A 55,633-nucleotide genomic window follows, 5' to 3' on the forward strand; every position below is an offset into this window, starting at 1 on the left:
ATCGCCACGGACTTCGGCGTAACCGTGGAAGAACCGGCCCCGACAGCCGCACCGGCCCCGGTCCCCGCCCAGCCGATCACCCCGCCCGCCCCGACGATGCAGCCCCCGGTCACCCCGCCGGCCCCGCCCGCTCCCCCCGCCCCCGCGGCGGCAGCCGCCCCGGCGCCCTCCGGCAAGATCAACCTCGACAAGGGCCGGGTGAGCCTCCAGAAGAACCAGACCGTCTCCCTGGTCAAGGGCGGCCGCCCGCTCCTCTCCCAGGTCAAGATGGGCCTCGGCTGGGAGCCCGCGTACCGCGGCAAGGACATCGACCTGGACGCCTCGGTCATCGCGTACGGCCCGCAGCGCAACCACATCGACAGCTGCTACTTCGGCAAGCTGTCGATCGTGAACGGCGCGATCAAGCACTCCGGCGACAACCTCACGGGCGAGGGCGGAGGCGACGACGAGGTGATCGTGGTGGACCTCGGCCGTCTCCCCCAGGACGTCACCGGCCTGGTCTTCACGGTCAACTCCTTCTCCGGCCAGAAGTTCACCGAGGTCGCCAAGGCCTACTGCCGCCTCCTCGACGCCGCGACCGGCGAGGAACTGGTCCGCTTCGACCTCACCAACGCCGAGCCCCAGACCGGCGTCATGATGGCCAAGCTCATCAAGCAGTTCTCCGGCGAGTGGGAGATGACGGCCATGGGCGACTTCGTGAAGTCGCGCACGGTCCGCGGCATGGTGAAGCCGGCGGCTCAAGCGCTATAGGGCCTGTCGTCACATTCCCGTTGTCGCCCGAAGGGCGGCGCACGGGCGCGCCGAACGGCGCACAAGAGGCAGCCGGCGGTGGGGACTTGAGGTCACCACCGCCGTGCTTCATGTCCGGTGGCATCTCGCGCCGTTCCCCCTCCGCGGTACCCGCCATTGTCCTACTCTGCTCAGTCCGGGCACCCGGCGGCGGGCCACACCGAGGTGGCCGTCGTCCGCACGCACCTGACGGGGGGTAGATGGATCCCGCTGCCATTGGCGCTCGGCTCGCGTCGAGCGTGGTCGCACCGCTGATCAAGAAGTTGTTCGTGGCCGAGGGGCCCGGAGCGGGGCTGGTCGACAAGCCCGTACGCATCGCGAGCCTCGTCTCGTTCACGGGCGAGAAACGCGTCCTGTCCGACCTCGACCTGCAGAAGATCGCCAAGGAACTGGTCAGCCGCGGCACGCCGAGAGCACGCACCGAACGCCGCTCCTTCTTCCACGGAGATCCATCAGAAACCCCCTAGGGCCGCAGCCCCTCCGTCAGCAACGACACATACCGGCGAATGTACTTCCCCTGCCCATTCGCCAGCTCCGACGCGGTGGCCACCCCGTGCGCCAGCCGCAGTACCTCGATCGGCTCCACATCCGCCCGCAGCGTCCCCTCCCGCTGAGCCGCACCGACCAGCCGCGTGGCCGCGCCCTTCACCGAGTCCCCGCACGCGGTCAGCACCGGCGAACTCCCGTCCGTGACGGCCGAGCCGAGCAGCGCCTTCAGCCCGCGGATCTGGATCATCCCCTCGCTCAGCTCATTGAGCCACTCCACCAGCGCCTCGCCGGGCGACAGCTCCGCCGCGAGCTCGTCCGCGCGCGCGGCGATCGCCTCGATGGTGTCCACGTACACGGCCTCCAACAAGGCCTGCCGCGTGGGAAAGTGCCGGTACAGCGTCCCGGACCCCACCCCGGCCCGCTTGGCGATGTCGTCGAGCGACGCACCCTCCCCGTGCTCGGCGAACGCGACCGTCGCCTCCTTGATCAGCCGCTCATAGTTCCGCCGCGCATCCGCCCGCATCGGCCTGACCTGCGCCATTCAGATACTCCTTGCCAACCGGGGACTCTCTCCGTATCTTACCGAGGACTAAACGGAGACAGTCCCCGGTTATCCGGCGGGCAGTCCGCGCTGCCCGCACACACCCACTGGGGACACGAGACAGGGAGCATCCCATGTCCACCCCGTCCACCCCATCCGCCGGCACCAGCACCAGCCCGCCCAAGGCCCCGTTCCAGCAACAGCCGGCCAGGCTCGGCACCGTCCTCCTAGTCATCGTCACCGCCTACCTGATGGTCGGCGTCGACTCCACGGTCGTCAACGTCGCACTGCCCGACATCCAGAAGGACCTCCACTTCACCCCCACCGACCTCTCCTGGGTTCTGAACGCCTACACGCTCGCCTTCGGAGGCCTGCTGCTCCTCGGCGGCCGGGTCGGCGACATCGTCGGCCGCCGCCGCACGCTCACCATCGGCGTTCTGCTCTTCGCCACGTCCTCCCTCCTCGGCGGACTCGCCACGGAGAACGCCTGGCTGCTCGCGGCCCGCGCGCTGCAGGGAGTGGGCGCAGCCCTCACCGCGCCCAGCACACTCGCCCTGATCACCACCAACTTCCCGGAGGGCCCGCGCCGCCACCATGCCCTCGGCGTCTACTCCTCCATGGCGGGCATCGGCGCCTCCATCGGCCTGGTTCTCGGCGGCATGCTCACGTCGTGGGCGTCGTGGCGCTGGGCCCTGCTGATCAACGTGCCGATCGGCGTCGCGGTCGCGGCCGCCCTCCCCCGCTTCGTCACCGAGACCCCGCGCCACGCGGGCCGCTTCGACGCGGCGGGCGCGCTCACCGGCACGGCCGGGATGACCTCGCTCGTGTACGCGTTCATCCGGGTCTCGGGGGACGGCTGGGGCGACGCCCAGGCGCAGCTCGGTTTCGGCGCGGCGGCGGCCCTACTGGCGGGCTTCACCCTGATCGAGTCCCGCGCGGGCCAGCCGATCATGCCGCTGCGCCTGTTCGCCGACCGCGACCGCGCGGGCGGCTACGCGGGTGTCCTGCTGCTGCCCGCGGGCATGTTCGGGGCGTTCTACTTCCTCACCCTGATCTGCCAACAGGTCCTGGCATACAGCCCGTTGCGCGCGGGTTTCGCCTTCCTTCCGATGACCCTGGCGATGTTCACGACCGTACGCTTCGTACCGCGGCTCCTGGCCCGCTTCGGTGCCAAACCGGTGCTGCTCACCGGCATGGCCCTGCTCGTCACCGCGGCCGCGTGGCTGTGGCGGCTCCAGCCCGGCGACGGCTATCCGACCGGCCTCCTCGGCCCGTTGCTGCTGCTGGGCGTGGGCGTGGGTCTGAGCTTCATGCCGCTCAACGCGACGATCCTCGCGGGCGTCGAGCCGCGAGAGGCAGGCGCCGCGTCCGGTCTGCTGCAGACCCTCCAGTGGCTCGGCGGCACGCTCGGACTGTCCATCCTGGTCACGGTGTTCGGCACGGCGACCCGGCACACGACCGGATCACCGTCCGAGATCCTCACCCACGGCGCGGCCCGCGCCTTCGGCGTCGGCGCGCTGATCGCGCTCACCGCGCTGCTGGTGTCGGCGCTCGTGATCACCGGCACCAAGCCGAAGACCACCGCGTAGAGGCCCCCACCGCGCAGAGGACGAAGCCCCCTGCCGAGAGAAGACGACCGCCCGAGGCGGAGAAGACCACCGCCTAGAACAGCGCGCTGTACGCGTTCAACGCCGGCTGCCCGCCCAGATGGGCGTAGAGCACGGTCGACTCCCGCCCGATCTCGCCCCGGGCCACCAGATCCACCATCCCGGCCATCGACTTCCCTTCGTAGACGGGGTCGGTGACCATCCCCTCGGTGCGCGCCGCGAGTCGCATCGCCTCCAGAGTGACCTCGTCCGGAATCCCGTACGTGCCCGCGTGGTAGCGCTCGTCCAGCTCGACGTCCGCCTCCGTCAATTCCTTCTGTACGCCGATGAGTCGGCCCGTGCCGTGGGCGATCCGCGCGATCTGCTCACGGGTACGGGCGGGCGCCGCCGACGCGTCGATCCCCAGGACGCGCCGTGGCCGCCCGCCCGCCTCCTCCAGCGCGGCGAACCCGGCGACCATGCCCGCCTGCGTCGACCCGGTCACGGAGCACACCACCACCGTGTCGAAGAAGACGCCCAACTCCCTCTCCTGTGCGGCGACCTCGTACGCCCACCCGGCGAACCCCAGCCCACCCAGCGGATGGTCGGAAGCCCCCGCCGGTATGGCGTACGGCTTGCCGCCCGACTCCTCGACCTCCCGCAGCGCCTGCTCCCAGCTTTCCTTGAAACCGATCCCGAACCCGGCCCGCACGAGCCGTACGTCCGCGCCGGCGAGCCGGCTGATGAGGATGTTGCCGACCTTGTCGTACACGGAGTCGGGCCATTCCACCCAGCTTTCCTGCACCAGCACGCACTTGAGTCCGGCGCGGGCGGCGCAGGCCGCGACCTGACGGGTGTGGTTGGACTGCACCCCGCCGATCGAGACGAGCGTGTCGCAGCCCTTCGCGAGCGCGTCGGCGACCAGGTACTCCAGCTTGCGGGTCTTGTTCCCGCCGTATGCGACACCGGAGTTGCAGTCCTCCCGCTTGGCCCACAGACGGGCGCCGCCGAGATGCCTCGTCAACCGCTCCAGCGGATGCACGGGCGAGGGTCCGAAGAGCAGCGGGTAACGCTCGTACGAGGAAAGGGACATGGGTCCTCCCGGGTTCAGTGGGCCGCTTCGTCGACGAGCTCTTCCAGGCCCCGCCAGATCTCCTCCGTGACGCGGACGGCCTCGTCCACCTCACCGCCCGCACAGGCCTCGATCAGCCGCTCGTGCAGCCCGGCCGAACGGCAGTTGCCGCCCTCGCCGAAGCGTCGTCGCTCCAGTCGGCGGATGAGCGGGGTGTAGCGGGCGATGGTGGCCGCGGCGGCACGGTTGCCGCTGACCCGGACGAGGACGTCGTGCAGTTCGTCGTCGGCGCGCAGTGCGGCGTCGACGTCGCCGTCTCGTACGGCCGCGGCGAATCGCACGTTGGCGTCCCGCATGGCACCGACATGGTCCACGAGAAGCCGGGGCACCGCCGCCCGCGTGACCAGCTCGTGCATGGCGCCGACGACGGCCGCGGCGTCCCGCACATCGGCGGCCACCACGGGTGTCACCCGGGTGTAGCTCTGCGGCTTGGACTCCAGGAGACCTTCGTCGACCAGCCGCGAGAAGGCCTCACGCACCGGCGCCCGCGACAGCCCGAGCAGTTCGGCCAGCTCGGCGTCTCGCACCACCGCGCCCGGCGCGATGTCGCCGGCCACGATGGCATCCCGTATCGCCTCGTACGCGCGGTCCCGCAGCAGGGTCCGGCGCACAGGCCGTATCGCCTCCACGAACTGAAATGTTAGATATCAGCACGCGCTCCGCACAAGAGTGCGGCCCGCACCGAAGTACGGGCCGCACTCATCCGCTCACTTCCGGGGCCGGTCCGCTGTTCACTGCCAGGACCGGTCCGCTGCTCACTTCCAGGGCCAGTCCGCGTCCCGCGCCGACTCCAGGAGCGGCACCATCCGGAAAGCCGCGTCCGAGAGCCCACCGAACGTGTGCCTGTTCCCCTTCCCGGACGGGGCATGGCCCGCCCGGTACCCCGCCAGGTTCCACGTGTAGACCGGTACGTGCGCCGGGACCTGCTCGGTCGGGTCGCCGTAGTGGCTGTACGTGGCCTGCTCGTCGGTGACGATCAGCACCCGGTCGTGCTTCCTGTAGTGCTTGCGGACCGCCTCGCTCGTGTTGGTGCCGCCGAGGTCCCCGAAGCGCTCCAGCACCTTGAGCACCGACTCGCCCTTACGGAACTTCACGCGGTTGCTGCTGGTGCCGAACTCAACGAGATCCGCGTCCGCCGCCCGCAGTGCGAGCGCCGTGCCGAAGATCGCCGCCGCGTCCGCCCGGTTGAGCTCGGACCGGTCGGACAGCCGCGAGTAGAACATCGAACCGGACCGGTCCACGAGCACGAGCGTCCGCCCGGGCAGCGCCGGCACATTGGCCAGCGAGTGGCCGAGCGCCTGCTCCAGCGGGTACGACCAGCGCAGCGAGGGCGCGTGCTGGTACGCGGCGAGGTAGCGGAACGGGAACTGCCGCGAGCGCGCCACCTCCGCCGGGTCGCTGATCTTGGCGGCGACCTGAGCCGCCACCTCGTCGCTGACACCCGCCTCGTCGAAGTTCCGCAGGTTCCGCACGAGCGCCATCGCGCCCATGGACGGGATCACGGCCTCCCAGGCCGCCTTGTCCATCGGGCCCTGCAGCCAGCCGGCCAGCGCCTCCCAGGTCATACCGGCCTCCGCCAGGCGCTGCGCACCGTGTGCTCCGGTCACGACCTTGCGCCGCTTGGCGGGCCGCAGCGCCATCAGGTCACGGTGCGCCACGAGCACGGGCAGCGACTTGGGCACCACGGCCGTGTCCGGGTTGTGGCGCCGGTCCAGCGCGTACTGGAACAGCTCGCCCTGCCACGGCTTGCCGGGGTCCGGCGCCGCGTGCACCAGGTTGAGGATGTCGCCGAAGCGGTATCCCTTGGACGAGGTGTCGTACTTCAGCAGCGCCTTGCCGTTGTAGAGACGTCGTACGGCGTCGGCGATGCCCCGCTTGACAGGCTTGGGCACGTTGCGGCCGTACTGCGAAGTCCAGTAGGCGAGCAGCTCGCCGGGCTCGTCCGGGCGGCGCAGCACGGAGTCGATGACCTGGCGGTTGGCCGGGCCGTCGGTGGCGCCCGCGTCGAGACGCGCCTTCACGTACTCGGCGGCGCCCACGATCGAGGCCGTACGCAGGTTGCCCTCGCCGCGCAGCCAGCCCAGCAGGGCGGCCGTCCACGACGGGTCGGCGACGGCGAGCTCGCGCACCAGCGTGGCGAACCGGTCGTCGCGGGCAGCGCCGGACTCGTAGAAGGTCTGCTGCGAAACGAAGTTGGCGATCGCGAGCAGGAAGAGCTCGGAGCGCGCGTCGCGCTCCTGGCCGCGGCCACCCTGGTGTGTACGCAGTACACGGCCGGTCGAGGTGATCCGCGAGGTGGGCTGTGCCTTGGCCGCCTTGGTGTTGAATCGCGCCATGATGAATTCCCCCGAATTCGTCTACAACTTTCCAGTCGTGTTTCGAGGGGAGGCGCAGCAAATGGAGCGTGCCCGAGATCAGGAGTCGGCGACGGACTTAGCCAGATGCTCTACCGAATTGAGCTACACCGACCCGAAGTCGATGACGGGATTTGAACCCGCAACCGTCCGATCCAATGAAGTAACCGTTGCCTGCGCACCGGGCACACACCATGTGCTGCGCCTCCCGAGATCAAATCGGCGGCGGCGTGGATTCTTTGCGAGAGAAGTAGCCGCAGCCTGCGCACCGGGAGGTGCATGAAGTTGTGGTGTCCAGAGTTCAGGTCGGCGGAACCGACGTAGGTGCTCTAACCCCTGAGCTACACCGGCGCGTTGTACCGGTGGCGGGACTCGAACCCGCGGCCGCCCCATTATCAGTGGAAGTAGGTCCTGCCTTCGCACCTGGACGTGCACCACTTTAGGAGGATGGCCGCGGGTCGAGCCATTGAATTAATCAGCCGCGCTTCTGGCGCTTCCAGGGGCCGGTGATGGCGAGCATGATGCCCGGCTCCTGGATGTTGGCGAAGAGGGTCTTGCCGTCGGGCGAGAAGGTGACGCCGGTGAACTCGCTGTACTCCGGCGCCGCTTCGGTGCCGTTGTTCAGCTCGTTGCGGGCGATCGGGTACGTACGGCCGCTGTCGGTGGCGCCGAAGAGGTGCTGGATGCCTTCGCCGTCCTCAGCGATGACCAGGCCGCCGTACGGGGAGACGGTGATGTTGTCCGGGCCGTCGAAGGCGCCGTCGACGGACGGGTCGGGGTTGACGCCGATGAGAACCTTCAGCGTCAGGGTGCGGCGCTTGGGGTCGTAGAACCAGACGGCGCCGTCGTGCTGGACGGGGCTCTCGGCGCGGGCGAACGAGGAGACGATGTAGGCGCCGCCGTCGCCCCACCACATGCCTTCGAGCTTGCGGGCGCGGGTGACCTGACCGTCGGCGAACTGCTTGCGCACGGAGGTGGTCTTGGCGTCGCGGTCGGGGACGTCCACCCAGTCGACGCCGTACACGGTGCCGATCTTGGTGGCGCGGGAGAGGTCGTCGACGAACTTGCCGCCGGAGTCGAAGCACTTGAACGCCTGGAGCGCGCCGGCGTCGTCGGCGAGCGTGGCCAGCTGCCCGTGGCCGTGCTCGAAGCCCTGCGGGGGCGTCCAGCGGTACAGCAGACCGTTCGGGCCCGAGGCGTCCTCGGTGAGGTAGAGGCGGCCGCGCTGGGGATCGACGACGACGGCCTCGTGGGCGTAGCGGCCCAGCGCCTTGATGGGCTTGGGGTTCTGGTTGCGGCGGCGGTCCTCGGGGTCGACCTCGAAGACGTAGCCGTGGTCCTTGGTCATGCCGTTCTGGCCGGCCTTGTCCTCGGTCTCCTCGCAGGTGAGCCAGGTGCCCCAAGGAGTGTTGCCACCCGCGCAGTTGGTGGAGGTGCCCGCGATGCCGACCCACTCGGCGACCTTGTCGCCCCGCACCTCGACGACCGTGCAGCCGCCGGACGCGGCCGGGTCGTAGACCAGGCCCTCGGTGAGCGGCACGGGGTACTTCCAGCCGGCGCGCGGACCCCTGAGCTCGTGGTTGTTGACCAGGAGGGTGGCCCCGCGCGGGCCGCAGAAGGTGGAGGTGCCGTCGTGGTTGGAGGGCGTGAACTCGCCGGACTCCAGCTTGGTCTTCCCGCTGTAGGTGATGACGCGGTACGAGAACCCGGCGGGCAGCGCGAGCAGACCCTTCGGGTCGGGGATCAGCGGCCCGTAGCCGACACCGCCCGGCTTCGCCGACGTCTCGCCCGTGCTCTCGGTGTCGATGTCCGTCTCCGTGGACGCGAGGGCGTTGGGAGCGGTGGCGAGGGCGCCAACGCTGCCGGCCAGGGCGATACCTGCACCGGTGATCGCGGATCGTCTGGCGAAGTCCCTGCGGGTGAGCGACATGGTGTCTCCTGTGACGGTGGAGTGGGACTGTCGTGGGGGGCGGGTGGCGGTCCTCGGTTCGCGGCCACACCGTCCCGCCCGCGCCTGAACGGGAGTTGAACGCCCGGGAACTTCACAGGGCTCGCTTCCATGAATCCGTAAGGCTTCACCCACAGGAACCAAAAGCACCTCAGGCCCGAGAAACGCGATGGACGAATCGTGCGGTTCCGGACGAGCCCGACAGCGTACCCGTGCCCGTGCCCGTGCGCGTGCGCGTGCCCGTGCGCGTGCCCGTGATCGGCAAGGGCGGCGAGGGCGGCGCGCAGAAGCAGGCACGGCGGCCGGAACCCTGGGATGTACCGGGGAAGAGGTGGTCCGGCGTGACGAGCCGGCCGAACTGATGCGCGGGCCTACGGGCGGTCAGCCGAGCGACAGCTCGCGTCAGCGGGCACGGTCCGGCTTCCTGCGGCGCGAGGCGCCGCCGGCGTCATCGGCGTCTTCGGGGTCGGCGGCGTCGTCGGCGTCGGCGGCCACGGCGTGAGGCGGTCCGACGGAGAGCCCGTGCCCCGCGCACGCCGCGCGGGCGGCGGCTCGCTCGGCACCGCCCACCTGCGCCGTCGCGGCCGATCGCTGTCCCGGCGGTAAGGACGTGCCGTCACGGGGCGGCACCGTAGCGCCGCGGGACGGCATGGTAGCGCCGCGGCGCCGTGGCACCCAGCCCGCGGCCGCCGGCAGCGTGAGCCCGGCCGGGTCTCCGCCCGAGTGCCCCTCCGGCTCAACCCCCTTGCTGCGACCGCGCCTTGAACGCCGCCTTGCGGGCCTCCTTGGCGACCTTCTTGTCGGGGTGGAGACGCCCCATGGCTTCCAGGACGTCCGGGGTCGCCGGGTGGTCGACGCGCCAGGCCGTGGCGAAGAAGCCGCTGTGCTGCTGGGCCAAACCCTCCACGAGGGCCTGCAGCTCGGTGGAGTTGCCCTCGGCCGCGAGCTGCGCCGCCACGGTGTCGATGGTCAGCCAGAAGATCATCGCCGCGGATGGCGCGGGCACGTCGGTCGCACCGTGCTCGGAGAGCCAGACGCGGGCGAGCCCGCCCAGCTCCGGGTCGTCGAGCACCTCGCGCAGGGCGGGCTCGGCCTCCATGCCGACGAGGGAGAGCGCCTGCTGACAGCGCAGGCGGCGCAGCGGGGCCCCGGCATCGCCGCCGCGGGCGGCGGCGAGCAACTCCCGTGCGGCGGGCAGGGGTTCGCGCCGAGCGAGCCACTGCTCGGTCTCGGCCTGCGCGGCCGCCGGCGGGAACGCGGCCGTGCCGTCGAGCAACGCGTCGGCACCCTTGTCCACCAAGTCACCCACCGCGGGAGCGGACATGCCCGCTTCCAGGAGCCGCGCACGGATCCCGTACAGCCCGAGCGGAGTCAGCCGCACCATCCCGTACCGCGAGACGTCCGTGTCGTCGACGGCCGCCGCCGGCTCCTCGTCGGCGTCCACCATCAGGGCCTCGTCGACCGGCTGGAAGTCGACCAGCCCGACGGGCTCCAGCAGCCGGAACTGGTCATCGAGCCGCATCATCGCGTCCGACACCTGCTCCAGCACGTCGTTGGTCGGCTCCCCCATGCCGTCGGGAACGATCATCGACGCGGCGAGGGCGGGCAGCGGCACCGGCTCGTCGGCCGGTCCGCTCTCGCCCACGGTCAGCAGATAGAGATTGCGGAGCACCCCGTCGAGGAATTCGGCGTCCGCCTCGGGATCCCACTCCAGGGAGGAGAGGTCGACCTCACCGCCCTCGCCCATCGCACCGACGAGATCATCCAGGTCGGGCACGCTCGCGTCGGCCAGCACCGTCTCCAGGGCGCCGAGCCACACGCCCAGGACGTCCCGCGGCCCGCCGGAGGTGAGGAACGAGAGCTCCTCGCCCGCGGCGACCGTGCCCTCCTCCTCGTCGACGATCTCGACGAGCCCGGTGTCGACGGCCACCCGCCAGGCCTCACTGGCGAAGGCGGCCGCGCCGTCACCCGACAGCCCGAGTTCAAGAGCCGCCTGCGGAAGCTGCTCCTCGACGAGTTCGCCCCCGGCGCCGACCCGCGTGTCCGGACCCGCCCAGCGGGCCAGCCGCGCGGCGCGGGAGAGCAGCGGCGCGGCGAGCGCGTCCCGCGCCAGCTCCGCTTCGGAGTGCAGCCGCACCGGCGGCAGGGGAGAGCTGTCTGACATCGGCTGGGTTCTCCTCCGAACAACCAGGACAAGCAGATCAATCGTAAAAAGTGGTAACGATCAGTAGCAGGTAGTTACAAACCTCATCGACGCCGAGCCCGAGGGTCGTCCCGGGACGCGTGATCCCGAGGCCGTCCCGGAATTCCGCGCCGACGACTCAGCCTAGACGGATTTCCACCCATGCCGCCCGGTTCATGTCCCCGACAGCAGCCGTACACCCCTGAAACCTTGACAACTCCCCTGCCCACACACGAGATTGACGCGCGTAGAAGTCTGAGCGGCAACCTGTTCACAGGCTTCTACGCGCGTCATCGGCCCGCACACAGGTCACGCTCCCCCACTGCTTCACTCTCGTCCCGGCGCTCACGTACGTCCCCGGAGGGATTCCCTTGCCGAGCAAGAGAACCGCGCGCATAGGCGCGCTGACCGTCGCCGCGGTCTGTTCCACCCTGTCCGCCGTGGTACTCACCACGCCCGCCCACGCGGACACCGTCCACATCCACGACATCCAGGGCACCACCCGGATCTCCCCGCTCGCGGGTCAGAAGGTCACGGACGTGGCGGGCATCGTCACCGGCGTGCGGACCTACGGTTCGTCGAAGGGCTTCTGGTTCCAGGACCCGAACGCGGACGACAACCCGGCCACCAGTGAGGGCGTCTTCGTCTTCACCAGTTCCACCCCGAAGGTCGCCGTCGGCGACTCGGTCACGGTCTCGGGCACGGTCTCGGAGTACGTCCCGGGCGGCGCCTCCAGCGGCAACCAGTCGCTGACGGAGATCACCAAGCCGACGGTGACCGTGGTCTCCAGCGGCAACGCCGTTCCGGCCGCGACGGTCGTCGACGCCAAGTCCGTACCGGCCGACTACACCCCCGCGGGCGACACCGCCGCGAGCGGTTCGATCAACGGCCTGGCTCTGGAGCCGACGAAGTACGCCCTGGACTACTACGAGTCCCTGGAGGGCATGAACGTCCAGGTCTCCGACACCCGTGTGGTCACCGCCACCGACCCTTACAGCGAGCTGTGGGTCACGGTGAAGCCGCACGAGCACGCCAACCGCCGCGGCGGCTCGGTGTACGGCTCGTACACCTCGCAGAACACCGGCCGGATCCAGATCCAGTCCCTCGGCTCGACCGCCGACTTCCCGACCGCGAACGTCGGCGACGAGCTCGCCGGCGACACCGCGGGTCCGCTGGACTACAACCAGTACGGCGGCTACACGCTCGTCGCGAACCAGCTCGGCACCCTGGAAAAGGGTGGCCTGGAGCGCGAGACGACGAAGAAGCAGTCGCGCGGCGAGCTGGCCGTGGCGACGTACAACGTCGAGAACCTGGACCCGGGCGACACCACCTTCGACGCCCACGCGTCCGCGATCGTGAACAACCTGCAGTCGCCCGACATCGTGTCCCTGGAGGAGATCCAGGACAACAACGGTGCCAAGGACGACGGCACGGTCGCCGCCGACCAGACCGTGCAGAAGCTGATCGACGCGATCGTGGCCGCGGGCGGCCCGACGTACGACTGGCGCTCCATCGACCCCGTCAACGACAAGGACGGCGGCGAGCCCGGCGGCAACATCCGCCAGGTGTTCCTCTTCAACCCGGAGCGGGTCTCCTTCACCGACCGCGCGGGCGGCGACTCGACGACCGCCGTCGGTGTCACCGAGGTGCACGGCAAGGCGCAGCTGACCGCGTCTCCCGGCCGTGTCGACCCGGCCAACACGGCCTGGACGTCCAGCCGCAAGCCGCTCGCGGGCGAGTTCGTCTTCCGCGGCAAGACGGTCTTCGTGATCGCCAACCACCTCAACTCGAAGGGCGGCGACCAGGGGCTGACCGCGCAGTACCAGCCCCCGACGCGCAGCTCGGAGACCCAGCGTCACCAGCAGGCGACAGCGGTGAACTCCTTCGTCAACGAGATCCTCAAGGCGCAGAAGAACGCCGACGTGATCGCCCTCGGCGACATGAACGACTTCGAGTTCTCCGACACCACCAAGATCCTCGAAGGTGACGGCGAGCTCTGGTCGGGGATCAAGTCGCTGCCGAAGAGCGAGCGTTACACGTACGACTACCAGGGCAACCAGCAGGTCCTCGACCAGATCCTGGTCAGCCCGTCGATTCGCAAGGACTGCGACTTCGACTACGACAGCGTGCACATCAACTCGGAGTTCTCCGACCAGATCAGCGACCACGACCCGCAGGTGCTGCGGTTCCGGCCGTAGGCCTGTAGCGGGGTCGCGGCCGCCAAGGCCGCGGCCCGCACGACGAAGAGCCCGGCCCCGTCGTCCGGGGGGCCGGGCTCTTCGCCTGCCCGAAGCCGTCTCCGCCAGGCATCCTTAGGGCCTGTCGTCACATTCCCGTCTGCCCCGCGACGCCTGGCACGCTCCCCCACTGCCTTAAGGGCGTGGGCGGTGCCCCCACTCGCCGCACCGGGCGGTACTAGGCGCTGAACACCCCGTTCAGCCAGCCCTGCCAAGCGGTCTCGTTCCGCTTCGCGTCGGCATCGGCCGCGAAGTCGTGGACGCTGATGCCGACCGGCGCGCCCCAGTGGTTGCGACCGAAGAAGCGGATGAGGGCGTTGTCGGTGCGCAGCCCGATGAAGTACGGGTTGCGGTAGTCGACCACGGCGTCGAGGACCTGGCCGTCGGGCCCCTGGGCCTGAACCCGCGCTCCCTCGGCGGTGTCGTCCGAGAGGCCGAGCGCCCGACCGACCGCGGCGAAGGCGTCGGACGTCACGGACGCCCCGGGTCCGTCGAAGGTCGAGAAGGCGACGGGCCGACCCGCGAAGTGGGTCAGGTACTCGCGCAGGGTGTGCAGATAGAAGTCCGTGTGCTTGTCGGCGCCGTCGTACTGGTTGTCCCAGTCCTCGACGAAGATCCCGCTGTGCACGTAGCGCATCCAGGACCGGCGTCCGTCCTCGCGCGGCTCGATGGTCTCGTCGATCTGGTTGAGGGTCTGCTGGGAGATGCCCTCGACGTCCTCGACCAGGCTGGTCAGCCGGTGCGGCGGGTCCCAGTTGGTGAGCGTGGAGCCGAAGGGCCCGGCACCGCCCTGGCGCGGCTCGAACTCCATCGGCCACAGCCAGCCGCCAGTGCCGCTGGTGATGGCCTCCCACACCTGCTCCGGCGTGGCGTCGACCTCGAACTCACGGGCGATCTCGAATTCCTTGGACATGGTGATGGCTCCTGAGTGATCAGTGGGCGGCTTCGACGGCCGCGGCGGCGTCCGCGGCTTCGGGTTTGACCGTGGGGTGGACGGCGACGACGATCCGGTGCGGGCGACCGCCCTCCGCGTCCCCGTCGTGGTACTTGCGGATGAGCGCGCCGACGCCGGCCGTCAACTCCTCGATGAACGCGGCCCGGTCGGCGGCCGAGGCGAAGGTCACCTCGCCGTCGAGCGCGTAGGTCGCGAGCCGCTTGCGGGCCTTCGCCGCGCCGGTGATCAGCGAGCCGACGTCCCGGACGAGCCGGGCACCGAGCGCCAGCAGCCAGCGGGCGGACAGCTGGTCCCGGAAGCGGTCCGGGTCGGGCTGCACGGCGGCCAGCGCGAGCGGCGAGATCACGTACGACGCGGCGGTCGCGCGCATCAGCCGCTCGGTGACATTGCCCTTGCGGCGCTCGCCCGCGAGCTCGACCAGGCCGTGCCGCTCCAGTGCCTTCAGGTGGTAGTTCACCTTCTGCCGGGGCAGCCCGACCTTGCCGGCCAGCATGGCGGCCGACGCGGGCCCGGCGGCCAGCTCGGCCAGCAGCCGGGCCCGTATGGGGTCCAGCGAGACGGCGGCGGCCTCTGCGTCCTCGATCACGGTCACGTCCAACATGACTCCACCGTCTCACCGAAAACTTTTTTTGTCCAGACGGTCAGAGTTGTCGGAGTGGGACGAGCCGCCTCCGCACTTCGGTCCGACGAGGAGCCGCCTCCGCACTCGACCGACGAGGACCCGCTTCCGCGCTCGGCCGACGAGGGCGCGTCTCCGCGCCCCGCCCGGTCCGGCCGGCCGGACCTCACTCGGGCACGAGCCCCCACACATACGAGAACCGGCCGACCGTGGACCGCCTGACCCCGGGGTACGTCCGGACGCGCTCCCACTGCGGCGTGGGCGATCCGATGCCTTCGCCCGGGGCGGCCATGGCCTCGATGTGGGCCTGCGCGCTCTCCCACTCGGCGTAGTTGAGGACCTTCGTGCCGTCGGTGCTCAGATGGAAATGGGCGGAGATGCCGCCCGGTTGCGGGTTCGGCTCGCTCTCCAGGGCCTCGACGACGGCATCCACCCAGGCGCGCTGCCGCTCAGGGTCCGGCCCGTCGAACTCGACCTCGACGATGACGACGCAGCCGGGCACCCGCCGGTCCGCGGCGGAGCGGGCGACGCTGCGATACCGGCGGTACCGTCCGAGCCCGATCCGCTCGATCCCCGGCACGGCGTCGTCGATCTCGTCGACCCGATCCTGCCGGTGCGCGACGACGAACTTCTCGTACTCCTCTTCGCTCGTCCACCGCGAGTGATGCAGGAGCGTCGTGCCGTCCCGACCGGCGTAGACGTAATAGCCGAGGAGCCCCTCGGCCGGCCACGGCCTGCTCTCCCAGGTGGCGGCGATCGCCTCGACGACGGCGCCCTGGCGCTCGGGGGTGCCGACGCGCCATGTGCTGAAGAGCGGGGACGCGGTGCGGGAGTCGGCGATTTCGGGGTGGGCGGCGGTACGGCGGGGCATGGCGGCCTCCGGTGGTCGGTACGTGTCGCGTGTACCGGCCAGCCTCCGACCTCAACCAAGATTCAGGTCAAGGACGCGCCGCCTCCCACCGCCCCCAGACCCTCACCGGGGCTGCGTCCCGCCCTCGTCGAGGCGGGCCAACTGACTCTGGAACCAGTCGAGTCGAGCCTGCAACAAGGCCGCCTCGGCAACGAGTTCGGACACACCGAGATCGGCGGGCGCGACCACGGCAGCGCTCGCCGCCCGGACCCGCAACCCCTCCCCCGCCAGCCGCGCGAAGGAAGCGAGCGACAGGGACGTACGACCGCGTACGCATCCCGCGCACGCCGCCGCCAGTGCGCGCCAACCCGGCCTGCCCCAGCCCGCGTCGGCCAGCGCGCCGGCCACGGCGCCGCACGCGCACGGCTGCACGGTCGCGGTGCGCACCCGCTGCCGGGCGTACCGGAAGCCCTGTTCGAAGCGGATGTAGGCGCCGAGGACGGAGACTTCGAGGAGGACGGCCGCGCGATGCTCGGCGGTGCAGAGCATCGCCTCGGCGGCGGCGGAGTCGTGCACGCAGTGGAAGCCGCAGTCGCATCGTCGGTGCGGCGCCCGGTGCCGTCGCCCGTAGACACAGCGCGCCTCGTCCAGCACTCCGTACGGCAGCGCGCCGCCCAGCGATACGCCGGTGAACCCGGCCCTGGCGCCGTCCCGGGACAGCACCGGGTGGGCGATCTTGTATCCGGTCGGCGGCTCCGTCGGTCGTTCCTCGGGGAGCCGCAGCCTCATCGGCCGACCGGAGCCTCTTCGGACACGGACGCCTCCAACTCCTCGGCCATCTCGGGGAGTTCTTCTTCCTCCGTGTGAACCCGCTCTTCCGCAACTCCGGTGGCGAGTGCCTTGCCGAGCCTCATGACGCCTCCCGCGGTCTGCCGCCGACTTCCGTCCTCGCCATGGTGACCCATAAGGGGCTGATTTGGCACTAGGGCCTGTCCGGTGGATCAGGTCGGAGGAGAGCTGCGGCGCCTCATCAGCACAGGTGAGCGGGGCCTGGTGCGTCCAGCTGCAAGGCGGAGGAGGGCGACGACGCGATAGGGGTCCCCCTGCTCGGGCGAAGCCGAGAGCTTGGGGGAGTCGGGAACCGACGACAACGCCGCTGGGGGCACCCCCTCTGGGGGAGGGCGTGCCAGGCCCCAAGTCTCCGACATGATCCGCCGGACAGACCCTGGTGCCTCGGCCTCCCGGAAGGCTGGCCCCGCCTCCCGGAAGTCCCACTTCGTAGCATCCTTTGCCGGTACCTCGTAGAAGAATTAAGTGGAGCTTCACAGTGGGGATGTCGACACTACTCCCATGACCACCACGACCTCGGCGCCCGCCGCCGCCCCGTTCGGCCGCGCCCTCTGCGCGATGATCACGCCCTTCACCGAGGCGGGCGCGCTCGACCTCGACGGTGCCCAGCGCCTCGCCGACCGGCTCGTCTCCGAGGGATGTGACGGACTGGTCCTCTCCGGCACCACGGGAGAGTCGCCGACCACGACGGACGCGGAGAAGGCCGCGCTGGTGCGGGCGGTGCGGGAGGCGGTCGGCGACCGGGCATCGATCGTGGCGGGGGTCGGCACGGCCGACACCCGGCACACCGTGGAGCTGGCACTGGAGGCCGAAAAGGCGGGCGCGGACGGGCTGTTGGTGGTCGCGCCGTACTACAGCAGGCCTCCGCAGGACGCGGTGGAGGCGCACTTCCGCGAGATCGCGGACGCCTCGGGGCTGCCCCTCGCGCTGTACGACATTCCGGGCCGCACCGGCACGCGCATCGAGCCGGACACGATGATCCGGCTCGCCGAGCATCCGAGGATCGTGGCGGTCAAGGACTGCGCGTACGACCTCCTGGGCACCCAGAAGGTGCTGGCCGGCACCGAGTTGGCGTACTACGCGGGCTGTGACGAATACGTCCTCGCGCTGTACGCGATCGGCGCGAGCGGATACATCAGCACCGTCGCGAACGTGGCCCCCCGTCAGTTCCGGGCGATCCTGGACACGTTCGACGCGGGAGACACGGCCGAGGCGGCCCGCCGACAGCAACGGGCCGTCCCACTCATCGAGTTGATGATGTCGGCCGGTCTGCCCGGCGCGGTCACCGCGAAGGCGGTGCTCGGGGCTCTGGGGTTGCCCGCGGGTCCGGTCAGGCCGCCGCTGCGGCCCGCCGACCCGGCGAGGATCGACGGGCTGCTGGCGGCGTACGAGCGGCTCGTGGCCGCCTGACGTCGGAGCCGTCGGGGCCGTGGTCAGCGCTCGGCGAAGATCGGCTGCCAGTCCTGCCGGGAGAAGTCCTTGGCGGGCGCGTGAGGACCGCTCAGCTGGACGAACTTGTCGCTGCCGATCGTGACCAGGACGAGCATGGGCCGGTACTCCCCCGAGCCCGGAGCCCGCTCGTAGGCGATGAGCCGCTTGTCGTCCACCCAGGCGAGCAGCTCCGCTCCGCGCACCAGGGTGATCCGTTTGCCGGTGCGGGGATCGACGATCTCGGAGTACGACGTGTCGGGGCGTTCCTTGGTCAGTCCGACCGCGGCGAGCCTGCCGTTCGGGGACAGCCGTGCCGCGACGTCGGAGCGCAGGTACTTCTCGTTCGCGGGCGCGGCGACTTCGCGGCCGGCGAGGTCGTAGAACTGCTGCAGGCCGTCGTGGCCTCCGACGACGGCCGCGTACACCAGCCTGCCGTCGCGGCTGAAGGCGAAGTCCTGGCGCGCGTTGATGTCGCGGTCGGCCGGGACGCCGGCCCAGGAGCCCTTTCCGGAGGCCACGTCCAGGACGAGGAAGCCGGTTCTGCTCGACTTGCCGAAGCGCGGCACCCAGAGGAAGCCGGAGGGTTCCATCGGCTGCTTGTCGCGCAGATCCGGATTGTCGTGGTACGTCGTCGCGACGAGCTTCCTCCCGTCGCGCGAGAAGGCGAGCCCGCCGACCCCGCGGTCGACCGGGATCCACCGTTCGACCTTCCCGGTGGCGAGGTCGAGCAGGCCGATCCGCCGGGTGGGCAGGTTCTGTTCCAGGACGGCGGCGGTCCGCATGCCGGGGGCGACGGCGACGTAGGACCACTTGGTGGTCTTCCGGTACCTGCCCGTCTCGGGGTCGAGCAGCCAGTAGGAGCGGGCGGACACGCCGACGTCGTCCGTCTTCTTGACGATCTTCGCCGTGTAGTACGCGGCCAGCGCCACGTTCCCGGCCGAGATCAGGTCGCGCGGCGGCGACTGGTCCGGGTGTGCGTGGATCTCCTTGGAGTCCAGGACGCCCGACGGGCGCACGTCGTCCTTGCCGGAGTCCAGCAGCGGCACGGCCACCGCCACCGCGACCACGGCGGCCGTGGCGCTGGCGACGGACGCGAGCCTGCGAGTGCGGCGGCGCCGACGGGCCCCCAGTACCCGGTCGGCGAACCCCGGCCCCGCCGACGGCTCTTCGGCGGCCTGCTGCCGCAGGCAGTCGCGCACGAGTTCCTCGACGTTCACGGACGTACCTCCACGGGCGAGAAGTCACGGGACCGAGGCTGCGCGCCGTCCCCCCGGCCGAGCGCGGCCAGTTCGGGGGCGAGCGCCCGCAGCCGGGCGAGCGAGCGGTGCGTCGTGGACCGTACGGTCCCGACGGAGCAGCCGAGGAGCCGGGCCACGTCGGCCTCCGGCAGATCCTCGAAGTAGCGCAGCACGAGCACGGTGCGCTGGCGCGCCGTCAGCCGGGCGAGCGCCCCGCGCATCACGACGCGCAGTTCGGCGGCGGACAGGGCGTCCGCGTCGGGCGACGCCTCGGGCGGCTCGGCGACGCTCAGCTCCCGCCTCGGCCACTTCAGCCGCCAGCGGCTCACCTGCTGCCGGTAGAGGATCTGCCGTACGTACGCCTCGGGCTCGTCGATGCGGTGCCACCGCCCAGCGGCCTTGATGAGAGCGTTCTGCAGCAGGTCCTCGGCGGCGTGCCGGTCGCCGCCGCTGAGCAGCACGGCCGTCTTCAGCAGCGCGGACGACCGGTTCGCCACGAACTCCCGGAAGCTCTCCTGCGCTTCGGCATCCATCGTCACCTTCTCTTCCCCGGCGTTCCCTGTGGCCCGCCCCTGTGCCCCTTGTGACGCGCGTGCCCGCCTGCCGCTATGCCCCCGGACCGGAAACAATTTCCCGGCCTCCCCCGCTCGGTCTCCCTTACGGTGGCCTGGTGAGCCGACCGCTGCTGTTCCTCGACGTCGACGGCCCCCTGAACCCGTGGGCCGCCCAAGCGGAACGCCGGCCCGAGGGCTACACGACGATCCGGGTGGCCCTGACCCCCGGCAGACCCCTGCGCGTCTGGCTCCACCCCGACCACGGCCGAGCCCTCCTCGGCCTCGGCTACGACCTGTGCTGGGCGAGCACCTGGATGGACGCCGCGAACCGCTGGATCGCCCCCGTCATCGGTCTCCCCGAGCTCCCGTACGTCGACTTCGCCGGCGCCCTGTTCGCCGACCGGCCCGACGGGGTGCACTGGAAGACGGAACGGATCGTGGCATACGCCGAGGGCCGTCCCTTCGCATGGGTGGACGATGAACAGAGCCCGGCCGACGACGCGTACGTGGCCGCCCACCATCCCGGGCCCGCACTGCTCCATCACGTCAGTCCCCGACTCGGCCTGCGCGCGGACGACTTCACGCGACTGGCGGAGTTCGCCACGGCTCTGACGGCGGAGCGGTAGTTCGGCCGCCGGATCCCTCACGACCACCCGGCCCTAGGGCCTGTCGTCACATTCCCGTCGTCGCCCGAAGGGCGGCCCCGCGGCGTCTGGTGCGTGCTCTCGGCGTGCCGGGCGGAAGTCCTCGTACTGGACGTACTTGGGCTTTCGCCCGGTGCGGCGAGAGTGCGTGCCAGGCGTCGCGGGGCAGACGGGAATGTGACGACAGGCCCTAGACCGCCTCACGGACGGTCACGGCAAGGCCGGCAGCATCCACGCGGCGTGCATGCGCGCGGTGGACGTCATTCCAGCGGCAGTCGAGGCACGCGCCAAGCCGAGCGCCCGCGCTCCGTGAGGAGCGCGGGCGCGGGCGACTGCGCGAGCGGCCACGAACCCTGCGTGGCCGAGACGGACCGACTAGTTGTGGCTGTGCAGGACCTCGTTGAGGCCGCCCCAGACCGCGTTGTTCGGGCGGGCCTCGACGGCGCCGGAGACCGAGTTGCGACGGAAGAGGATGTTCGAGGCGCCGGAGAGCTCGCGGGCCTTGACGATCTGGCCGTCGGGCATGGTCACCTGGGTGCCGGCGGTGACGTACAGACCGGCCTCGACCACGCACTCGTCGCCGAGCGCGATGCCGACGCCCGCCTCGGCGCCGATCAGACAGCGCTCGCCGATGGTGATGCGGACGTTGCCGCCGCCGGAGAGGGTGCCCATGGTGGAGGCGCCGCCGCCGATGTCCGAGCCGTCGCCGACCACGACGCCGGCCGAGATGCGGCCCTCGACCATCGAGGTGCCGAGGGTGCCCGCGTTGAAGTTCACGAAGCCCTCGTGCATGACGGTCGTGCCCTCGGCGAGGTGCGCGCCGAGGCGGACGCGGTCGGCGTCGGCGATGCGGACGCCCTTCGGGGCGACGTAGTCCGTCATGCGCGGGAACTTGTCGATGGACGTCACCTGGAGGTGCAGGCCCTCCGCGCGGGCGTTCAGCCGGACCTTCTCGACGTCGTCGACGGCGACCGGGCCGAGCGAGGTCCAGGCGACGTTGGCGAGGTGGCCGAAGATGCCGTCCAGGCTCTGGCCGTGCGGCTTGACCAGGCGGTGCGAGAGCAGGTGCAGACGCAGGTAGGTGTCGTGCGCGTCGAGCGGCTTGTCGTCCAGGGAGGCGATGACCGTACGGACCGCGACCACCTCGACGCCACGGCGGGCGTCCGGGCCGACGGCCTTTGCCGCGCCCTCGCCGAGGAGCTCCACGGCCTGCTCGGCGGACAGCCGCTCGGTACCGGCCGGGCCGGGCTCGGCGGACAGCTCGGGAGCGGGGAACCAGGTGTCGAGAACGGTGCCGTCGGCGGTGAGGGTGGCGAGCCCGGCGGCGACGGCGCCGGTGGTACGAGAAGCAGTCGTGTCGGTCATGGGTGCAACCTAACTTGGCTGGGGCCGCCCGGGCGAACCGGTGCGCCCGGCATCTCACGTGCCGGGCGCACGGTACGGCTCCGGGCGGCGCCGCCCTCCGCGGGGGCGCGGCTCAAGCCCTCCGCCGAGCCGCCATGATCAGTCGATGATCCGCCTCAGCATGTCCCGCGCGTACTCCTCGTCGTACGAGGCGTCGGTGAGCAGCACCTGCAGACAGATGCCGTCCATGAGCGCGACCAGTGCCCGCGCGGTGACCGGCTCCGTGCGACGGGACAGCAGCTCGGCGAGGTCCTGGGCCCACTCGGCGGCGACGGGCCGCAGGGCGGGGCGGCGCAGGGCGGCGAGGTAGAGCTCGTATTCCAGCTCGACGCCGGTGCGGTCGCCGGCGAGCCACTCGCCCATCCAGCCGGCGAGTTCGGCGCCCAGATCGGTCCGCGGATCTTCCAGGCCGCCGCGCGCGGCGAGCACCTTGGCGAAGCCCTCGTTGGCCTGCCGCAGGGCGGCGACCATCAGTTCGTCGAGAGTCTTGAAGTGGTACGTGGTGGAGCCGAGCGGCACGTCGGCCTCCGCGGCGACGGAGCGGTGACTCAGCCCCGCGAGCCCCTTGGCGCCCACGACCCGGATCGCCGCGTCGATGATCCTCTGGCGTCGTTCGGGGTCGTACCGGCGGGCCATCAGGACTCACCGCCGGGCCCGGTGCGCGGCGCCATCAGTGCGCACCCCCCAGGTTCAGCAGCACGACACCGCCGATGATCAGCGCGATCCCGGCGACCTTCGCGGCGTTGAGCCCCTCCCCGAGGAACACCATGCCGATCGCGGCGATGACCGCGGTACCGACCCCGGCCCATATGGCGTAGGCCGTGCCGACGGAGACGGTCTTCAGGGTCTGCGCGAGCAGCGCGAAGGCGATGACGTAGCCGAGGAGGGTCACCAGCGACGGCCACAGCTTGCTGAAACCGTCGCTGTACTTCATGGCGGTGGTGGCCGCCACCTCCGCGGCGATGGCTCCGGCGAGCAGCACATATCCCATGTGTACAAGAGTACACATCGATACGTACACCCGTACACAAAACGCCGTGGGCACGCCCATAGGCACCACCAGCCCCACCGGATATCGTTCGCGATCACAGTGGGGCCGGAGTCGGAGACTCCCCGAGCATCGGAGCGCAAGAGGAATGTCGGACACATCGGGGTGGGGACCTTCGGGGCCGTACGGCGGCCCTCCGGGCGGCTGGGGATGGGCGCCGCCGCCTCCTCCGCCCAAGCCGGGTGTCATACCCCTGGCCCCGCTCGGGGTGGACACCGTGTTCGGCGGGGCCTTCGCCACGATGCGGCGGTACGGGCGGCCGCTGTTCGGGCTCGCCGTCCTGGCCCACCTCGCGCTGGGCGTCCTGATCGCGGGCGCGGCGGGCCTCGCTTACGTCGCCGTGGCCGACCATCTGCACACCATCTACGACACACCCCGTGGCGTGCACTGGACCGACGTCCGGCCCGTCGTGGTCGCGTTCGTCGCCATGTGGGCCTTCGGCATGGTGGCCACGCTGGTGACCAACGCCCTCATCCAGGCCTCGTGCGCGGCAACCCTGCACGATGCGGTGCTCGGGCGGCGGGTCACGCTCGCCCAGGTCTGGCGGCGCACCTTGCCGCGCACCCCGTCGGTGCTCGGGGTGACCCTGCTGATGGGCCTGATCGTGCTGATCCCGATGCTGCTGATCACCCTCGCGTTCTTCGGGCTGTTCCTGGCGGCCCTCTACCGGACTTCACTGCCCTTCGGTCTCTTCTTCCTGCTCGCGCTGCTCATGGTGCCGATCACGGTGTGGCTGTACGTCCTGTTCAGTTTCGCTCCGGCCACCGCCGTACTGGAGGCCGCGCGGCCCGTCCAGGCGATGCGGCGTTCAGTGCGGCTGATCCGGGGCGCGTGGTGGCGCACGTTCGGCATCACCCTGCTCGGCGGCCTGACCGTGCTGGTCGTGACGCTCGCGATCCGAATACCGCTCATGTTCGCCGCGCCCAGTCCGAAGCCGTACGACGCGTCGACGCCGCCGCCCACGGACATGGCGGACGCCTTGGCACAGACCCTGCCCGACCTGGGGATCTCCTTGGCGCTCTCGGTGGCCGGCAGTCTCCTCACCCAGCTGTTCGCCATGGTGTTCCTGCCACTGATCACGGCCCTGCTCTACATCGACCAGCGGATCCGCAGGGAGGGGCTCGCGGACATGCTGCTGCGGGCGTCCGGATCGTAGGGTCAGTCCACGCTCGTCCGATGTGCGCACACAGTTGATCGTGGTGGATAACTCGCAGGTTGCGGGAAGTCCGCGTCATCGGCGTATCCAGTCACGTTTCCCTCACCCGTGGCTCGGCGGTGGTCCTGCTTGGGCTTGACTCTGCCGAACGGGTCCTACGTCATGCCACGTCACAAGGCATGACGAGTAATCAAGACTTGTGGATCGGTTGATCTCAGTTTCGTTCGGGTGAGTTGATCGCGACGAGTTCGACTTCGAAGCCATCGTCGTTCTCCAGGTAGGCGGCGTAGTGCTGTCCGCCGCCGGCGTATGGATGCCGCTCGGGGAACATCAGGTGCCAGCCGTGCTGGGCGGCGCCGGCGGTCAGCTTCTCGACCGTGGTGGCGTCTTCGACGTGGAAGGCCAGGTGGTTCAGCCCCGGGCGGCAGCGGTCGTGCTGTTCGGCGGTGAGGGCCGACGACTGCTCGATGACCAGGTAGGTCGGCCCGAGCCGCCAGCTGCGGCCGCCGTCCCAGCTCTGGAAGAGGGCGTAGCCCAGCGCCTCCAGCAGCCAGCCGAGCGAGGCGAGCGCGCGATGGAGGTCCGGCACCCACAGCTCGACGTGATGCAGCGTGCCGTGCGACGGCTGGCTCATGCGGCCACCGCCTCGGCGCATTCGACGAGCCGGCCGCGTTCGAAGCGGGCTCCGGCCCGGACGAGGGCGACGAGGTGGGGTGCGTTCACGGCCCGCCGGCGGGCCTGGGCAGACTCGACGAGCTTGAAGACCATCACGAGCGCGGCGGCGCGGGAGCCGGCGCCGCGGGTGACCCTGGTCCGCAGCCGGACGGTGGAGAACGTCGACTCAATGGGGTTTGTCGTCCTGAGGTGGATCCAGTGCTCGGCCGGGAAGTCGTAGAACGCCGGCAGCTCCACCTGGTCGTCGATGATCTTCTTGACCGCCTTGGGGAACTTCGCCCCGTAGAGCTTGGCGAACGTCCTGATCGCCGCATGGGCGTGACCGCGGTCCTCGGCGTTGCAGATGTCCTGGAGCGCCTTCTTCGCGCCCGGCTGCGCGGACTTCAGCGTGGCGTCCAGGACATTGGCCGTTTTGTGAACCCAGCACCTATGCTCGCTAGTTTCGGGGAACACCTCGGCCAGGGCCTTCCAGAAGCCCAGTGCGCCGTCGCCGACCGCGAGGACCGGGGCGCGCATTCCCCGGCGGGCGCAGTCGCGCATCAGGTCGGCCCATGACGCGGCGGACTCGCGGTAGCCGTCCTTGAGGGCGACCAGCTCCTTGGAGCCGTCGGCGCGGACCCCGACAAGCACCAGGACGCAGGCTTTGGCCTCCTCCAGGCGGACGTTGAGGTGGATACCGTCGGCCCACACGTACACGTAGTCCACCTCCGAGAGGTCGCGGTCCATGAAGACGGCGTGGTCGGCCTGCCACTGCCGGGTAAGCCGGGTCAGCCGGGTCAGCCGGGTCAGCCGGGTCAGCCGGGTGATCGTCGCCGGGGACAGCCCGGCCGAGCTGCCGAGGAACTGCTCCAGGGCGGGCACGAAGTGAGCGGGGGACGCCGCCCGAAGCACGAGCGGGAGGTGCGACAGCGAGGGTTGAGCGGACGTCATCGGCCAGTGATCCACGCTGTGAACCCCGAACAGGCCGTAGCTGTCAGCAGAGTCAAGAGCTTCACGGGGATGCGCTGCACAGTCATGCGGAAACCGCCGATACGGATGTCCATGACCGGCGCATTCTGCTCTGGCTCCATTCGCTGACCCTCCATCAAGTCACTTGTAGAGCTGGAATTTCCTACACGTCTCTACCATCCCCAATTAGGTCCGAGAGAGTGCACTCGGGGTCGCCGACCGGACCCACATGTGGCACTGAGTGCCGTCAAACTCCATCCGCCACCCCCTTTTGTCGTGGTTCTTGAATTGCCGTGTGACCTTTTTGGCCCCTTTCACCGGCCGTTCGTCCGTCTACGCGAGAAGGTCATCCGCAGGAAGTTCTAGGAGGTAATCCCCCCCCCCGTGCCGCGGAAGCCCCGTACCCCCTGCACCATCCCTGGGTGCCCCGAGCTGACGAACGGGGGACGTTGTCCGAAACACGACCGCGAGGCGCAGCAGCAGCGAGGCACCAGCGCACAGCGGGGCTATGACGTGCGGTGGCAGCGCACTCGGCTCAGGTACCTGTACGCGCATCCGTGGTGCGTGCTGCGCAGCAAGGCGGCGACGGTCGCTGACCACTTCCCGGGGTCGCTCCGTGCGCTGGTCGCGAGCGGGGTTGCCGATCCGGACGCGTGGTCGCGTCTGCGTCCGCTGGGCACGTCATGGACCCGAAGTCCTTCTATGGCCTGCGGAAGAGGCTCGCCGGCTCAGAGGGCATCGCTGCCGACATGCCCGTTGTCGGAAACGGCGCCACCGACGCCCGAGCTTTCTTCGACAAGCTGGAAGAACTCGTGGACTCCGTACCCGGCCTAACCGGTTCTTGACGGTCTTGGGCTCGCGGACCGGCACGAAGCAGAGCCCGGGCAGTGCGTATTCGTCGGCGCCGATGACGATCTCGTCCCAGGCCTCGAACAGCACGCGCCAGTCGAGGACCTGACACCAGCAGCGGGCCTGTGCGGGCAGGTCGTGCGCGTCGACGAGGATGGGCCGGATGGACCGACTGGACCGGCTAGGCCCTGAACTCGGACGTCGTCACCAACTGACTTGCCACGGCCCCGGGTTCATGTGCTCGCACCAAGCAGTCGAGCATGCGCCGTTTGGCGTGGGCGGCCCGTCGCAGGACCTCCACGCGCCGGTAGCGCAGCAGTTCGGCGGGGTCCGGCTGGACGGCGCCGGCCAGTTCGTAGCCGTGCGAGGGTGAGCCGGTCCCCCCATACGTCGTCGCACAGGGCAATCTGAGCAGGCGTCAGCCTGGTCGCCCAGTTCCCCGCGCGCGAAGTGTCCAGCGCTCCGTGAGTGCGCCGGTGCCAGGTCTTCCGCGCGGGGACGGCCAACCCGGCCACCCGGTAAGGCTCGCTCATCTCGGGGACGTACTCCTCCCCCAAGAAGCCGCACACACCCCGCAGTTGGCCCTCGGGATCGGCCACCAGATCCTCGAAGCGCAGCTCGTGCCAGCTGCCGGAGCCCAGCCTGCGGGCGTACCCGCGCGTGGTGTCCATGACCTGCGACCACGTGGCCACGGCCTCATGGAATCCCCGGTGCCACCAGGGCATCCCCAGCAGCGAGGAGACGCAGTCCCGCCCGTCCCGTACGAGATGGATGAACTGCGCGTCGGGGAACAGCCGCAGGATCTCCGCCACGTGCAGGGCGTAGGCGGGCCGCTTGTCGCCCCACCGGATCTTCCCGTGCTCCTCGGCGTATGCCTGAAGCGCGATCGCGAGCGCCGATCCGAGCGTGGGCGGCCCCTCGGTGATCCGCTCGGCCACGTGCCCGGCGTCCACCCCGAGCTCGTGGAACCGCGTCTCCTTCCGCCCGGTGATCCACTGCGCGAGCCCGGCCCGGTTGCCGCGTTCCCGCAGATCACCGAAGCCCAGCCGCCTCTCGTAGGCGGGCAGCACGAACCGCGTCTCGGGCGGCAGCCCGATCCGCGGATGCGCGTGCAGCATCAGCTGCAGAAGGGTGGTCCCGGAGCGGGGACAGCCGAGGACGAAGACGGGTCGCACAGAATCAGACACGGTGCCACGCTGTCGCGCCCCGATGAGCCCGGTCTGGGATCGCGCTGAGAATGCCGTGTGAACGCGCCGTCGGGCGCCCGGCGCGCCCCGCGACGGGCCCACGCGAGGTTGCGCGAAGAGGCGAATCACCGGATCACCGATCACCGATCACCGATCACCGATCACCGATCACCGAATCAGTGGACCCGTGGATCAGTGGATCAGTGGATCAGTGGATCAGTGGACCGGTGGCTCAATAGGCAAACGACTGCTCAGAACTCATCATGTCCACTACTGTTTCACCAGTTGCGCACACGGCGTCCACGGCTACCGCCGTTCCGTGTGCCTGCGCCTCCCCCCTCTTCTCTTGTGCGAGGAACGCGCATGCCGGAAAGAACGCCCGCGCCCGGGCCCAAGGACGACCTGCCTGCCCCCTCCACGGAGAGGGCACCCTGGCGCCCGACCCCGCACGGCACTCCTTACCCCGTGCAGACGGATTTCGTCCCGGAACCACCGGCGCCCTGGGAGCCCGATCGCGTCGCGGACGAGGGCCGGCTGCCCGGGACTCGGCGGCTCTGGCTGGCAGGCGGACTCGCGGTGGCGGTGCTGATCGCCGCCGCGACCGCAATCGCCGTACAGGACAACGACACTGACACCTCGTCGGAGAACCGGGCCGACGAGACCGTCTCCGACACGGGCCTCCTGCTCCCTCCCGATCCGTCCGCCGCCGCGGGCGACACGACGGCGGCCCCGACGGGCAAGAGCGCGCTGTCCTCCCCCCAGTCCTCCCCCTCTGCCGCTCCGGGATCCGCCTCGCCCAAACCCTCCGGCCAGGGCTCCGACGACCGGCCCGTCGCCGGTCAGTCGACATCCGCCTCGGCCGGCAAGTCCCCCACATCCAAACCGGCCTCCGCGCGGAAGTCGTTCCAGTCGGTCAACTACCCCGACCGCTACTGGCATGTGAGCAACGGCTCGGTCCGGCTCGACCCGGTGGCTTCGGACAGCTCGGCCGCGACGCGGCAGGACGCCGGCTTCACGGTGGTCAAGGGACTCGCGAACTCCTCCTGCTACTCCTTCACCACCACCGACGGCGACTATCTCCGCCACCGCAACTTCTCCCTGCACGCCGACCGCGACGACGGCTCCGACCTCTTCGAGAAGGACGCCACCTTCTGCCCCAGGGAGTCGTCGTACACCGGCGCCATCATGCTGGAGTCGGTCAACTACCCGGGCCGCTACCTGCGTCACCGCAACTTCCAGCTCCGCCTGGACCCGTACGACAACAGCGAGCTCTACCTCGCGGACTCGGCGTTCCGTGTGGTGAAGGGCTGGGGCTGAGTCCCCGAGTTCCCGAGGGTTTACCCGGGTGTGCCGGGTTCCCGGGGCGTGTCACCATGCGCTCATGCGGCCGACGGTGCTCATCGTCGATGATCACCCGCCGTTCCGGGCCGCCGCGCGGGCGGTGCTGGAGGCGGAAGGTTTTGGTGTCGTCGGAGAAGCCGGGGACGCCACCGCCGCGCTGCTCGCGTGCGCCCGGCTGAACCCCGAAGTGGTGCTGCTGGACGTGCAGTTGCCGGGTCCCGACGGGTTCGCGGTCGCGGAGCTGCTCGCCGCGCAGCCGCGCGAGGGCCCCGCCCCGGATGTCGTCCTCATCTCCAGCCGGACGCACGGCAGTTACCGCGAGCGGCTGCGCACCTGTCCGGTCAAGGGCTTCCTCGCCAAGGACGAGCTCTCCGGGGCGGCGTTGCGCGCGCTGCTGGCCCGGGATCGGTGAAGCCGTGGACGGCTGGGACGTCTTCACCGGCTGCGCGCTGCTCGCGAGCGGTGCGGTGTGCGGGCGGCGACGGGCCGGCCTGCTGTTGATCGTGTGCGGGGGCTGCTGGTTCCTCGGTGATGTGGTGGGGTGGGCGGTGTTCGTCCACCGGGGGGTGCTGTTCTTTCTGGTACTGACCTACCCGGGCGTGCGGTTGGGGTCGGTCGGGACGGCGCACGGGGTGGCGGCCCGGGCGCGGAAGGACACGCTGCCGTCGGCATCGGGGGAACGGCCCTCGACCGTCACGCCGTCCCCCACTTCGGCGGGGCGGCTCCGGGCGATGGCGTCGAAGCTCGGCCCGCGGACGAACCTCAGAACGCTCGCGCCGGTGCTCGGCCCCGCCATGGTCGCCTGCTGCACCGCGCTCTATCCGCTCACCAGGATCGACGCGGTGGCCGTCGTCGAGGTCGCCGCTCTGGTCGGCGGCGCGGCGCTGCGGCTGCGCGCGACGACGGCCGGGGCGCATGAGCGCCGGGCCCGTGGTGTCTCCGTCGCGGCGGCGGTCCTCCTGGCAGGCGCGGTGCTGTGGGGCGTGGTGGCACGCCGGTCGGGCGTGGCGGGCGACCTCCCGGTGCTGCGGACGTACGAGCTGGTCGTCGCGGTGGTCGGCGGCGGGCTGTGCGCCGGAGTGCTGCTCTTCGGGTCGGCACGGGCCGCCCTCGCCCGTCTCGTCGTCGACCTGGGCGAGCCGGACGGCGGCGGCCCGCTGCGCGCCCGGCTGGCCCCGGTGCTGGGCGACCCCCGGCTGGAGCTCGGTTACTGGGTGCCCGAACTGCGCGGGTACGTCGACGAGGCGGGGCGCCCCGTACGGCTGCCGCCCACCGGGGCGGGCCGGGTGGTGACCCCGCTCGACCAGGACGGCAGGCCGCTCGCGGTCCTGGTGCACGACGGCTCCATGCCGCACGACCGTGTCCTGCTGTCCGCCGTCGCCGCGGTGGCCCGGCTGGCGGTCAGCAACGCGCGGCTCCAGGCGGAGATCCGCGGCCGGCTGGCCGAGCTGGAGTCCTCGCGGCGCCGGCTGGTCGAGGCTGCCGACACCGAACGGTGCAGGCTGGAACGGCAGTTGGACGAGGATGTGCTGCACCGGCTCGACCGGGTCGCCGACGTGCTGGCCGGGTCCGGCGACTGGGCCGGGCCCGTGCTCGACGCGTTGCGGGCGGCCCACGCCGAGCTGCGGGAGTTCGCGCGGGGCATCCACCCCGCGACGCTGGTCCGCGACGGTCTGGCCGCCGCACTCGCCGAGCAGAGCGCCCAGTGTCCGCTGCCGCTCACCCTCGACGTGGCGGAGGGCCGCTTCGACCCGGCGGTGGAGGCGGCCGCGTACTTCATCTGCTGCGAGGCGCTCACCAACGCGGTGAAGCACGCGCACGCCGGCCGGGTGAGCGTGCGAATCGCCGCCCGGCCGGACGGCGGGGTCGAGGTCGAGGTGCGCGACGACGGCACGGGTGGGGCGCGGCCGGAGCTGGGCACGGGGCTGCGCGGCCTCGCCGACCGGGCCGAGGCGCTCGGCGGCACGCTGCGCGTCCACGACGCGGCGGGCGGGGGCACACGGCTGTTCGCACGGATTCCCCAAGGGATAGCCCTGGGGGCGGGGGCACGGGATTCGGGGGCTGGCCCTGGTGTGCGCGAAGTGTCCGATCCGTACCGTCGTAACAGGTCGGAACAGTCGGCCCCGGGTGAGTAGCGCGGGGCGGGGCAAAGGGGGACGGCGGGCATGAACAGGGTCAGGGCGACGGCTTGGTCGCTGATCGCGGGGTTGACGCTCGTCACGGCGGTGGCCTGTTCCGACGGGGAGAAGGCACAGTCCGCAGGGGGGCCGGACGGGCGGTCGGGGGTTCCGTCCGTCCGGCCGAGCGGTGTCTACACGGTGACGACCACCCACGCCGACCTCGTCAAGGCCGGATCACCCGACGAGGACGTCCCGGAGAACTACGGAAAGTGGGTCTACGTCTTCAAGGGCGACCGGCTCGCCTTCACCCAGGAGAACAAGGACGCCTGTACATGGGCGTACGGAGAAGTCCGCTTCCACGGCCGGTACTTCGACTGGGAAATCATCGACGGAGGCTTCACCAAGGCACCCCACAACGCCTACAACAAGCCCGGTGAGCTGTTCACGTTCGGGATGAGCGTGTATCGGGACACGCTCACGCTGTCGAAGGGGAAGGGCGCGATCTCGCCCGAGAACTTCCTCAGCAAGCCATGGCACCGGATCAGTGGGACCCCGTCCGACAGGTACTTCAGCAAGAACTGCCCACCGCCGAAGCAGTGGACGACCAGCGGAAAGGGGGCGTGACGTCATGCGCGCACGCCGTACGGCCACCAGTGGTGCGCTGAGCGCGGTGGTGGGACTCGTCCTGCTCGCCGCCACCGGCTGCTCGGGCTCGGCCGCCGCCGACAAGGCCGGTGGCCACAGCGCGGCCAAGCCGGTCGAGCTGACCCTGGCGACGCCCATGGGCACGTCCGAGGAGTTCGATTCCTTCCTCCTCAACGTGAAGTTGCTGTCCCACGGATCGATCCGCATCCGGGTGGAGACGGACGCCCACCATCAGGAGGGACCCGACTTCGAGACCCGACTTCTCGACGACGTCAGGCAGGGGAGGGTCGACCTCGCCGCTCTCGGCAGCCGCGCCTTCGACTCCACGGGGGCCCGCGCCCTGCGTGCGCTGACCGCTCCCCTGCTGATCACCGGCTATGACGCCGAGGAGAAGGTGCTCGCCGCCCCGGTGGCGCGGCGCATGGTGCGGGAGATCGACGGCGACGGGCTGACCGCGATCGGTCTGCTGCCCGGCACGCTGCGTCGCCCGCTCGGCGCACGTACGGCGTTGCTCGGGCCGGCCGACTACAAGGGGCGCACGATCGGCGAGCAGCAGTCCGAGGTCGCGGACGCCACGCTGCGGGCGCTCGGCGCGAAGCCGGTGGCCTTCGCGGCGGGCGGGTCGGTGGACGCCTTCGGTGGGTACGAACAGCAGCTCGCCTCGGTCGACGGGAACCGGTACGACAAGAACGGCATGATCGCGTCGGCCAATGTCGTGCTGTGGCCGCGGCCGGTGGCCCTGGTCGCCGGCACCAAGGCCTTCCAACGGCTGAGCGGCGACCAGCAGGATGCGCTTCGCAAGGCGGGACAGCAGGCCGTGTCCGGCTCTGCCGCGGTGCTGCGCTCGCACGAGAAGGAGTCCGTGGGGAATCTCTGCCGCCGCGGTCAGAAGTTCGCCGCCGCGTCCCCGTCCCAACTGGCCTCGCTACGCAAGGCCGTTCAGCCGGTGTACGACGAGCTGGCCCGCGACCGGCGCACCAAGGAGTACCTCGACGCCATCACGTCACTGGTGCGGAACATACCGGCCGAGCCCACTGTGTCCTGCAAAGGCATGACATCCACGGTCGACTGAGGCTGGCCCGGATCCCGCACGGCTGCCACCATGCAGCCATGACACGGGCAGCCGCCGTGCAACTCCCGCTCTGGGTGGCCGGTTTCGCACTGGGACCGGCCACCTTCGTGCTGGTCCGGGCCCGCCCGGGGCAGGCCATCGCCGACACACCGCAACTGGCCGCGCTGGAACTCGCGGCGGGCTGGGGCCTGTTGACCATCGGGCTGATCGCGCGGCTGCGCCGCCCGGACGACCGCGGTGGTGTGCTGCTCGGGGCCGCGGGAGCCGGCTCGTTCCTCGCCGAATGGGCCAACCCTGGCATCACCTGGACACCCGCGTTCTCCGCGGGACTCGTGCTGTACGCGGCCGGACCACCCCTCGTGGCCCACGCGGTGCTGTCCCAGCCGTCCGGACGGACCGGCTCCAGGACCGTACGCGGCGTGATCCTGCTCGCGTACGCCAACGCCGTGCTGTGTCTCGGACTGCTCCAGGCGGTCGTGTACGACCCCTGGGGTGCGGGCTGCGTGGAGTGCCCGGGCAACGGTCTGCTGATCGTCGCGAGCCCCGGCACGCTGGACGCGCTCGGCCGCACCGGGATCGCGGTCGGCGCCACCTGGCCGTGCGTCCTCGTCGTACTGCTGGGGTGGCGCGCCGTCCGGTCCTCCCCCGCGCTCCGTCGGCTCGCCGCTCCGATGTGGGCCGTGGGCGCCGTGTACTTGGCTCTGGTCGCGGCCGACTACGCGCACAGCCTGCCGCGGCACATGCTGAGCAACGACCCGACCGACCGTCGGCTGTGGCTGGCCCAGGAGGTGGCACTGCTGCTGCTCGCGGCCGCCGCGGCCTGGCCGTGGCTCCAGCAGCGCCGGACCCGCGACGCCCTGGCCGACCTGGTCGTGGAACTGGCCGCCGCCCCGGCACCGGGCGGCCTGCGCGACGCCCTCGCCCGGCTCCTCGGTGACCCTTCGCTGACACTCGCGTATCCCCTGGCGGACGGCAGGCTGGTCGACGCGCAAGGGCGCCCGACCGGCCTGCCCCGCCCGCACGGCGGCCGAGCGGTCCCCCACCTTGACCAGTCGTCGTCCTCGCGCCGCGGCGCGACGGGCCCGCGCGGTGCCGTGCGCGGCGACGAATCTGCCTCGCTCGGGGACGAACCCGCCCCGCTCGGGGACCAAGCGGCTCCTTCCTCGGTCCCTCCGCCCAGACTCGCGCGGCGAGCTCGTCCCCCCGACCCCGTCAGCGCCTCGGGTGACACACCCCCCGCCCCCACCACGGTCACCGAACTGGTCCGCGGCAACCACACTCTCGCGCTCCTCGGCCATCGCCCCGAGTTGCTCTCCGAACCCGGTCTGGGCCCGGCCCAGGAGATCGCGAGAATCTCCCGGCTCGCCCTCGACAACGAGCGGCTGCACGCCGAACTGGCCGCGCGGATGGGCGACTTGCGGGCCTCGCAGGCGCGGATTGTCGCGGCCGGTGACGCCGAGCGCCGTCGGCTGGAGCGCGATCTGCACGACGGTGCCCAACAGCGCCTGCTGGCCCTGGCGTTGACGCTGCGCCTGGCCCGCGCGGGTGCCGTCGCGGCGTCCACGAAGGCCGACGAGGCGGAGCGCGGGCTGCGCGCGGCGGTGGCGGCGCTGCGTGCTCTGGCCCATGGGCTCTTCCCGGCCGTGCTGGCCGATGAAGGCCTCTCAGCCGCCGTCGGCGCACTCCTGGAGGAGACGCAGTCACCGGTCGAGGTGACGGCCCTGCCCGGGCGGCGACTCGGCCAAGCGGTCGAAGCGGCCGCCTACTTCACCATCGCCGAGGCGGTCGCGCACCACGCCACCGCGGTGAGTGCCAACGTCACGGACGGTCGACTGCTCGTCGCGCTCGACGGCTGCCACGGCCTCGACCTTCTGCGCCTCGCCGACCGGGTCGGCGCCCTCGACGGCACGGTCACGGCCCCCGAACCCCCGCACACCGCGATCCGTGTGGAGATCCCATGCTGAAGACCCCTCTGCGCGTGGTGATCGCGGACGACGAAGTGCTGCTGCGCGAGGGGCTGGAACGGCTGCTCACCGAGTCGGGTCTGGACGTCGTCGGCAAGGCGGGCACCGTACCCGAGCTGCTCGACGCCGTGGCGGTCACCGACCCGGACGTGACGATCGTCGACATCAGAATGCCACCGACCCACACGGACGAAGGCCTCGTGGCGGCAAGGGAGTTGGGCCACAAGCACCCGCGTGTCGGGGTCCTGCTCCTCTCCCATCACCTCGAGTCCACGTATGCGGTACGCCTGTTGGAACAGCACCCCGGCGGCGCGGGCTATCTCCTCAAGGACCGCATCCTCGATGTGATCGTCCTGGTGGACGCCCTGCACCGGATCGCCGACGGGGAGTGCGTGGTCGACCCGGCCATCGTCACCCGCCTGCTGGGCCGCCCTCGCCCCCGCTCACCCCTGCCGAAGCTGACGGAACGGGAGAGCGAGGTTCTGCGCCTGATGGCCGAGGGCCGCTCCAACCGGGGCATCTGCGCTCGGCTCCACATGAGCCCGAAAACCCTGGAAGGCCACGTCCGCAGCATCTTCGGCAAGCTCGGCCTCCTCGACTCCCCCGACGACCACCGCCGCGTACTGGCCGTACTGGCCTATCTCCAGGTCTCCGTGGACCGCGCGTGACCGTGCCCGACGGTCCCTGACCGCTCATCACCGCACAAAGCGATGGGCGACACCCCCAGTCGGGGGTGTCGCCCATCGCCAAGTGCGGAAGACCAAGGCGTACCGAAATACTCAGACGTTGAAGCCGAGCGCCCGAAGCTGCTCGCGACCGTCATCCGTGATCTTGTCCGGGCCCCACGGCGGCATCCAGACCCAGTTGATGCGCAGCTCGTTGACGAGGCCGTCCGTGGCGGACTTGGCCTGGTCCTCGATGACGTCGGTGAGCGGGCAGGCCGCGGACGTCAGGGTCATGTCGATCGTCGCGATGTTCGCGTCGTCGATGTGGATGCCGTAGATCAGGCCGAGGTTGACGACGTCGATGCCCAGCTCGGGGTCGACGACGTCGTACAGCGCCTCACGGATCTCCTCCTCGGAGGCCGGCTTCGTCGTCAGGGTCTCGTTCTCGCTCATGCCGTCTTCCTCTCGGCGCTCTCGCCCAGGGCCTGGGCGGTCGCGTCCTTCCACGCCATCCAGCTCAGGAGGGCGCACTTGACCCGGGCCGGGTACTTGGAGACACCGGCGAACGCGACCGCGTCCTCCAGCACCTCCTCCATCGCGTCGTCCGGCTCGATCCGGCCCTTGGACTGCATCAGCTCCAGGAAGGTCTCCTGGATCTTCTGCGCCTCGGACACGTCCTTGCCGACCAGGAGCTCGTTCAGCACGGAGGCCGAGGCCTGGCTGATCGAGCAGCCCTGGCCCTCGTACGAGATGTCCGCGATCCGCTCGCCGTCGTACTTCACGCGCAGCGTGATCTCGTCGCCGCACGTCGGGTTGACGTGGTGCACCTCGGCATCGCCATCCCGCAAGCCCCGCCCGTGCGGGTGCTTGTAGTGGTCCAGGATGACTTCCTGGTACATCGAATCAAGCTTCACGTCTCAGCCGCTCCTCAGCCGAAGAAATTCCGGACGTGCTCCAGGCCCTCGACCAGTGCGTCGATCTCGGCCGGCGTGGAGTACAGATAGAACGACGCTCGCGTGGTCGCAGGAATTCCGTACCGCAGGCAGACCGGGCGGGCGCAGTGGTGGCCGACCCGGACCGCGATGCCCTGCTCGTCCAGGACCTGGCCCACGTCGTGCGGATGGATGTCACCCAGCGTGAACGAGATCGCCGCGCCGCGGTCCTCGGCCGTGGTCGGGCCGATGATCCGCAGGTCGGGGACCTCGGCGAGCCGCTTCACCGCGTACTCGGTGAGCGCGTGCTCGTGGGCGAGGATCTTGTCCATGCCGATCGAGTTCAGGTAGTCGATCGCCGCGCCCAGACCGACCGCCTGCGCGATCGGCGGGGTACCCGCCTCGAACTTGTGCGGGGCCGGGGCGTACGTCGACGAGTGCATCGACACGGTCTCGATCATCTCGCCGCCACCGAGGAACGGCGGCAGGTCCTCCAGGAGTTCCTGGCGGCCCCAGAGGACACCGATGCCCGTCGGACCGCACATCTTGTGGCCGGTGAAGGCCACGAAGTCGGCCTGCAGTGCCTGCACGTCCATCGGCATGTGCGGCGCGGCCTGCGAGGCGTCGATGCACACAAGCGCACCGACCTCCTGCGCCCGGCGGACTATCGCCTCGACCGGGTTGACCGTGCCCAGGATGTTCGACACCAGCACGAAGGAGACGATCTTCGTCTTCTCCGTGATGATCTCGTTGATGTTCGAGAGGTCGAGACGGCCGTCGTCGGTCAGGCCGAACCACTTCAGCTTCGCGCCCGTGCGCTGCGACAGCAGCTGCCACGGAACGATGTTGGAGTGGTGCTCCATCTCCGTGATGACGATCTCGGTCTCGTGGTCGACCCGGTAGGGCTCGTCGGCCCAACCGAGCATGTTGGCCACGAGGTTGAGCGACTCGGAGGCGTTCTTGGTGAAGATCACCTCATCGCGGCTCGGCGCGTTGATGAACGCGGCGACCTTGTCGCGCGCGCCCTCGTACAGCGCCGTGGCCTCCTCGGCGAGCACATGCACACCGCGGTGGACGTTGGCGTTGTAGCGCTCGTAGTACTCACTGAGGGCGTCCAGCACCTGGCGCGGCTTCTGCGAGGTCGCCGCATTGTCCAGGTACACGAGCTTCTTGCCGTCGTGGACCAGTCGGTCCAGGACGGGGAAGTCCTTGCGGATCGCCTCGGTGTCGAGGAGGCCCGGCAGCTGTGTCACGCGGATACGCCACCCTTCGTGTAAGCCTCGTAGCCCTCGTTCTCCAGCTTGTCGGCGAGCTCGGCGCCGCCGGACTCGACGATCCGGCCGGCGGAGAAGACATGGACGAAGTCGGGCTTGATGTAGCGCAGGATGCGCGTGTAGTGGGTGATCAGCATGGTGCCGACCTCGCCGGTCTCGCGGACGCGGTTGACGCCCTCGGAGACGATACGCAGGGCGTCGACGTCCAGGCCGGAGTCGGTCTCGTCGAGGATCGCGATCTTCGGCTTGAGCAGCTCCAGCTGAAGGATCTCGTGGCGCTTCTTCTCACCGCCGGAGAAGCCCTCGTTCACGTTGCGCTCGGCGAAGGAGGGGTCCATGGAGAGGCGCTCCATGGTCTCCTTGACCTCCTTCACCCAGGTGCGCAGCTTGGGAGCCTCACCGCGCACGGCCGTGGCCGAGGTGCGCAGGAAGTTGGAGACCGAGACGCCGGGGACCTCGACCGGGTACTGCATCGCCAGGAACAGGCCCGCGCGGGCACGCTCGTCGACGGACATCTCCAGGACGTCCTCGCCGTCGAGGGTGACGGTGCCGCTGGTGATCGTGTACTTCGGGTGGCCCGCGAGCGAGTAGGCGAGGGTCGACTTGCCGGAGCCGTTGGGGCCCATGATGGCGTGCGTCTCGCCCTGCTTCACGGTGAGGTCGACGCCCTTGAGGATCTCCTTCGTGGCGTTGTCGGCCTCGACGGTGACGTGCAGGTCGTGGATTTCAAGCGTTGCCATGGGTTCCTCAGGACTCCTGGGTGAGGGAGACGAGTACGTCGTCCCCTTCGATCTGTACGGGGTATACGGGGACGGGGCGCGTCGCGGGAAGGCCGGACGGCTTGCCGGTGCGGAGGTCGAAGCTGGAGCCGTGCAACCAGCACTCGATCTGACAGTCCTCCACCTCGCCCTCGGAGAGCGAGACGTTCGCGTGCGAGCAGACGTCGTAGATCGCGAACACCTCCCCCTCGGTCTTCACGACCGAGACCGGCGTGCCGTCGAGTTCCACCCGCTTCGGGGTGTCCTCCTCCAGCTCGCTCAGCCCACAGACGCGTACGAAGGTGGTCATGCGACCGACGCCTCCAGCTCCTCTTCGATCTTGGCGATGAGGCGCTCCTCGATGTCCTCGACGCCGATCTGCTGGACCAGCCCGGCGAAGAAGCCGCGGACCACCAGACGGCGGGCCTCGTGCTCCGGAATGCCGCGGGCCATCAGGTAGAAGAGCTGCTCGTCGTCGAAGCGGCCGGTCGCGGAGGCGTGTCCGGCGCCGACGATCTCGCCGGTCTCGATCTCCAGGTTCGGCACGGAGTCGACCCGGGCGCCGTCGGTCAGAACCAGGTTCCGGTTCATCTCGTACGTGTCCGTGCCCTCGGCCTTGGCCTCGATGAGGACGTCACCGATCCACACCGCGTGCGCGCCGTCGCCCTGCAGCGCGCCCTTGTAGGCGACGTTCGACTTGCAGTGCGGGGTGTTGTGGTCGACGAGGAGGCGGTGCTCCTGGTGCTGGCCCGAGTCCGTGAAGTACAGGCCGAAGAGCTCGGCCTCGCCACCGGTGCCGGCGTAGGCCACACGCGGGTGGAGGCGTACGACGTCGCCGCCGAAGGTGACGACGAAGGACTTGAAGGTGGCGTCCCGGCCGATCAGCGCGTTGTGCTGGCCCACGTGCACGGCCTTGTCGTCCCAGTCCTGGACGGAGACGACGGTGAGCTTGGCGCCGTCGCCCAGGATGTAGTCGACGTTGGCGGCGAGCACGGCGTCACCGGTGTGGTCGATGACGACGACGGCCTCGGCGAAGGCTCCGAGCTCCACGACCTGGTGGCCGTAGGCGACCCCGCCCTCGCCGTGCACGGCGATGCGGATGGGCTCGGTGAGCACCGCCTCCTTGGGGACGGTGACGACACCGGCCTTCTCGAACGCCGAGTACGCCTGGGCGGCGATGCGGTCCACCGGGGTGCCGGCCTTGCCCAGCCGGGCGTCGTCGCGGCCGACGGTCTCGACGATGACGCCCTCGGGCGCCTCGATGCCGATCGTCACGCCGTCGCCGGTCGCGACCGCGGTGCCGTCGTGCAGCCCGCGCAGGCGCTCCAGCGGGGTGAACCGCCACTCCTCCTCGCGGCCGTGCGGGACCGGGAAGTCCGCCACGTCGAAGGACGGGGGCGCGCTCATGCGCGTGGCGACGGTCGACTCGGCGGCCACCGCGATCTGGCCGGCGGTGGTGGATCCCACCGGGATGTTCTGAGCCTCAGCCATGGCTGTCGTAGTGCTCGCTTTCTGAGTAAGACGTGTGCTGACCGATGGGGCGGGGTTAGCCGACCGCGCCTTCCATCTGCAGCTCGATCAGCCGGTTGAGCTCAAGGGCGTACTCCATGGGCAGTTCCTTGGCGATCGGCTCGACGAAGCCGCGCACGATCATCGCCATCGCCTCGAACTCGGTCAGACCACGGCTCATCAGGTAGAAGAGCTGGTCCTCGGAGACCTTGGAGACGGTCGCCTCGTGGCCCATGGACACGTCGTCCTCACGGACGTCGACGTACGGGTACGTGTCGGAGCGGGAGATGGTGTCGACGAGCAGCGCGTCGCACAGCACGTTCGACTTGGATCCGGCCGCGCCCTCGCCGATCTCGACCAGGCCGCGGTAGGACGTACGACCGCCACCGCGCGCCACGGACTTCGACACGATGTTCGACGAGGTGTTCGGCGCCATGTGGACCATCTTGGAGCCGGCGTCCTGGTGCTGCCCCTCGCCCGCGAAGGCGATGGAGAGGGTCTCGCCCTTGGCGTGCTCGCCCATCAGGTAGACGGCCGGGTACTTCATGGTGACCTTGGAGCCGATGTTGCCGTCGATCCACTCCATGGTCGCGCCCTCGTACGCCACGGCGCGCTTGGTGACCAGGTTGTAGACGTTGTTCGACCAGTTCTGAATGGTCGTGTAGCGGCAGCGGGCGCCCTTCTTCACGATGATCTCGACCACCGCGGAGTGCAGGGAGTCCGACTTGTAGATCGGGGCCGTACAACCCTCGACGTAGTGGACGTAGGCGTCCTCGTCGACGATGATCAGCGTCCGCTCGAACTGGCCCATGTTCTCCGTGTTGATGCGGAAGTAGGCCTGGAGCGGAATCTCGACGTGCACGCCCTTCGGCACGTAGATGAAGGAGCCGCCGGACCACACGGCGGTGTTCAGCGACGCGAACTTGTTGTCACCGACCGGGATGACGGTGCCGAAGTACTCCTTGAAGAGCTCCGGGTGCTCCTTCAGGGCGGTGTCGGTGTCCAGGAAGATGACGCCCTGCTCCTCCAGGTCCTCGCGGATCTGGTGGTAGACGACCTCGGACTCGTACTGGGCCGCGACACCGGCGACGAGGCGCTGCTTCTCCGCCTCCGGGATGCCGAGCTTGTCGTACGTGTTCTTGATGTCCTCGGGCAGGTCCTCCCAGGACTCCGCCTGCTTCTCCGTGGAGCGTACGAAGTACTTGATGTTGTCGAAATCGATCCCCGACAGGTCCGAGCCCCAGTTCGGCATGGGCTTCTTCTCGAAGAGGCGCAGACCCTTGAGGCGGAGCTTGGTCATCCACTCCGGCTCGCTCTTCTTCGACGAGATGTCCCGGACGACGTCCTCGTTCAGACCGCGCTTCGCAGAGGCGCCGGCTTCGTCGGAGTCGGCCCAGCCGTATTCGTACTTGCCCAGACCCTCGAGTTCGGGGTGAGCAGTCTCCGTGGGGAGAGTCATGCGGGGTTCCTCCCGGCCGTGCTTGCAGAAGTGTTATCGGTGTTCTTGGAAATCTTGGGGATGAACGTGGTGCACACGCCGTCGCCGTGGGCGATGGTGGCCAGCCGCTGGACATGCGTGCCGAGCAGTTGGGAGAAGATCTCGGTCTCCGCCTCGCACAGCTGCGGGAACTGTTCGGCGACATGGACGACCGGGCAGTGGTGCTGGCACAGCTGCTCGCCGACCGGTGCGCTGCGCGCCGTAGCAGCGTACCCGTCCACGCTCAAGGCCTTGGCCAGCGCTTCCGTGCGCTCCCCGGGGTCGGCGGCCTCGACGGCCTTGCGATACGCGATCGCCTGGGCGGCCATCCTGGCGCGGGCGAAGGCGACGACGGCCTCGTCCCCGCCCTCGCGTGCCGCGATCCAGCGCAGGGCGTCCGCGGCGAGCTTGTCGTAGGACTGGTCGAAGGCGTCCCGGCCGCAGTCGGTCAGGGCGAACACCTTGGCGGGACGGCCGCGCGTACGCGCTCCGTAGACCCGCTGCTCACGCGCTTCCACGACGTCGTCGGCGACAAGTGCGTCGAGATGACGGCGTACGGCGGCCTGGGTCAGTCCGAGACGTCCCGCGAGGTCGGCCACGGTCGACGGGCCGTGGTCCAGGATGGACCGCGCGACCCGGTTGCGGGTGGACCGCTCCCCGGTCGCGAGCTCCTCCTGGGGGGTACCCATGGGGGTCTCCCGAGCCTCGCCAACGTTTTTCACAACGCCATTGTTGCGTAATTCCTCAGAACCTGACAAGCCGCGTCCTGAGGGGTGGACGGTGCGCTGCATCACTTAGGTATACCTAATGTGACCTGCGGGAATGATCTTTGATCGATCAATTCGGTGGCGGCCGACCTGGCTCTCGGGGAGACTGCCGAACCATGCCGACACTCCCTCCGACCGGCCCACTCGTCACTCGGGACACAGTCGCCGCACACCTTCTCTCGCTGGGCATACACCCGGGAGAAACGCTTCTCGTGCACTCCTCCCTCAGCTCCCTCGGCTGGGTCAACGGCGGCCCGGTCGCCGTCGTGCAGGGACTGCTCGACGCACTCGGTCCCGAGGGCACCCTGGTGGTCCCGACCCAGTCCGGCGACCTCTCCGACCCGGCCCTGTGGAGCAACCCGCCCGTACCCGAGGAGTGGTGGTCGACCATTCGGGTGACGATGCCCGCCTACGACCCGCGCGTGACGCCCTCCCGCGGGGTCGGCGTGATCCCGGAGACCGTACGGAACTGGCCCGGAGCCCTGCGCAGCGCGCATCCGGAGACCTCGTTCGCGGCACTCGGCCCGCGCGCGGCGGCGATCACCGAGGGGCACGCGCCCGACTGCCGCCTCGGCGAGCGCAGCCCGCTGGCCCGCCTGGAGGCCGACGGCGCCCGGGTCCTGCTGCTCGGCGCGGGCTACGACACCTGTACGAGTTTTCATCTGGCCGAGTACCGCATCCCGTCGCCCGTCGTGGAGGTGGGGCGCCCCTCCCCGAGAGGCTGGGAGGTGGTCCGCGAGGTGTCGATCACCTCCGAGATGTTCGAGGAGCTGGGCTCCGACTTCGAACGGGACCGCCCCGTCGTGCGGGGCACGGTGGGCGCGGCCGACGCCCGGCTGTTCCCGGTGGCCGACGCGGTGGCGTACGCGGAGCGGTGGCTGGCGCTGCACCGGCCACGGGACCTGTACGTGGATGCGGGACCCGGCGCCCCCGACCCTCGACAGCGTCCTTAGACTTGCGCCTCATGCGAAGCGAGCCCGTGGTCCAGGTCCAGGCCCTGGTGAAGCGGTACGGCACGAAGACCGCGGTGGACGGCCTCGACCTGGTGGCCAAGGCGGGCATCACCGCCGTACTCGGACCCAACGGCGCCGGCAAGACGACCACGGTCGAGACCTGCGAGGGGTACCGGAGACCGGACTCGGGCTCGGTGCGCGTCCTGGGCCTCGACCCGGTCCGGGAGGCCTCGGCGCTGCGCCCCCGCATCGGCGTGATGCTCCAGTCCGGCGGCGTCTACTCGGGCGCACGGGCGGACGAGATGCTCCGCCATGTCGCCAAGCTGCACGCCCACCCGCTGGACGTGGACGCGCTCATCGAACGGCTCGGCCTCGGCAGCTGCGGCCGCACGACGTACCGGCGGCTCTCGGGCGGCCAGCAGCAGCGCCTCGCGCTGGCGATGGCCGTGGTCGGCCGCCCCGAACTGGTCTTCCTCGACGAACCGACCGCCGGACTCGACCCGCAGGCCCGCCACGCCACCTGGGACCTGGTCCGCGATCTGCGCGCCGACGGCGTCTCCGTCATCCTCACCACGCACTACATGGACGAGGCCGAGCAGCTCGCCGACGATGTCGCGATCATCGACGCGGGCCGGGTCATCGCCCAGGGCTCCCCCGAGGAGCTGTGCCGCGGCGGCGCCGAGAACACCCTGCGGTTCACCGGTCGCCCGGGGCTCGACGTGGGGTCCCTGCTGAAGGCCCTCCCGGCGGACTGCACGGCGGCCGAGCTGACGCCGGGCGCCTACCGGGTGGGCGGCAAGGTCGATCCGCAGCTGCTGGCGACGGTCACGTCCTGGTGCGCGCAGCACGGGGTGATGCCGGAGAAGATCTCCGTCGAGCGTCACACTCTCGAAGACGTGTTTTTGGAGCTCACCGGCAAGGAGTTGCGCTCATGAGTCCGGCCCACCCGTCTTTCGGCCGGGGGTCCGGCCCGCGGCGCCGCCGCAGTCGGCTGCGGCGTCCCCTGGGAAAGCACAGCCTTGAACCGACCGGCAAGGAGCTGCGTTCGTGACCATCGCCGGTACGTACACCCCGAAGCCGAGTGCGGCTCCGCTGCCCCGCATGATCGGCGCGCAGGCCGCCCTCGAGACGAAGATGCTGCTCCGCAACGGCGAGCAGCTCCTCCTGACGGTCGTCATCCCGACCCTGCTGCTGGCGCTGTTCGGCTCGGTCGACATCGTCGACACGGGCAAGGGCAAGGCGGTCGACTTCCTGGCCCCCGGCATCCTCGCGCTCGCGGTGATGTCGACGGCATTCACCGGCCAGGCGATCGCGACGGGCTTCGAGCGGCGCTACGGCGTGCTCAAGCGGCTGGCCGCCTCCCCGCTCCCCCGCTGGGGCCTGATGACCGCGAAGACGGCGTCCGTGCTGGTCACGGAGGCTCTGCAGGTGATCCTGCTGACGGTGATCGCCTTCGCGATGGGCTGGTCGCCGCACGGCAATCCGCTGGCTGTGCTGCTGTTGCTGGTTCTGGGGACAGCCGCGTTCTCGGGCCTCGGCCTGCTGATGGCGGGCACGCTGAAGGCGGAGGCGACGCTGGCCGCCGCCAACCTGGTGTTCCTGCTGCTCCTGGTCGGCGGCGGCGTGATCGTCCCGATGGACAAGTTCCCCGCCGGCGCCCAGGACGTCCTCGGCCTGCTGCCGATCTCGGCGCTCTCGGACGGGCTGCGGGATGTGCTCCAGCACGGTGCCGGGATGCCGTGGGGGGACCTCGGGATCCTCGCCGTGTGGGCGGTCGTGGGGCTCGGAGCCGCCGCCCGATTCTTCCGGTGGGAGTAGAGACCTCCCCCTCGTGAAGGCGTGCACAAGCGGCCCCTTACGATGGGGCGCGTGCCAAACGTGACCCGAGCCGACGCCCTGCGCGCGGTGCGCAACCCGCTCGTCCTCATCGCCGAACGCTGGACCCCGACGCCCCGGACGGTGCAGCGCGCGGCCCTCGCCGCGCTCGTGATGTCGGTGGTCATCGTGGTCACCGGCGGCGCCGTGCGGCTGACCGGTTCGGGCCTGGGCTGCCCGACCTGGCCCGAGTGCACCGACGGCTCGCTCACCCCCACCAGCGCGATGGACGTCCACAGCGCCATCGAGTTCGGCAACCGCATGCTGACGTACGTACTGTGCGCGGCGGTCGGCTGGGCCATCATCGCCGCTCGCTCGCAGAAGCCGTGGCGGCGGGACCTGACCCGGCTGGGCTGGGCCCAGTTCTGGATCGTCATGAGCAACGCGATCCTCGGCGGCATCGTCGTCCTGGTCGGCCTCAACCCCTACACGGTCGCCGCCCACTTCCTGCTCTCCACGGCGCTCATCACCGTCGCGACGCTCATGTGGCAGCGCACCCGCGAGGGCGACGCCGAACCGCGTCCACTCGTCGGCAAGTCGGTGCAGCAACTGGTCTGGTTCCTGGTCGCCGCCGCCGTGCTGCTGATCGCGGTCGGCACGGTCGTCACCGGTGCGGGACCGCACGCGGGCGACTCGAGCGAGGTCGACCGCATGCACGTGAACTGGGAGAACGTCGCCAAGCTGCACGCCGTGCTGGCCTGGATCGTGGTCACGCTGTCCTTCGCCCTGTGGTTCGTCCTGAAGGCGGTCGACGCCCCCAAGGGCCCGCTGAACCGCACCCGCGACCTGTTCCTCGTCCTCCTCGCCCAGGGCGGCATCGGCTACGTCCAGTACTTCACGGACCTCCCCGAGGCCCTGGTCGGCCTCCACATGCTCGGCTCCTGCCTGGTGTGGATCGCGGTGCTGCGCGTGCTGCTGGCGCTGCGCGAACGCCCGGGCGTCGTGGCGGACCTCCCCGGTCCTTCGACGGAATCGACGCTCACGCGCGCGTGAGTCCTTCATAGGCGGCGACAAGGCCGTCGATGGCGGGACCCAGATACGCCCTCGTGAGCTCCGCCCGGCGCGCCGTCCACTGCTCCGTGGGCGGCACGGGGTCCTCGTATCGCCGCCGCCTGATGTCTGCGACCACATCGACGGGCGCACCCAGTGCGGGGAGCGCCTCCAAGGCCTCCCGCTTCGAGATCAGGCGGCCCTCGCGCAGGGTGACGGTCGCGCGGGCGAAGGTGACCATCCCCAGGTCGACCCAGACGTTCTGCTTCCAGAGCCGGGCCTTGCGCACCGCGGGCCGCCAGAAGTCCTTCTGGTCCCGCACGACGAAGGCGTTCAGTTCGCGGTCCGGGGTGGGCGGGACGAGGTCCTCGGGCGGTTTGCCGTGCAGGACGAGTCCGAAGGCATGCAGTTCCCGCCGGGTGACCGGGGTGACCGGGCGCTTCATGAGGTGGTTGTGCGCCCAGGTGAGGTACGACCGCTCCGCGCCGGCCGCGGTGTCCGGCGTCGCATAGCTGCAGTGCAGCTGGTCGGCGAGCGGTTCGTCGGCACGCAGCCGCCGGTGCAGCCGCACCACCTTGCGCACGGTGCCGAGCGAGACCGGGCCCGCCAGGACCGCGATCAGGTCGAGATCGCTGCGCCCCTCCTGGTAGTCGCCGCCGGCGAGCGAGCCGTGCGCCCACAGGGCGACCGGGGCAAGGTCCCTCAGTTCGGCGAGGAAGCGGTCGAGGAGACGAGCTGTGGCGTCATCGGTCATGGGGTCAGAGTCTGACGGTCCTCACTCCACCCCGTACACCCGTCACTCCACCCCGTACACCCGTCGCGCGTTCCCCGCCGCGATCAGTCCCGCCACCCGCTGCGCGTCGGCCAACGACCAGGCCCCCTCGGCGACCCAGGCGCCGAGCACCCGTGCGAGCGCCTCGCGGAACAGGCGTGCCCCGACCACATGAAGTTCGGGCAGGCCGTGTGCCCCGCTGGAGAACAGGAGCTTGCCGAAGGGCGCCAGCTCCAGGATCTCGGCGAGCACGGCGGCCGCCCGCGCTCCCGTACGGACCAGGGCCGCGCCCAGATCGGCGTACACATGCGGGAAGACCCCGGCGAGATGGGCCGCGTGCCGGTGGTACGGGTAGCCGTGCAGGAGGACGAGGTCGGTGCCGAGGCCGGCCGTCGCGCGGGCGAAGTCGGTGAGCAGGACGGGGTCGGTGCGGTCGATGCGCAGTCCGGGCTCGCCGAGTCCCGCGTGGAGTTGGAGGGGCAGCCCCGAGGCCACCGCGATCCACAGCAGATGGCGCAGGAGGACGGGGTCGCTGAGCGGTCCGCCCACCCGACGGTCCGCCAGCCAGCGGCCCGCCGCGCCCCGCACCTCGCCCGGTCCCGGCGGCTCGGGCGCGAGCGCGAGACCGTGCCGTATCCCCGCCACGGAGGTGAAGGCGACGGCGTTCGCGGCGGCCCCGTGGACGGACTCGGCGAGATTGGCGAGAAAGGACTCGACGGTGCCGGAGGTGTCGGCGACCTGCTCGGCGAGGAGCTCCAGGCGGACGATCTCGTGCGCCTCCGCGGCTCCCGTGGAGGCCATCTCGCCCGGCCCCGTCAGATCGCCGGGCAGACCGGTGTCGACGAGATACGTCGTGATGCCGCTGCCGCGCAACAGCCTGCGGCCCGATTCCAGTACGCCGAGTTCACGACGCCGGGCCAGATAGCGGGCGGGCGGACAGTGCGGCTCCAGACCGAGCAACGGCGGACACCAGCGGCGTACGGCGAAACCGGTCTGCGTGTCGAAGAAGGTGGTGCCGGGGGCCGGTGGGCCCTCGGTTCTGGCGAGGTGGGCCTCGAAAGTGCCGAGGCCCAGCTCCGTCCTCAGTACGCCGTGGCAGTACTGGTCCACCAGGGACGGCGTTTCGATCATCCGGACTCCCCGCGACTGGACCGTGCGTTCTCAGGTCCTAACGGGTGAAGCGGGTGTCAGGTGTTGCTTCCCCTCACCCGGTGCGAAGGCGTTCCGCCGTTTGTGCGGTTCGGGGGGTGCGGGAAGTCGGGAATCGGTGGACCGTCCGTGGCTGGTCGCCGCGGACCGTCCGTGGCTGGTCGTGCCCCCGCGGAGCCGCGTGGGTCACACCCCCGCGCCCCTGCGGACACTCGCCTGACCTCGGATTCAGGCGTTGCTCGGGCCGCCCACCTGGATTCCCGCCATACGCGTCCACTCGTACGGACCCGTCTTCACCTTCGCCGCGAACTCGCCGTCGAACGCTTCGTGAACAGTGATCCCGGACTTCTTCACGGCTTCCTCGGCGATCGCGTAGGTGGGCGCCACGAGGTCGCCCCAGCCGCCGTCCTCGCCGACGAGCACGATCCGGGCGCCCTTCTGTCCGATGTACGCGACCTGTCCCTCGGCCCCGCCGTGCGCCTTGGAGAAGGCGGAGATCTGCTGAGCGAGCTTGGCGGCCTTGCGCTCGGCCTTGGCGTCCTGGGTGGCGCCGGTCGTCTCGTCATCCTGCTGGGTGTCTGCCATGGTCAGGATGCTACCGACGAGTAGATCAAACGGCGACGGGCGGGGTGCGTGGCCTTGACCACGCACCCCGCCCGCCATCAGGCCCTAGCGCAGGAAGGGGTCCACCGCGACGGCCACGAAGAGGATCGACACATAGGTGATCGACCAGTGGAACAGCCGCATCTCCTTGAGTTTGCCGCCCGTCACCTCGGCCTTGGCGCGGTTCTGCAGACCGTGCGCCTCCCACAGCCAGAACCCGCCGGCGGCGGCCGCGACCAGCGTGTAGAACCAGCCCGTGTAGCCGAGCGGGGTGAGCAGCAGCGAGACCGCGACCATCACCCAGCTGTAGATGACGATCTGGCGGGCGACCACCTTGTTACCGGCGACGACCGGCAGCATGGGCACGCCCACGCGCGCGTAGTCCTCCTTGACCTTCATGGACAGCGGCCAGTAGTGCGGCGGCGTCCAGAAGAACATGACGAGGAAGAGGATGACCGGCGCCCACGACATGGAGTTCGTGACGGACGACCAGCCGATGAGCACCGGCAGACAGCCCGCGATGCCACCCCACACGATGTTCTGCGACGTACGGCGCTTGAGGATCATCGTGTAGACGACGACGTAGAAGAGGAGGGCTCCGAGCGACAGCCATGCCGACAGCCAGTTGACGGTCAGGCCGAACAGGAGCGTCGAGACGACCGCCAGCGTGATGCCGAAGGCCAGGCACTCGCGGGGGCTGACCATGCCGGTGACCAGCGGGCGCTGAGAGGTGCGCTCCATCAGGGCGTCGATGTCACGGTCGATGTACATGTTCAGCGCGTTGGCGCCGCCCGCGGACAGATAGCCGCCGAGGCAGGTGAGGAGCACCAGCTTCAGGTCGGGCACACCCTGCTGGGCCAAGAACATCACCGGGACTGTGGTGATCAGCAGCAGTTCGATGATGCGCGGCTTGGTCAGCGCCACGAACGCTTTGACACGGGCCCCGAACGGCCGCTGGCCCCGGCTGCTGCTCGACTCGAGCACCCCCGCTGGACGGGATTCGACGGCCGTCACGCACACCCCTGACAGAGACATCCCAGCAAGCCCCCCGGTGTGAACTCCCCGTAAAGGCTCGCGCGTACCACGCCACTGTAGACGTTGCCCAGACCCCGACATTCGCGGGGGTGGGGTCGTGTTGAGCAGCACCGCTGGAAGAGCCGAGCAGCACTCGATTGAGCACTCTTACGAGCGGCTCCGTATTCACTTGCCGAACACGGAACGGGCCAGTCGGGAGGCGGATCCCGAAGAGTCCCGGCAGTCTGGAATGAGTCGAAAAAACGCACGTACTTACGGGGGTAGGCTCAACACCGCCGGTGGGCGCCCAGTGCGCCGGCATTCGACATGCGTGACATGTGGAGAGGAGCCCTGACCCAGGGTGAGCACCAAGCCGACCACCACAGACCTCGAGTGGACCGAGTTGGACCAGCGGGCCGTGGACACCGCCCGCGTCCTGGCCGCCGATGCCGTACAGAAGGTCGGCAACGGCCATCCCGGTACGGCGATGAGCCTGGCGCCTGCCGCGTACACCCTCTTCCAGAAGGTGATGCGGCACGACCCGGCGGACGCCGACTGGGTAGGACGCGACCGCTTCGTGCTGTCCGCGGGCCACTCGTCCCTGACCCTGTACACCCAGCTCTACCTGGCCGGCTTCGGCCTGGAGCTGGACGATCTGACGGCCTTCCGTACGTGGGGCTCCAAGACGCCGGGTCACCCCGAGTACGGGCACACCACCGGTGTAGAGACCACGACCGGTCCGCTCGGCCAGGGTGTCGCCAACGCCGTGGGCATGGCGATGGCCTCGCGCTACGAGCGCGGTCTGTTCGACCCGGACGCCTCCCAGGGCGAGTCCCCGTTCGACCACTTCATCTACTGCATCGCCGGTGACGGCTGCCTCCAGGAGGGCATCTCCGCGGAGGCGTCCTCGATGGCCGGGCACCAGAAGCTCGGCAACCTGGTCCTGCTGTGGGACGACAACCACATCTCGATCGAGGGCGACACCGAGACGGCCGTCTCCGAGGACACCGTCAAGCGGTACGAGGCGTACGGCTGGCATGTGCAGCGCGTCGCCCCGAAGCCGGACGGCGACCTGGACCCGCACGCCATCTACAACGCGATCGAGGCCGCGAAGAAGGTGACGGACAAGCCGTCCTTCATCGCGATGCGCTCGATCATCGCCTGGCCCGCGCCGAACGCGCAGAACACCGAGGCCGCGCACGGCTCGGCGCTCGGCGACGACGAGGTCGCGGCCACCAAGCGTGTCCTCGGCTTCGACCCGGAGAAGTCCTTCGAGGTCACCGACGAGGTTCTCGCGCACACCCGCCAGGCCCTCGACCGGGGCCGCGAGGCCAAGGCCGAGTGGGAGAAGGGCTACGCCGCCTGGCGCACCGCCAGCCCGGAGCGCGCCGCCGAGTACGACCGTATCGCCGCGACCGAGCTGCCGGCCGGCTGGGAGGAGAAGCTCCCGGTCTTCGAGGCGGGCAAGGGCGTCGCCACGCGTGCCGCGTCCGGCAAGGTGCTCCAGGCGCTCGGCGCGGTCATCCCCGAGCTGTGGGGCGGCTCCGCCGACCTGGCCGGTTCGAACAACACCACGATCGACAAGAACTCCTCGTTCCTGCCGGCCGACAACCCGCTGCCGGGCGCCGACCCGTACGGCCGCACGATTCACTTCGGTATCCGCGAGCACTCCATGGCCGCGGAGATGAACGGCATCGCGCTGCACGGCAACACCCGTGTCTACGGCGGCACCTTCCTGGTGTTCTCCGACTACATGCGCAATGCCGTGCGCCTTTCCGCGCTGATGCACCTGCCGGTCACATACGTGTGGACGCACGACTCCATCGGCCTCGGCGAGGACGGTCCGACGCACCAGCCGGTCGAGCACCTGGCCTCGCTGCGCGCGATCCCCGGCCTCAACGTCGTCCGTCCCGCGGACGCCAACGAGACCGCGATCGCCTGGCGCGAGATCCTGAAGCGCTACACGAAGGTGTTCGGCAAGGGCGCCCCGCACGGCCTCGCGCTGACCCGTCAGGGCGTGCCGACGTACGAGTTCAACGAGGATGCCGCCAAGGGCGGTTACGTACTGTTCGAGGCCGAGGGCGGCACGCCCGAGGTCATCCTCATCGGCACCGGCTCCGAGGTGCACGTCGCCGTCGAGGCGCGCGAGCAGCTGCAGGCCGCGGGCGTCCCGACGCGAGTCGTGTCCATGCCATGCGTGGAGTGGTTCGAGGAGCAGGACCAGGGGTACCGGGACAGCGTCCTGCCGCCGTCGGTCAAGGCGCGGGTCTCCGTCGAGGCCGGTATCGGTCTGACCTGGCACCGGTTCGTCGGGGACGCCGGGCGGATTGTTTCGCTGGAGCACTTCGGTGCTTCGGCCGACGGCAAGGTGCTCTTCCGCGAATTCGGCTTCACTGCCGAGAATGTCGCGGGTGCCGCCCGGGAATCGATCGCCGCAGCCCAGCGCTGACGCTGATATACGACACGTAGGAGATGCAATTTCCATGACAGACGCACTCAAGCGCCTCTCCGAAGAAGGCGTCGCGATCTGGCTGGACGACCTGTCGCGCAAGCGGATCACGTCCGGCAATCTGGCCGAACTGATCGACCAGCAGCACGTCGTGGGCGTCACCACCAACCCGTCGATCTTCCAGAAGGCCATCAGCAGCGGTGACGGTTACGAGCAGCAGCTCGCGGACCTCGCCGCCCGCAAGGTCACTGTCGAAGAAGCGATCCGCATGATCACGACGGCGGACGTCCGTGACGCCGCCGACATACTGCGCCCGGTCTTCGACGCGACCGGCGGCCAGGACGGGCGCGTGTCGATCGAGGTCGACCCGCGTCTGGCGCACAACACCAAGGCGACGATCGCCGAGGCCAAGCAGCTGGCCTGGCTGGTGGACCGTCCCAACACCCTGATCAAGATCCCGGCCACCAAGGCGGGCCTCCCGGCGATCACCGAGACCATCGGCCTCGGGATCAGCGTCAACGTCACGCTGATCTTCTCGCTGGAGCGCTACGGCGAGGTCATGGACGCCTACATCGCCGGCCTGGAGAAGGCCAAGGAGCGCGGCCTGGACCTCTCGAAGATCCACTCCGTGGCGTCCTTCTTCGTGTCCCGCGTGGACACCGAGATCGACAAGCGGCTCGACGCACTCGGCACCCCCGAGGCGAAGGCCGTCCGCGGCAAGGCGGCTCTCGCCAACGCCCGGCTCGCCTACCAGGCGTACGAGGAGGTCTTCTCCTCCGACCGCTGGGCCGCCCTCGACAAGGCGCAGGCCAACAAGCAGCGCCCGCTGTGGGCCTCGACCGGCGTCAAGGACAAGGCGTACAAGGACACCCTGTACGTCGACGACCTGGTCGCGCCGAACACGGTGAACACCATGCCGGAGGCCACCCTGGAGGCCACCGAAGAGCACGGCGAGATCATCGGAAACACCATCGCCGGTACGTACGAGCAGTCCCGCGCCGAGCTCGACGCGGTCGAGAAGCTCGGGATCTCGTACGACGACGTGGTCCAGCTTTTGGAGGACGAGGGCGTCGAGAAGTTCGCGGCGTCCTGGAACGACCTGCTCAAGTCCACAGAGGCAGTGCTCGAGCGCCTCGCCCCCTCGGAGGGCTGAAACCTTGTCAAGCAGCAACCCGCTGCGTGACCCCGCAGACCGACGGCTCCCGCGTATCGCGGGGCCGTCGGGCCTGGTCATCTTCGGCGTCACGGGCGATTTGTCACGTAAAAAGCTGATGCCCGCCGTGTACGACCTCGCCAACCGGGGTCTGCTGCCGCCGGGCTTCTCGCTCGTCGGTTTCGCACGCCGCGAGTGGGCCAACGAGGACTTCGCCCAGGAGGTCCACGACGCCGTCAAGGAGCACGCCCGTACGCCCTTCCGCGAGGAGGTCTGGCAGCAGCTCGTCCAGGGCATGCGCTTCGTGCAGGGCACCTTCGACGACGACGACGCCTTCGAACGGCTGCGCTCCACCATCGACGAGCTGGACAAGGCACAGGGCACGGGCGGCAACTTCGCCTTCTACCTCTCCGTGCCGCCGTCCGCCTTCCCGGTGGTCATCAAGCAGCTGAAGAAGCACCGTCTGGCCGAGCAGTCGAACGGCTCCTGGCGCCGCGCGGTCATCGAGAAGCCCTTCGGCCACGACCTCAAGTCGGCCGAGGAGCTCAACTCGGTCGTCCACGAGGTCTTCGCGCCCGACCAGGTCTTCCGCATCGACCACTACCTGGGCAAGGAGACCGTCCAGAACATCCTGGCGCTCCGCTTCGCCAACCAGATGTTCGAGCCGATCTGGAACCGGTCCTTCGTCGACCATGTACAGATCACCATGGCCGAGGACATCGGTATCGGCGGCCGCGCCGGCTACTACGACGGCATCGGCGCCGCCCGGGACGTCATCCAGAACCACCTGCTCCAGCTCATGGCCCTCACGGCCATGGAGGAACCCGCCTCCTTCGACGCGGACGCGCTCGCCGCCGAGAAGACCAAGGTGCTCGGCGCTGTGAAACTGCCGAAGGACCTGGGCAGGAGCACGGTCCGCGGGCAGTACGCGGAGGGCTGGCAGGGCGGCGAGCAGGCCGTCGGATACCTCCAGGAAGACGGCATCGACCCCAAGTCGAAGACCGACACATACGCCGCGATCAAGGTTGAGGTCGACAACCGCCGCTGGGCGGGCGTCCCCTTCTACCTGCGCACCGGCAAGCGCCTCGGCCGACGCGTCACCGAGATCGCGGTCGTCTTCCAGCGCGCCCCGCACTCCCCCTTCGACCACACGGCGACGGAGGAGCTGGGCCAGAACGCGATCGTCATCCGGGTCCAGCCCGACGAGGGCATCACGGTCCGCTTCGGCTCCAAGGTGCCCGGCACCTCGATGGAGATCCGGGACGTCTCGATGGACTTCGCGTACGGCGAGTCCTTCACCGAGTCGAGCCCGGAGGCGTACGAGCGCCTGATCCTGGACGTCCTGCTGGGCGACTCGAACCTCTTCCCGCGCACCGAAGAGGTCGAGCTGTCCTGGAAGATCCTCGACCCGATCGAGGAGTACTGGGACAAGCACGGCAAGCCCGCGCAGTACCCCGCGGGTACGTGGGGCCCCGTCGAGGCGGACGAAATGCTCGAGGCAGACGGACGGAGCTGGCGTCGCCCATGAAGACCGATCTCACGGACACCACGGCCAGCAAGATCAACAAGGCGCTGGTGCAGGGCCGCCGCGCCATCGGCACGCCCGCCGTCGGCATGGTGCTCACCCTCGTCATCGTCACCGACGAGGAGAACGCCTACGACGCCCTGAAGGCCGCCAACGAGGCCTCGCACGAGCACCCCTCGCGCACCCTCGTGGTCATCAGGCGGGTCTCGCGCTCGCCCCGCGACCGCACGAAGTCACGCCTCGACGCCGAGGTGCGACTCGGCGCGGAGGCCGGCACCGGCGAGACGGTGGTGCTGCGCCTGTACGGCGAGGTCGTCAACCACGCCCAGTCGGTCGTCCTGCCGCTGCTGCTGCCGGACGCTCCCGTCGTCGTCTGGTGGCCGGTGAACGCGCCGCTCGACCCGGCCAAGGACCCGCTCGGCGCGCTCGGCCAGCGCCGCGTGACCGACACCTACGCGGCCGAAGCACCGGTACGGGAGCTGAGCGCCCGCGCCGACGCCTACACACCGGGCGACACCGACCTCGCCTGGACCCGCATCACGCCTTGGCGCTCGATGCTGGCCGCAGCTCTGGACCAGGTCACCTGCGAGGTGGACGCGGTCGAGGTGGAGGGCGAGGAGTTCAACCCGAGCTGCGAGCTGCTCGCCATGTGGCTCGCGGACCGACTCGACGTGCCCGTCAAGCGCTCCCTGTCCTCCGGTCCCGGCCTCACCGGCGTCCGGCTGGACACGAGTTGCGGCCCGATCGTCCTGGACCGCGCCGACGGCTCCCTGGCGACCCTGTCCATCGAGGGGCAGCCCGACCGCGCGGTGGCGCTCAAGCGCCGCGAGACGTCCGAATTGATCGCGGAGGAGCTGCGCCGTCTCGACCCGGACGACACGTACGCGTCGGCGCTGCGGTACGGGGTGGACCGCCTGAACGCGTCGGAGGCGGAGAATTCCGCCTCCGAGGCCACCGCGAC

The 55,633-nt window shown here is 70.2% G+C and carries 53 protein-coding genes and 1 pseudogene (2 of these 54 only partly in view); 22 read left to right on the top strand and 32 right to left on the bottom strand.

Annotated elements, in window-relative coordinates:
• Both IEY95_RS20465 and IEY95_RS20470 read left to right on the top strand, forming a co-directional pair.
• Window positions 1–750, top strand: partial view of a TerD family protein gene (locus IEY95_RS20465; RefSeq protein ID WP_189187784.1) — the 3' portion only. The gene continues 459 nt to the left of window position 1, outside the view; 750 of the gene's 1,209 nt are visible here — the last part of the coding sequence; the start codon falls outside the window, past its left edge; it ends in the stop codon at window positions 748–750.
• 239 nt (window positions 751–989) lie between these two features.
• Window positions 990–1,256, top strand: coding sequence for an NACHT N-terminal Helical domain 1-containing protein (locus IEY95_RS20470; protein WP_373294498.1), 267 nt, complete (start codon window positions 990–992; stop codon window positions 1,254–1,256).
• Here the strand turns inward: IEY95_RS20470 and IEY95_RS20475 are convergent.
• Window positions 1,253–1,819 carry a TetR/AcrR family transcriptional regulator gene (locus tag IEY95_RS20475; protein WP_189187514.1) on the bottom strand — a complete coding sequence of 189 codons (567 nt, stop codon included), beginning with the start codon at window positions 1,817–1,819 and terminating at the stop codon, window positions 1,253–1,255. The two genes, IEY95_RS20470 and IEY95_RS20475, sit on opposite strands and share 4 nt — an antisense overlap.
• A 134-nt stretch (window positions 1,820–1,953) precedes the next feature.
• On the opposite strand from IEY95_RS20475, the gene IEY95_RS20480 reads away from it, so the two are divergent.
• On the top strand, window positions 1,954–3,408 hold the full coding sequence (locus IEY95_RS20480) for an MFS transporter (RefSeq protein ID WP_189187515.1): 1,455 nt from the start codon (window positions 1,954–1,956) through the stop codon (window positions 3,406–3,408).
• Window positions 3,409–3,481: 73 nt separating this feature from the next.
• On the opposite strand, the gene IEY95_RS20485 is transcribed toward IEY95_RS20480, so the two are convergent.
• The 6 genes from IEY95_RS20485 to IEY95_RS20510 form a co-directional block, all read right to left on the bottom strand.
• Window positions 3,482–4,498, bottom strand: coding sequence for a 1-aminocyclopropane-1-carboxylate deaminase (locus IEY95_RS20485; protein ID WP_189187516.1), 1,017 nt, complete (start codon window positions 4,496–4,498; stop codon window positions 3,482–3,484).
• 14 nt (window positions 4,499–4,512) lie between these two features.
• Window positions 4,513–5,166, bottom strand: a complete 654-nt coding sequence (locus IEY95_RS20490; RefSeq protein WP_189187517.1) for a GntR family transcriptional regulator — start codon at window positions 5,164–5,166, stop codon at window positions 4,513–4,515.
• A 126-nt stretch (window positions 5,167–5,292) separates the two neighbouring features.
• On the bottom strand, window positions 5,293–6,873 hold the full coding sequence (locus tag IEY95_RS20495) for a TROVE domain-containing protein (protein WP_189187518.1): 1,581 nt from the start codon (window positions 6,871–6,873) through the stop codon (window positions 5,293–5,295).
• Window positions 6,874–7,366: 493 nt separating this feature from the next.
• On the bottom strand, window positions 7,367–8,821 hold the full coding sequence (locus IEY95_RS20500) for an alkaline phosphatase PhoX (protein ID WP_189187519.1): 1,455 nt from the start codon (window positions 8,819–8,821) through the stop codon (window positions 7,367–7,369).
• A gap of 420 nt (window positions 8,822–9,241) precedes the next feature.
• Window positions 9,242–9,490, bottom strand: a complete 249-nt coding sequence (locus IEY95_RS20505) for a hypothetical protein (RefSeq protein ID WP_189187520.1) — start codon at window positions 9,488–9,490, stop codon at window positions 9,242–9,244.
• Window positions 9,491–9,575: 85 nt separating this feature from the next.
• Complete coding sequence (locus IEY95_RS20510; protein ID WP_189187521.1) at window positions 9,576–11,003, bottom strand: hypothetical protein; 1,428 nt, start codon at window positions 11,001–11,003, stop codon at window positions 9,576–9,578.
• A gap of 389 nt (window positions 11,004–11,392) precedes the next feature.
• Here IEY95_RS20510 and IEY95_RS20515 point away from each other — a divergent pair, with 389 nt between their 5' ends.
• Complete coding sequence (locus tag IEY95_RS20515) at window positions 11,393–13,219, top strand: DUF8508 domain-containing protein (protein ID WP_189187522.1); 1,827 nt, start codon at window positions 11,393–11,395, stop codon at window positions 13,217–13,219.
• Between the two features lie 217 nt (window positions 13,220–13,436).
• Here the strand turns inward: IEY95_RS20515 and IEY95_RS20520 are convergent, their stop codons facing one another.
• The 5 genes from IEY95_RS20520 to IEY95_RS50175 form a co-directional block, all read right to left on the bottom strand.
• A complete protein-coding gene (locus IEY95_RS20520) occupies window positions 13,437–14,171 on the bottom strand; it encodes an SRPBCC family protein (protein ID WP_189187523.1) in 735 nt (244 codons plus the stop codon).
• A gap of 19 nt (window positions 14,172–14,190) precedes the next feature.
• Window positions 14,191–14,814 carry an ArsR/SmtB family transcription factor gene (locus tag IEY95_RS20525; protein WP_189187524.1) on the bottom strand — a complete coding sequence of 208 codons (624 nt, stop codon included), beginning with the start codon at window positions 14,812–14,814 and terminating at the stop codon, window positions 14,191–14,193.
• Between the two features lie 184 nt (window positions 14,815–14,998).
• Window positions 14,999–15,703, bottom strand: coding sequence for an antibiotic biosynthesis monooxygenase (locus tag IEY95_RS20530; RefSeq protein WP_189187525.1), 705 nt, complete (start codon window positions 15,701–15,703; stop codon window positions 14,999–15,001).
• 102 nt (window positions 15,704–15,805) lie between these two features.
• Window positions 15,806–16,471 carry a hypothetical protein gene (locus IEY95_RS20535; protein ID WP_189187526.1) on the bottom strand — a complete coding sequence of 222 codons (666 nt, stop codon included), beginning with the start codon at window positions 16,469–16,471 and terminating at the stop codon, window positions 15,806–15,808.
• Window positions 16,468–16,596: a hypothetical protein gene (locus tag IEY95_RS50175; RefSeq protein WP_268240486.1), complete on the bottom strand. Its 129-nt coding sequence runs from the start codon at window positions 16,594–16,596 to the stop codon at window positions 16,468–16,470. Before IEY95_RS50175 ends, IEY95_RS20535 begins: the two co-directional genes overlap by 4 nt.
• A 436-nt stretch (window positions 16,597–17,032) precedes the next feature.
• Here IEY95_RS50175 and dapA point away from each other — a divergent pair, with 436 nt between their 5' ends.
• Entirely contained in the window at window positions 17,033–17,941 is a 909-nt protein-coding gene (gene dapA / locus IEY95_RS20540) for a 4-hydroxy-tetrahydrodipicolinate synthase (protein ID WP_189187527.1), read from the top strand.
• 23 nt (window positions 17,942–17,964) lie between these two features.
• Here the strand turns inward: dapA and IEY95_RS20545 are convergent, their stop codons facing one another.
• Both IEY95_RS20545 and IEY95_RS20550 read right to left on the bottom strand, forming a co-directional pair.
• The gene (locus IEY95_RS20545; protein ID WP_189187528.1) at window positions 17,965–19,179 is read right to left on the bottom strand and encodes a WD40 repeat domain-containing protein; all 1,215 of its coding nucleotides are present in this window, start codon (window positions 19,177–19,179) and stop codon (window positions 17,965–17,967) included.
• A complete protein-coding gene (locus IEY95_RS20550; protein WP_189187529.1) occupies window positions 19,176–19,733 on the bottom strand; it encodes a SigE family RNA polymerase sigma factor in 558 nt (185 codons plus the stop codon). Before IEY95_RS20550 ends, IEY95_RS20545 begins: the two co-directional genes overlap by 4 nt.
• A gap of 137 nt (window positions 19,734–19,870) precedes the next feature.
• Between IEY95_RS20550 and IEY95_RS20555 the strand changes: the two genes are divergently transcribed.
• Window positions 19,871–20,380 (top strand): hypothetical protein, encoded by a 510-nt coding sequence (locus tag IEY95_RS20555; protein WP_189187530.1) that lies wholly within the window; start codon window positions 19,871–19,873, stop codon window positions 20,378–20,380.
• Between the two features lie 393 nt (window positions 20,381–20,773).
• On the opposite strand, the gene dapD is transcribed toward IEY95_RS20555, so the two are convergent.
• From dapD to IEY95_RS20570, 3 genes are all read right to left on the bottom strand, one after another.
• Window positions 20,774–21,763, bottom strand: a complete 990-nt coding sequence (gene dapD / locus IEY95_RS20560; RefSeq protein ID WP_189187531.1) for a 2,3,4,5-tetrahydropyridine-2,6-dicarboxylate N-succinyltransferase — start codon at window positions 21,761–21,763, stop codon at window positions 20,774–20,776.
• Window positions 21,764–21,901: 138 nt separating this feature from the next.
• On the bottom strand, window positions 21,902–22,438 hold the full coding sequence (locus IEY95_RS20565) for a TetR/AcrR family transcriptional regulator (RefSeq protein ID WP_189187532.1): 537 nt from the start codon (window positions 22,436–22,438) through the stop codon (window positions 21,902–21,904).
• A 34-nt stretch (window positions 22,439–22,472) separates the two neighbouring features.
• Window positions 22,473–22,793: a DMT family transporter gene (locus IEY95_RS20570; RefSeq protein WP_189187533.1), complete on the bottom strand. Its 321-nt coding sequence runs from the start codon at window positions 22,791–22,793 to the stop codon at window positions 22,473–22,475.
• A gap of 145 nt (window positions 22,794–22,938) precedes the next feature.
• Here IEY95_RS20570 and IEY95_RS20575 point away from each other — a divergent pair, with 145 nt between their 5' ends.
• The gene (locus IEY95_RS20575) at window positions 22,939–24,006 is read left to right on the top strand and encodes a DUF7847 domain-containing protein (protein WP_189187534.1); all 1,068 of its coding nucleotides are present in this window, start codon (window positions 22,939–22,941) and stop codon (window positions 24,004–24,006) included.
• Window positions 24,007–24,220: 214 nt separating this feature from the next.
• Here the strand turns inward: IEY95_RS20575 and IEY95_RS20580 are convergent, their stop codons facing one another.
• The 3 genes and pseudogenes from IEY95_RS20580 to IEY95_RS20590 all read right to left on the bottom strand — a co-directional run bounded on the left by IEY95_RS20580 (window position 24,221) and on the right by IEY95_RS20590 (window position 27,665).
• Window positions 24,221–24,640 (bottom strand): VOC family protein, encoded by a 420-nt coding sequence (locus IEY95_RS20580; RefSeq protein ID WP_189187535.1) that lies wholly within the window; start codon window positions 24,638–24,640, stop codon window positions 24,221–24,223.
• Window positions 24,637–25,581 (bottom strand): annotated as a pseudogene (locus IEY95_RS20585) (IS256 family transposase); the annotation flags it as partial. The gene IEY95_RS20580 and the pseudogene IEY95_RS20585, both read right to left, overlap by 4 nt.
• 1,130 nt (window positions 25,582–26,711) lie before the next feature.
• Window positions 26,712–27,665 (bottom strand): sulfotransferase family protein, encoded by a 954-nt coding sequence (locus IEY95_RS20590; protein ID WP_189187536.1) that lies wholly within the window; start codon window positions 27,663–27,665, stop codon window positions 26,712–26,714.
• A 363-nt stretch (window positions 27,666–28,028) separates the two neighbouring features.
• Between IEY95_RS20590 and IEY95_RS50180 the strand changes: the two genes are divergently transcribed.
• The 7 genes from IEY95_RS50180 to IEY95_RS20625 all read left to right on the top strand — a co-directional run bounded on the left by IEY95_RS50180 (window position 28,029) and on the right by IEY95_RS20625 (window position 35,475).
• The gene (locus IEY95_RS50180; RefSeq protein WP_189187537.1) at window positions 28,029–28,982 is read left to right on the top strand and encodes an AbfB domain-containing protein; all 954 of its coding nucleotides are present in this window, start codon (window positions 28,029–28,031) and stop codon (window positions 28,980–28,982) included.
• A 64-nt stretch (window positions 28,983–29,046) separates the two neighbouring features.
• A complete protein-coding gene (locus IEY95_RS20600) occupies window positions 29,047–29,418 on the top strand; it encodes a response regulator transcription factor (RefSeq protein ID WP_189187538.1) in 372 nt (123 codons plus the stop codon).
• 4 nt (window positions 29,419–29,422) lie between these two features.
• A complete protein-coding gene (locus tag IEY95_RS20605) occupies window positions 29,423–31,141 on the top strand; it encodes a sensor histidine kinase (protein ID WP_189187539.1) in 1,719 nt (572 codons plus the stop codon).
• A gap of 30 nt (window positions 31,142–31,171) precedes the next feature.
• Complete coding sequence (locus IEY95_RS20610) at window positions 31,172–31,750, top strand: hypothetical protein (protein WP_189187540.1); 579 nt, start codon at window positions 31,172–31,174, stop codon at window positions 31,748–31,750.
• Between the two features lie 4 nt (window positions 31,751–31,754).
• Complete coding sequence (locus IEY95_RS20615; protein ID WP_189187541.1) at window positions 31,755–32,843, top strand: TRAP transporter substrate-binding protein; 1,089 nt, start codon at window positions 31,755–31,757, stop codon at window positions 32,841–32,843.
• Between the two features lie 38 nt (window positions 32,844–32,881).
• A complete protein-coding gene (locus tag IEY95_RS20620) occupies window positions 32,882–34,807 on the top strand; it encodes a histidine kinase (RefSeq protein ID WP_189187542.1) in 1,926 nt (641 codons plus the stop codon).
• Complete coding sequence (locus IEY95_RS20625; protein ID WP_229703179.1) at window positions 34,801–35,475, top strand: response regulator transcription factor; 675 nt, start codon at window positions 34,801–34,803, stop codon at window positions 35,473–35,475. Before IEY95_RS20620 ends, IEY95_RS20625 begins: the two co-directional genes overlap by 7 nt.
• A 111-nt stretch (window positions 35,476–35,586) precedes the next feature.
• Here the strand turns inward: IEY95_RS20625 and IEY95_RS20630 are convergent, their stop codons facing one another.
• Genes IEY95_RS20630 through IEY95_RS20665 form a run of 8 tightly spaced genes read right to left on the bottom strand, consistent with a single transcriptional unit; the run spans window position 35,587 to window position 42,144 of the window.
• Window positions 35,587–35,925 carry a metal-sulfur cluster assembly factor gene (locus tag IEY95_RS20630; RefSeq protein ID WP_189187543.1) on the bottom strand — a complete coding sequence of 113 codons (339 nt, stop codon included), beginning with the start codon at window positions 35,923–35,925 and terminating at the stop codon, window positions 35,587–35,589.
• Window positions 35,922–36,386, bottom strand: coding sequence for a Fe-S cluster assembly sulfur transfer protein SufU (sufU, locus tag IEY95_RS20635; protein ID WP_189187544.1), 465 nt, complete (start codon window positions 36,384–36,386; stop codon window positions 35,922–35,924). Before sufU ends, IEY95_RS20630 begins: the two co-directional genes overlap by 4 nt.
• A gap of 14 nt (window positions 36,387–36,400) precedes the next feature.
• Window positions 36,401–37,657, bottom strand: coding sequence for a cysteine desulfurase (locus tag IEY95_RS20640; protein WP_189187545.1), 1,257 nt, complete (start codon window positions 37,655–37,657; stop codon window positions 36,401–36,403).
• Complete coding sequence (gene sufC, locus IEY95_RS20645; protein ID WP_189187546.1) at window positions 37,654–38,418, bottom strand: Fe-S cluster assembly ATPase SufC; 765 nt, start codon at window positions 38,416–38,418, stop codon at window positions 37,654–37,656. Before sufC ends, IEY95_RS20640 begins: the two co-directional genes overlap by 4 nt.
• A gap of 7 nt (window positions 38,419–38,425) precedes the next feature.
• On the bottom strand, window positions 38,426–38,746 hold the full coding sequence (locus IEY95_RS20650) for a non-heme iron oxygenase ferredoxin subunit (protein ID WP_189187547.1): 321 nt from the start codon (window positions 38,744–38,746) through the stop codon (window positions 38,426–38,428).
• A complete protein-coding gene (sufD, locus tag IEY95_RS20655) occupies window positions 38,743–39,927 on the bottom strand; it encodes a Fe-S cluster assembly protein SufD (protein ID WP_189187548.1) in 1,185 nt (394 codons plus the stop codon). Before sufD ends, IEY95_RS20650 begins: the two co-directional genes overlap by 4 nt.
• A gap of 55 nt (window positions 39,928–39,982) precedes the next feature.
• On the bottom strand, window positions 39,983–41,404 hold the full coding sequence (gene sufB / locus IEY95_RS20660; RefSeq protein WP_189187549.1) for a Fe-S cluster assembly protein SufB: 1,422 nt from the start codon (window positions 41,402–41,404) through the stop codon (window positions 39,983–39,985).
• The gene (locus IEY95_RS20665; protein WP_189187550.1) at window positions 41,401–42,144 is read right to left on the bottom strand and encodes a helix-turn-helix transcriptional regulator; all 744 of its coding nucleotides are present in this window, start codon (window positions 42,142–42,144) and stop codon (window positions 41,401–41,403) included. The genes sufB and IEY95_RS20665 overlap by 4 nt, the downstream gene beginning before the upstream one ends.
• Before the next feature lie 161 nt (window positions 42,145–42,305).
• Between IEY95_RS20665 and IEY95_RS20670 the strand changes: the two genes are divergently transcribed.
• The 4 genes from IEY95_RS20670 to IEY95_RS20685 all read left to right on the top strand — a co-directional run bounded on the left by IEY95_RS20670 (window position 42,306) and on the right by IEY95_RS20685 (window position 46,010).
• On the top strand, window positions 42,306–43,142 hold the full coding sequence (locus IEY95_RS20670) for an AAC(3) family N-acetyltransferase (protein WP_189187551.1): 837 nt from the start codon (window positions 42,306–42,308) through the stop codon (window positions 43,140–43,142).
• A gap of 11 nt (window positions 43,143–43,153) precedes the next feature.
• Window positions 43,154–44,077: an ABC transporter ATP-binding protein gene (locus tag IEY95_RS20675; protein ID WP_189187552.1), complete on the top strand. Its 924-nt coding sequence runs from the start codon at window positions 43,154–43,156 to the stop codon at window positions 44,075–44,077.
• Window positions 44,078–44,243: 166 nt separating this feature from the next.
• On the top strand, window positions 44,244–44,960 hold the full coding sequence (locus IEY95_RS20680; protein ID WP_229703216.1) for an ABC transporter permease: 717 nt from the start codon (window positions 44,244–44,246) through the stop codon (window positions 44,958–44,960).
• A 42-nt stretch (window positions 44,961–45,002) separates the two neighbouring features.
• The gene (locus IEY95_RS20685) at window positions 45,003–46,010 is read left to right on the top strand and encodes a COX15/CtaA family protein (RefSeq protein WP_189187554.1); all 1,008 of its coding nucleotides are present in this window, start codon (window positions 45,003–45,005) and stop codon (window positions 46,008–46,010) included.
• Here IEY95_RS20685 and IEY95_RS20690 read toward each other — a convergent pair.
• From IEY95_RS20690 to IEY95_RS20705, 4 genes are all read right to left on the bottom strand, one after another.
• Window positions 45,997–46,761: a nucleotidyltransferase domain-containing protein gene (locus IEY95_RS20690; protein WP_189187555.1), complete on the bottom strand. Its 765-nt coding sequence runs from the start codon at window positions 46,759–46,761 to the stop codon at window positions 45,997–45,999. The two genes, IEY95_RS20685 and IEY95_RS20690, sit on opposite strands and share 14 nt — an antisense overlap.
• Window positions 46,762–46,803: 42 nt before the next feature.
• Entirely contained in the window at window positions 46,804–47,910 is a 1,107-nt protein-coding gene (locus IEY95_RS20695; protein WP_189187556.1) for an amidohydrolase family protein, read from the bottom strand.
• 246 nt (window positions 47,911–48,156) lie between these two features.
• A complete protein-coding gene (locus IEY95_RS20700; RefSeq protein ID WP_189187557.1) occupies window positions 48,157–48,513 on the bottom strand; it encodes a hypothetical protein in 357 nt (118 codons plus the stop codon).
• 84 nt (window positions 48,514–48,597) lie between these two features.
• Entirely contained in the window at window positions 48,598–49,551 is a 954-nt protein-coding gene (locus IEY95_RS20705) for a heme o synthase (protein WP_189187786.1), read from the bottom strand.
• Window positions 49,552–49,906: 355 nt separating this feature from the next.
• On the opposite strand from IEY95_RS20705, the gene tkt reads away from it, so the two are divergent.
• The 4 genes in view from tkt to opcA are tightly spaced (at most 34 nt apart) and all read left to right on the top strand, a layout consistent with a single transcriptional unit that may run on beyond the window.
• Window positions 49,907–51,994, top strand: coding sequence for a transketolase (gene tkt / locus IEY95_RS20710; RefSeq protein ID WP_189187558.1), 2,088 nt, complete (start codon window positions 49,907–49,909; stop codon window positions 51,992–51,994).
• A 34-nt stretch (window positions 51,995–52,028) separates the two neighbouring features.
• Window positions 52,029–53,147 (top strand): transaldolase, encoded by a 1,119-nt coding sequence (gene tal / locus IEY95_RS20715; protein WP_189187559.1) that lies wholly within the window; start codon window positions 52,029–52,031, stop codon window positions 53,145–53,147.
• Between the two features lie 4 nt (window positions 53,148–53,151).
• Window positions 53,152–54,675 (top strand): glucose-6-phosphate dehydrogenase, encoded by a 1,524-nt coding sequence (zwf, locus tag IEY95_RS20720; protein ID WP_189187560.1) that lies wholly within the window; start codon window positions 53,152–53,154, stop codon window positions 54,673–54,675.
• A protein-coding gene (gene opcA / locus IEY95_RS20725; protein WP_189187561.1) for a glucose-6-phosphate dehydrogenase assembly protein OpcA crosses the window boundary here: on the top strand, window positions 54,672–55,633 show its 5' portion. It continues 76 nt past the right edge of the window; only the first 962 of its 1,038 coding nucleotides appear in the window; it begins with the start codon at window positions 54,672–54,674; the stop codon falls past the right edge of the window. The genes zwf and opcA overlap by 4 nt, the downstream gene beginning before the upstream one ends.

Source organism: Streptomyces albiflavescens (assembly GCF_014645835.1).
GTDB classification, from domain to species: domain Bacteria; phylum Actinomycetota; class Actinomycetes; order Streptomycetales; family Streptomycetaceae; genus Streptomyces; species Streptomyces albiflavescens.

What these genes read in the sequence shown, in the direction of transcription:
- IEY95_RS20520 (WP_189187523.1), bottom strand. Translation starts at nt 14,171, where the DNA reads ATGTCCAAGGAATTCGAGATCGCCCGTGAGTTCGAGGTCGACGCCACG.
- IEY95_RS20535 (WP_189187526.1), bottom strand. Translation starts at nt 16,471, where the DNA reads ATGAGGCTGCGGCTCCCCGAGGAACGACCGACGGAGCCGCCGACCGGA.
- IEY95_RS20475 (WP_189187514.1), bottom strand. Translation starts at nt 1,819, where the DNA reads ATGGCGCAGGTCAGGCCGATGCGGGCGGATGCGCGGCGGAACTATGAG.
- IEY95_RS20570 (WP_189187533.1), bottom strand. Translation starts at nt 22,793, where the DNA reads ATGGGATATGTGCTGCTCGCCGGAGCCATCGCCGCGGAGGTGGCGGCC.
- IEY95_RS20650 (WP_189187547.1), bottom strand. Translation starts at nt 38,746, where the DNA reads ATGACCACCTTCGTACGCGTCTGTGGGCTGAGCGAGCTGGAGGAGGAC.
- sufB (WP_189187549.1), bottom strand. Translation starts at nt 41,404, where the DNA reads ATGACTCTCCCCACGGAGACTGCTCACCCCGAACTCGAGGGTCTGGGC.
- IEY95_RS20575 (WP_189187534.1), top strand. Translation starts at nt 22,939, where the DNA reads ATGTCGGACACATCGGGGTGGGGACCTTCGGGGCCGTACGGCGGCCCT.
- IEY95_RS20505 (WP_189187520.1), bottom strand. Translation starts at nt 9,490, where the DNA reads ATGCCGTCCCGCGGCGCTACGGTGCCGCCCCGTGACGGCACGTCCTTA.
- dapA (WP_189187527.1), top strand. Translation starts at nt 17,033, where the DNA reads ATGACCACCACGACCTCGGCGCCCGCCGCCGCCCCGTTCGGCCGCGCC.
- IEY95_RS20580 (WP_189187535.1), bottom strand. Translation starts at nt 24,640, where the DNA reads ATGAGCCAGCCGTCGCACGGCACGCTGCATCACGTCGAGCTGTGGGTG.
- IEY95_RS20530 (WP_189187525.1), bottom strand. Translation starts at nt 15,703, where the DNA reads ATGCCCCGCCGTACCGCCGCCCACCCCGAAATCGCCGACTCCCGCACC.
- IEY95_RS20675 (WP_189187552.1), top strand. Translation starts at nt 43,154, where the DNA reads ATGCGAAGCGAGCCCGTGGTCCAGGTCCAGGCCCTGGTGAAGCGGTAC.
- IEY95_RS20685 (WP_189187554.1), top strand. Translation starts at nt 45,003, where the DNA reads ATGGGGCGCGTGCCAAACGTGACCCGAGCCGACGCCCTGCGCGCGGTG.
- IEY95_RS20485 (WP_189187516.1), bottom strand. Translation starts at nt 4,498, where the DNA reads ATGTCCCTTTCCTCGTACGAGCGTTACCCGCTGCTCTTCGGACCCTCG.
- IEY95_RS20565 (WP_189187532.1), bottom strand. Translation starts at nt 22,438, where the DNA reads ATGGCCCGCCGGTACGACCCCGAACGACGCCAGAGGATCATCGACGCG.
- tal (WP_189187559.1), top strand. Translation starts at nt 52,029, where the DNA reads ATGACAGACGCACTCAAGCGCCTCTCCGAAGAAGGCGTCGCGATCTGG.
- IEY95_RS20620 (WP_189187542.1), top strand. Translation starts at nt 32,882, where the DNA reads ATGACACGGGCAGCCGCCGTGCAACTCCCGCTCTGGGTGGCCGGTTTC.
- IEY95_RS20550 (WP_189187529.1), bottom strand. Translation starts at nt 19,733, where the DNA reads ATGGATGCCGAAGCGCAGGAGAGCTTCCGGGAGTTCGTGGCGAACCGG.
- IEY95_RS20670 (WP_189187551.1), top strand. Translation starts at nt 42,306, where the DNA reads ATGCCGACACTCCCTCCGACCGGCCCACTCGTCACTCGGGACACAGTC.
- IEY95_RS20700 (WP_189187557.1), bottom strand. Translation starts at nt 48,513, where the DNA reads ATGGCAGACACCCAGCAGGATGACGAGACGACCGGCGCCACCCAGGAC.
- IEY95_RS50180 (WP_189187537.1), top strand. Translation starts at nt 28,029, where the DNA reads ATGCCGGAAAGAACGCCCGCGCCCGGGCCCAAGGACGACCTGCCTGCC.
- IEY95_RS20525 (WP_189187524.1), bottom strand. Translation starts at nt 14,814, where the DNA reads ATGTTGGACGTGACCGTGATCGAGGACGCAGAGGCCGCCGCCGTCTCG.
- IEY95_RS20615 (WP_189187541.1), top strand. Translation starts at nt 31,755, where the DNA reads ATGCGCGCACGCCGTACGGCCACCAGTGGTGCGCTGAGCGCGGTGGTG.
- IEY95_RS20610 (WP_189187540.1), top strand. Translation starts at nt 31,172, where the DNA reads ATGAACAGGGTCAGGGCGACGGCTTGGTCGCTGATCGCGGGGTTGACG.
- IEY95_RS20690 (WP_189187555.1), bottom strand. Translation starts at nt 46,761, where the DNA reads ATGACCGATGACGCCACAGCTCGTCTCCTCGACCGCTTCCTCGCCGAA.
- IEY95_RS20510 (WP_189187521.1), bottom strand. Translation starts at nt 11,003, where the DNA reads ATGTCAGACAGCTCTCCCCTGCCGCCGGTGCGGCTGCACTCCGAAGCG.
- IEY95_RS20500 (WP_189187519.1), bottom strand. Translation starts at nt 8,821, where the DNA reads ATGTCGCTCACCCGCAGGGACTTCGCCAGACGATCCGCGATCACCGGT.
- IEY95_RS20600 (WP_189187538.1), top strand. Translation starts at nt 29,047, where the DNA reads ATGCGGCCGACGGTGCTCATCGTCGATGATCACCCGCCGTTCCGGGCC.
- IEY95_RS50175 (WP_268240486.1), bottom strand. Translation starts at nt 16,596, where the DNA reads ATGAGGCTCGGCAAGGCACTCGCCACCGGAGTTGCGGAAGAGCGGGTT.
- IEY95_RS20625 (WP_229703179.1), top strand. Translation starts at nt 34,801, where the DNA reads ATGCTGAAGACCCCTCTGCGCGTGGTGATCGCGGACGACGAAGTGCTG.
- dapD (WP_189187531.1), bottom strand. Translation starts at nt 21,763, where the DNA reads ATGACCGACACGACTGCTTCTCGTACCACCGGCGCCGTCGCCGCCGGG.
- IEY95_RS20630 (WP_189187543.1), bottom strand. Translation starts at nt 35,925, where the DNA reads ATGAGCGAGAACGAGACCCTGACGACGAAGCCGGCCTCCGAGGAGGAG.
- sufD (WP_189187548.1), bottom strand. Translation starts at nt 39,927, where the DNA reads ATGGCTGAGGCTCAGAACATCCCGGTGGGATCCACCACCGCCGGCCAG.
- IEY95_RS20495 (WP_189187518.1), bottom strand. Translation starts at nt 6,873, where the DNA reads ATGGCGCGATTCAACACCAAGGCGGCCAAGGCACAGCCCACCTCGCGG.
- IEY95_RS20480 (WP_189187515.1), top strand. Translation starts at nt 1,954, where the DNA reads ATGTCCACCCCGTCCACCCCATCCGCCGGCACCAGCACCAGCCCGCCC.
- IEY95_RS20695 (WP_189187556.1), bottom strand. Translation starts at nt 47,910, where the DNA reads ATGATCGAAACGCCGTCCCTGGTGGACCAGTACTGCCACGGCGTACTG.
- IEY95_RS20680 (WP_229703216.1), top strand. Translation starts at nt 44,244, where the DNA reads ATGATCGGCGCGCAGGCCGCCCTCGAGACGAAGATGCTGCTCCGCAAC.
- IEY95_RS20470 (WP_373294498.1), top strand. Translation starts at nt 990, where the DNA reads ATGGATCCCGCTGCCATTGGCGCTCGGCTCGCGTCGAGCGTGGTCGCA.
- sufC (WP_189187546.1), bottom strand. Translation starts at nt 38,418, where the DNA reads ATGGCAACGCTTGAAATCCACGACCTGCACGTCACCGTCGAGGCCGAC.